46 protein-coding genes, 2 tRNA genes and 1 pseudogene (2 of these 49 cut by a window edge) are annotated in these 57,127 nt (G+C 71.5%); 23 read left to right on the top strand and 26 right to left on the bottom strand.

What is annotated here, in order from left to right:
• Positions 1-160: the 5' portion of a hypothetical protein gene (locus ACZ5ID_RS14350; protein ID WP_468897262.1), read on the bottom strand. It extends 125 nt beyond the left edge of the window; 160 of the gene's 285 nt are visible here — the first part of the coding sequence; its start codon is at positions 158-160; its stop codon lies off the left edge, out of view.
• Between the two features lie 337 nt (positions 161-497).
• On the opposite strand from ACZ5ID_RS14350, the gene ACZ5ID_RS14345 reads away from it, so the two are divergent.
• Positions 498-1,700 carry a helix-turn-helix transcriptional regulator gene (locus ACZ5ID_RS14345; protein WP_468897260.1) on the top strand — a complete coding sequence of 401 codons (1,203 nt, stop codon included), beginning with the start codon at positions 498-500 and terminating at the stop codon, positions 1,698-1,700.
• 90 nt (positions 1,701-1,790) lie between these two features.
• On the opposite strand, the gene ACZ5ID_RS14340 is transcribed toward ACZ5ID_RS14345, so the two are convergent.
• The 7 genes and pseudogenes from ACZ5ID_RS14340 to ACZ5ID_RS14310 form a co-directional block, all read right to left on the bottom strand.
• Positions 1,791-2,147, bottom strand: a complete 357-nt coding sequence (locus ACZ5ID_RS14340; protein WP_468897258.1) for an HNH endonuclease — start codon at positions 2,145-2,147, stop codon at positions 1,791-1,793.
• Positions 2,148-2,179: 32 nt separating this feature from the next.
• A tRNA-Leu gene (locus ACZ5ID_RS14335) sits at positions 2,180-2,256 on the bottom strand.
• Positions 2,257-2,466: 210 nt separating this feature from the next.
• Positions 2,467-2,843, bottom strand: a pseudogene (locus tag ACZ5ID_RS14330) (recombinase family protein); the annotation flags it as partial.
• A gap of 78 nt (positions 2,844-2,921) precedes the next feature.
• The gene (locus tag ACZ5ID_RS14325) at positions 2,922-4,001 is read right to left on the bottom strand and encodes an NAD(P)H-dependent flavin oxidoreductase (protein ID WP_468897256.1); all 1,080 of its coding nucleotides are present in this window, start codon (positions 3,999-4,001) and stop codon (positions 2,922-2,924) included.
• Positions 4,001-4,741: a CoA-transferase subunit beta gene (locus ACZ5ID_RS14320; protein WP_468897498.1), complete on the bottom strand. Its 741-nt coding sequence runs from the start codon at positions 4,739-4,741 to the stop codon at positions 4,001-4,003. Before ACZ5ID_RS14320 ends, ACZ5ID_RS14325 begins: the two co-directional genes overlap by 1 nt.
• A gap of 14 nt (positions 4,742-4,755) precedes the next feature.
• Positions 4,756-5,604: a CoA transferase subunit A gene (locus ACZ5ID_RS14315; protein ID WP_468897254.1), complete on the bottom strand. Its 849-nt coding sequence runs from the start codon at positions 5,602-5,604 to the stop codon at positions 4,756-4,758.
• The gene (locus ACZ5ID_RS14310; RefSeq protein ID WP_468897253.1) at positions 5,601-6,365 is read right to left on the bottom strand and encodes an enoyl-CoA hydratase family protein; all 765 of its coding nucleotides are present in this window, start codon (positions 6,363-6,365) and stop codon (positions 5,601-5,603) included. Before ACZ5ID_RS14310 ends, ACZ5ID_RS14315 begins: the two co-directional genes overlap by 4 nt.
• Before the next feature lie 55 nt (positions 6,366-6,420).
• On the opposite strand from ACZ5ID_RS14310, the gene ACZ5ID_RS14305 reads away from it, so the two are divergent.
• Both ACZ5ID_RS14305 and ACZ5ID_RS14300 read left to right on the top strand, forming a co-directional pair.
• Positions 6,421-7,233 carry an SDR family oxidoreductase gene (locus ACZ5ID_RS14305; protein ID WP_468897496.1) on the top strand — a complete coding sequence of 271 codons (813 nt, stop codon included), beginning with the start codon at positions 6,421-6,423 and terminating at the stop codon, positions 7,231-7,233.
• A complete protein-coding gene (locus tag ACZ5ID_RS14300; protein WP_468897251.1) occupies positions 7,230-8,111 on the top strand; it encodes an SDR family oxidoreductase in 882 nt (293 codons plus the stop codon). The genes ACZ5ID_RS14305 and ACZ5ID_RS14300 overlap by 4 nt, the downstream gene beginning before the upstream one ends.
• Before the next feature lie 39 nt (positions 8,112-8,150).
• On the opposite strand, the gene ACZ5ID_RS14295 is transcribed toward ACZ5ID_RS14300, so the two are convergent.
• Positions 8,151-8,633, bottom strand: coding sequence for a MarR family winged helix-turn-helix transcriptional regulator (locus ACZ5ID_RS14295; protein ID WP_468897250.1), 483 nt, complete (start codon positions 8,631-8,633; stop codon positions 8,151-8,153).
• 178 nt (positions 8,634-8,811) lie between these two features.
• Between ACZ5ID_RS14295 and ACZ5ID_RS14290 the strand changes: the two genes are divergently transcribed.
• The gene (locus tag ACZ5ID_RS14290) at positions 8,812-9,210 is read left to right on the top strand and encodes a guanyl-specific ribonuclease (protein ID WP_468897248.1); all 399 of its coding nucleotides are present in this window, start codon (positions 8,812-8,814) and stop codon (positions 9,208-9,210) included.
• A 64-nt stretch (positions 9,211-9,274) separates the two neighbouring features.
• Here ACZ5ID_RS14290 and ACZ5ID_RS14285 read toward each other — a convergent pair whose 3' ends face one another.
• Positions 9,275-10,204 carry a hypothetical protein gene (locus tag ACZ5ID_RS14285; RefSeq protein ID WP_468897247.1) on the bottom strand — a complete coding sequence of 310 codons (930 nt, stop codon included), beginning with the start codon at positions 10,202-10,204 and terminating at the stop codon, positions 9,275-9,277.
• 203 nt (positions 10,205-10,407) lie between these two features.
• Between ACZ5ID_RS14285 and ACZ5ID_RS14280 the strand changes: the two genes are divergently transcribed.
• Both ACZ5ID_RS14280 and ACZ5ID_RS14275 read left to right on the top strand, forming a co-directional pair.
• Positions 10,408-11,190, top strand: coding sequence for a S1 family peptidase (locus tag ACZ5ID_RS14280; protein WP_468897245.1), 783 nt, complete (start codon positions 10,408-10,410; stop codon positions 11,188-11,190).
• A gap of 326 nt (positions 11,191-11,516) precedes the next feature.
• Positions 11,517-14,597 (top strand): endo-alpha-N-acetylgalactosaminidase family protein, encoded by a 3,081-nt coding sequence (locus ACZ5ID_RS14275; RefSeq protein ID WP_468897243.1) that lies wholly within the window; start codon positions 11,517-11,519, stop codon positions 14,595-14,597.
• Between the two features lie 105 nt (positions 14,598-14,702).
• On the opposite strand, the gene ACZ5ID_RS14270 is transcribed toward ACZ5ID_RS14275, so the two are convergent.
• Complete coding sequence (locus ACZ5ID_RS14270) at positions 14,703-16,466, bottom strand: beta-galactosidase (RefSeq protein WP_468897241.1); 1,764 nt, start codon at positions 16,464-16,466, stop codon at positions 14,703-14,705.
• Positions 16,467-16,588: 122 nt separating this feature from the next.
• Between ACZ5ID_RS14270 and ACZ5ID_RS14265 the strand changes: the two genes are divergently transcribed.
• The 5 genes from ACZ5ID_RS14265 to ACZ5ID_RS14245 all read left to right on the top strand — a co-directional run bounded on the left by ACZ5ID_RS14265 (position 16,589) and on the right by ACZ5ID_RS14245 (position 23,311).
• Positions 16,589-17,476 (top strand): helix-turn-helix domain-containing protein, encoded by an 888-nt coding sequence (locus tag ACZ5ID_RS14265; protein WP_468897239.1) that lies wholly within the window; start codon positions 16,589-16,591, stop codon positions 17,474-17,476.
• Between the two features lie 11 nt (positions 17,477-17,487).
• Positions 17,488-17,790 carry a chorismate mutase gene (locus ACZ5ID_RS14260; RefSeq protein WP_358836478.1) on the top strand — a complete coding sequence of 101 codons (303 nt, stop codon included), beginning with the start codon at positions 17,488-17,490 and terminating at the stop codon, positions 17,788-17,790.
• Between the two features lie 84 nt (positions 17,791-17,874).
• Complete coding sequence (pepN, locus tag ACZ5ID_RS14255; protein WP_468897237.1) at positions 17,875-20,361, top strand: aminopeptidase N; 2,487 nt, start codon at positions 17,875-17,877, stop codon at positions 20,359-20,361.
• A gap of 176 nt (positions 20,362-20,537) precedes the next feature.
• On the top strand, positions 20,538-21,902 hold the full coding sequence (locus ACZ5ID_RS14250) for a pyridoxal phosphate-dependent decarboxylase family protein (RefSeq protein ID WP_468897235.1): 1,365 nt from the start codon (positions 20,538-20,540) through the stop codon (positions 21,900-21,902).
• Complete coding sequence (locus tag ACZ5ID_RS14245; protein ID WP_468897233.1) at positions 21,899-23,311, top strand: lysine N(6)-hydroxylase/L-ornithine N(5)-oxygenase family protein; 1,413 nt, start codon at positions 21,899-21,901, stop codon at positions 23,309-23,311. Before ACZ5ID_RS14250 ends, ACZ5ID_RS14245 begins: the two co-directional genes overlap by 4 nt.
• Here the strand turns inward: ACZ5ID_RS14245 and ACZ5ID_RS14240 are convergent.
• Both ACZ5ID_RS14240 and ACZ5ID_RS14235 read right to left on the bottom strand, forming a co-directional pair.
• Complete coding sequence (locus ACZ5ID_RS14240) at positions 23,308-25,107, bottom strand: bifunctional metallophosphatase/5'-nucleotidase (protein WP_468897231.1); 1,800 nt, start codon at positions 25,105-25,107, stop codon at positions 23,308-23,310. The two genes, ACZ5ID_RS14245 and ACZ5ID_RS14240, sit on opposite strands and share 4 nt — an antisense overlap.
• 183 nt (positions 25,108-25,290) lie before the next feature.
• The gene (locus tag ACZ5ID_RS14235) at positions 25,291-27,474 is read right to left on the bottom strand and encodes an NPCBM/NEW2 domain-containing protein (RefSeq protein ID WP_468897229.1); all 2,184 of its coding nucleotides are present in this window, start codon (positions 27,472-27,474) and stop codon (positions 25,291-25,293) included.
• 239 nt (positions 27,475-27,713) lie between these two features.
• On the opposite strand from ACZ5ID_RS14235, the gene pyk reads away from it, so the two are divergent.
• Positions 27,714-29,150: a pyruvate kinase gene (gene pyk, locus ACZ5ID_RS14230; RefSeq protein WP_468897228.1), complete on the top strand. Its 1,437-nt coding sequence runs from the start codon at positions 27,714-27,716 to the stop codon at positions 29,148-29,150.
• A gap of 121 nt (positions 29,151-29,271) precedes the next feature.
• On the opposite strand, the gene ACZ5ID_RS14225 is transcribed toward pyk, so the two are convergent.
• A tRNA-Leu gene (locus ACZ5ID_RS14225) sits at positions 29,272-29,344 on the bottom strand.
• Positions 29,345-29,446: 102 nt separating this feature from the next.
• Between ACZ5ID_RS14225 and ACZ5ID_RS14220 the strand changes: the two genes are divergently transcribed.
• A complete protein-coding gene (locus ACZ5ID_RS14220) occupies positions 29,447-30,097 on the top strand; it encodes an ANTAR domain-containing response regulator (protein ID WP_358835146.1) in 651 nt (216 codons plus the stop codon).
• Between the two features lie 116 nt (positions 30,098-30,213).
• Here ACZ5ID_RS14220 and ACZ5ID_RS14215 read toward each other — a convergent pair whose 3' ends face one another.
• The 8 genes from ACZ5ID_RS14215 to ACZ5ID_RS14180 form a co-directional block, all read right to left on the bottom strand.
• Positions 30,214-30,930, bottom strand: coding sequence for an ABC transporter ATP-binding protein (locus tag ACZ5ID_RS14215; RefSeq protein ID WP_406552837.1), 717 nt, complete (start codon positions 30,928-30,930; stop codon positions 30,214-30,216).
• Positions 30,927-31,955, bottom strand: coding sequence for an ABC transporter ATP-binding protein (locus tag ACZ5ID_RS14210; protein ID WP_468897227.1), 1,029 nt, complete (start codon positions 31,953-31,955; stop codon positions 30,927-30,929). The genes ACZ5ID_RS14215 and ACZ5ID_RS14210 overlap by 4 nt, the downstream gene beginning before the upstream one ends.
• Before the next feature lie 5 nt (positions 31,956-31,960).
• Positions 31,961-33,748 (bottom strand): branched-chain amino acid ABC transporter permease, encoded by a 1,788-nt coding sequence (locus tag ACZ5ID_RS14205; RefSeq protein ID WP_468897226.1) that lies wholly within the window; start codon positions 33,746-33,748, stop codon positions 31,961-31,963.
• A gap of 5 nt (positions 33,749-33,753) precedes the next feature.
• The gene (locus tag ACZ5ID_RS14200; protein ID WP_406552834.1) at positions 33,754-34,686 is read right to left on the bottom strand and encodes a branched-chain amino acid ABC transporter permease; all 933 of its coding nucleotides are present in this window, start codon (positions 34,684-34,686) and stop codon (positions 33,754-33,756) included.
• Positions 34,687-34,924: 238 nt separating this feature from the next.
• Positions 34,925-36,151: a branched-chain amino acid ABC transporter substrate-binding protein gene (locus ACZ5ID_RS14195; RefSeq protein WP_468897225.1), complete on the bottom strand. Its 1,227-nt coding sequence runs from the start codon at positions 36,149-36,151 to the stop codon at positions 34,925-34,927.
• Positions 36,152-36,749: 598 nt separating this feature from the next.
• Positions 36,750-37,178, bottom strand: a complete 429-nt coding sequence (locus ACZ5ID_RS14190; protein ID WP_468897224.1) for a hypothetical protein — start codon at positions 37,176-37,178, stop codon at positions 36,750-36,752.
• 709 nt (positions 37,179-37,887) lie between these two features.
• A complete protein-coding gene (locus ACZ5ID_RS14185; protein WP_468897223.1) occupies positions 37,888-38,355 on the bottom strand; it encodes a PaaI family thioesterase in 468 nt (155 codons plus the stop codon).
• 77 nt (positions 38,356-38,432) lie between these two features.
• Positions 38,433-40,715 carry an FdhF/YdeP family oxidoreductase gene (locus ACZ5ID_RS14180; RefSeq protein WP_468897222.1) on the bottom strand — a complete coding sequence of 761 codons (2,283 nt, stop codon included), beginning with the start codon at positions 40,713-40,715 and terminating at the stop codon, positions 38,433-38,435.
• A 132-nt stretch (positions 40,716-40,847) separates the two neighbouring features.
• Between ACZ5ID_RS14180 and polA the strand changes: the two genes are divergently transcribed.
• From polA to pgfA, 4 genes are all read left to right on the top strand, one after another.
• Positions 40,848-43,559 (top strand): DNA polymerase I, encoded by a 2,712-nt coding sequence (polA, locus tag ACZ5ID_RS14175; protein ID WP_468897221.1) that lies wholly within the window; start codon positions 40,848-40,850, stop codon positions 43,557-43,559.
• A 346-nt stretch (positions 43,560-43,905) separates the two neighbouring features.
• On the top strand, positions 43,906-45,600 hold the full coding sequence (locus ACZ5ID_RS14170; protein WP_468897220.1) for a lytic transglycosylase domain-containing protein: 1,695 nt from the start codon (positions 43,906-43,908) through the stop codon (positions 45,598-45,600).
• A gap of 151 nt (positions 45,601-45,751) precedes the next feature.
• A complete protein-coding gene (locus tag ACZ5ID_RS14165; protein WP_406556176.1) occupies positions 45,752-45,910 on the top strand; it encodes an SPW_0924 family protein in 159 nt (52 codons plus the stop codon).
• Positions 45,911-45,960: 50 nt separating this feature from the next.
• Positions 45,961-46,950 (top strand): cell envelope lipid trafficking protein PgfA, encoded by a 990-nt coding sequence (gene pgfA / locus ACZ5ID_RS14160; RefSeq protein ID WP_468897219.1) that lies wholly within the window; start codon positions 45,961-45,963, stop codon positions 46,948-46,950.
• 57 nt (positions 46,951-47,007) lie between these two features.
• Here the strand turns inward: pgfA and ACZ5ID_RS14155 are convergent, their stop codons facing one another.
• Complete coding sequence (locus tag ACZ5ID_RS14155; protein WP_468897218.1) at positions 47,008-49,611, bottom strand: ATP-dependent RNA helicase; 2,604 nt, start codon at positions 49,609-49,611, stop codon at positions 47,008-47,010.
• A 178-nt stretch (positions 49,612-49,789) separates the two neighbouring features.
• Positions 49,790-50,608 carry a class I SAM-dependent methyltransferase gene (locus ACZ5ID_RS14150; protein WP_468897217.1) on the bottom strand — a complete coding sequence of 273 codons (819 nt, stop codon included), beginning with the start codon at positions 50,606-50,608 and terminating at the stop codon, positions 49,790-49,792.
• A 375-nt stretch (positions 50,609-50,983) separates the two neighbouring features.
• Here ACZ5ID_RS14150 and rpsA point away from each other — a divergent pair, with 375 nt between their 5' ends.
• Positions 50,984-52,492: a 30S ribosomal protein S1 gene (rpsA, locus tag ACZ5ID_RS14145; protein ID WP_067157914.1), complete on the top strand. Its 1,509-nt coding sequence runs from the start codon at positions 50,984-50,986 to the stop codon at positions 52,490-52,492.
• Between the two features lie 104 nt (positions 52,493-52,596).
• On the opposite strand, the gene ACZ5ID_RS14140 is transcribed toward rpsA, so the two are convergent.
• A complete protein-coding gene (locus ACZ5ID_RS14140; protein WP_468897215.1) occupies positions 52,597-53,562 on the bottom strand; it encodes a right-handed parallel beta-helix repeat-containing protein in 966 nt (321 codons plus the stop codon).
• Between the two features lie 322 nt (positions 53,563-53,884).
• On the opposite strand from ACZ5ID_RS14140, the gene ACZ5ID_RS14135 reads away from it, so the two are divergent.
• From ACZ5ID_RS14135 to ACZ5ID_RS14120, 4 genes are all read left to right on the top strand, one after another.
• Positions 53,885-54,766 (top strand): PAC2 family protein, encoded by an 882-nt coding sequence (locus ACZ5ID_RS14135; protein WP_406553840.1) that lies wholly within the window; start codon positions 53,885-53,887, stop codon positions 54,764-54,766.
• Positions 54,767-54,856: 90 nt separating this feature from the next.
• Positions 54,857-55,459, top strand: coding sequence for a dephospho-CoA kinase (gene coaE / locus ACZ5ID_RS14130; protein ID WP_468897213.1), 603 nt, complete (start codon positions 54,857-54,859; stop codon positions 55,457-55,459).
• Between the two features lie 63 nt (positions 55,460-55,522).
• Positions 55,523-55,909 carry a DUF3592 domain-containing protein gene (locus tag ACZ5ID_RS14125; RefSeq protein WP_468897211.1) on the top strand — a complete coding sequence of 129 codons (387 nt, stop codon included), beginning with the start codon at positions 55,523-55,525 and terminating at the stop codon, positions 55,907-55,909.
• Positions 55,910-56,002: 93 nt separating this feature from the next.
• Positions 56,003-56,374 (top strand): tetratricopeptide repeat protein, encoded by a 372-nt coding sequence (locus ACZ5ID_RS14120; RefSeq protein ID WP_406553837.1) that lies wholly within the window; start codon positions 56,003-56,005, stop codon positions 56,372-56,374.
• On the opposite strand, the gene ACZ5ID_RS14115 is transcribed toward ACZ5ID_RS14120, so the two are convergent.
• Positions 56,371-56,631 carry a DUF6343 family protein gene (locus ACZ5ID_RS14115; RefSeq protein WP_358834899.1) on the bottom strand — a complete coding sequence of 87 codons (261 nt, stop codon included), beginning with the start codon at positions 56,629-56,631 and terminating at the stop codon, positions 56,371-56,373. The two genes, ACZ5ID_RS14120 and ACZ5ID_RS14115, sit on opposite strands and share 4 nt — an antisense overlap.
• Before the next feature lie 120 nt (positions 56,632-56,751).
• Here ACZ5ID_RS14115 and ACZ5ID_RS14110 point away from each other — a divergent pair, with 120 nt between their 5' ends.
• Positions 56,752-57,127, top strand: partial view of an acyltransferase domain-containing protein gene (locus tag ACZ5ID_RS14110; RefSeq protein ID WP_468897208.1) — the 5' portion only. 566 nt of this gene lie beyond the right edge of the window; 376 of the gene's 942 nt are visible here — the first part of the coding sequence; the start codon lies at positions 56,752-56,754; the stop codon falls past the right edge of the window.

Here is a 57,127-nt window from a genome sequence, read left to right as displayed (position 1 = left end):
GTCCGGACAGGCCGGTGTGCGTCATCATCGCCAGATCGGCGGCCTTGAGGTCTGACGTAGCGGCCAGCGTCCACAGGCAGGCACTGTCAAGACAGCGAGCCGAGACGGTGATCTCTCCGTGCGGGTGCGTGCCGATGGAGTGCTTTACCGGCCGGATCACGGTTCGGGGGGTTCTCACAGCCCCGACCTCACAGGGCGCGACCACACGCGCGCCTGCCAGACTTCGCCGTCAGTCGGCGGGCGGAGCCTGCTCGGCGGGGCGGCCCACTCGGCACCCCCGCCCGGCGGCACGAGGTACACGCTGCCTTCGAACAGGCGACGTACCTCCCCGATCCGCCTGTCTGCCGTGTCTACTGCATAACCACCCATCGTGGGCGCCCAGTTGTCGACCATCGCTTTTCTCCATCCCCTCGAACGTCGGAAGCCTTGATCGTGCTGCCGCGAGGGAATGCCGACTAGCGGCCCCGTGTAGGCCAACTGTCGGCCAGACTGGGCACATGTCGGGGAACATGGGGGCCAACATCCGACGCGAGCGGGAACAGCGCGGATGGAGCCAGGCGCGCCTGGCGCGGGAGGTCTGCCGAGTCGCCGGGGTTCAGGGCGAACCGGTCGGCCGCCAAGAGGTCAGCCGATGGGAAACGGGGAAGCGCACGCCCCGAGAGTGGTTGCCGTCTATCGCTGACGCTCTCGGCGTGCCCGTGGATGCGCTCACAGTGCCGCAGCCGCCCGCTGAACCCCCGTTGCCGACGCTCGCTGACTATGTGCCTGCCGATGATCCGCTAGCACCCCTCAGCGCCCGCACGGGGCGACGCATCGGCATGGAGCAGGTAGGCGACTTGCAACAGCGCGTGCACGGCCTACGGCTGGCCGATGACGTTCTAGCCGGTGGCGACCTGATCCGTCCCGCGCTCCGCGAACTCCGATCGGCCGTGAAGCTTTACCGGGAAGGCAGCCACAGCGGAAGGGTCGGCCGCGAACTCCTGCGTCAGATCGGCGAGTTGGGGCAGATCGCCGGCTGGATTGCGAGCGACGCCGGGCAGTACAGCGAGGCGGAACAGATCTACCGACTAGGACTCAGCGCCGCCAGGCAGGCAGAGGATCACACCCTGGCCGGGAACCTCGCCGGGTCGCTGGCATACCAACTGAGCAATACCGGCAGGGAAGTTGAGGGGATTCAACTCGCCCGCGCCGCTCTCGCCGTGGCCGGAACAGACACACCGGCCAAGGCTCGCGCACTGTACCTCGACCGGGCGGCATGGGCGCACACCAAGGCCGGTGAAGTCCAGCCTGCCATTCGGGCACTGGGAGAGGCCGGCGAGGCGCTGAGCCAGGACAGCGAAGGAAGCGAGGCGCCGGCCTACCTGTATTGGGTTGACTCCGGCGAACTACAGGTCATGGAGGCCCGTGTCTACACGGAGCTACGCCGGCCACTCCGCGCCGTTCCGCTGCTCCGGGACGTACTCAGCCGGTACGACGCGACCCACACGCGGGAGCTCGCCCTGTACCTGTCGTGGCTCGCCGTCGCCCTCTGCGATGCCAACGAACCCGAGGAGGCGGTAACCGTCGCCGAACGCGTGATCTCACTTTCCGCCGACGTGGCCAGCGAACGAACAGCAGAGCGTGTGCGAATCGTGCTCGCTCGCCTGGAAGAGTTCCACGACATTCCAGATGTCCGAGCACTGCTCGACGGCGCCGCATAAAGGCACGAAGCCCCCGCACTCGCCGTCCCTTTCTGCGAGGGATGACGAGCGCGGGGGCTAATTGGTGTGATCAGCCCACGAGGACGTTGGTCAGCCGTGCGGCGGCTTTGCCGCCGAAGAGGGCGAGGCTGCAGTAGAAGTCAATGCGGGTGCGGCGGCGCACAGAACTTGTACGTTCCCGTCCGTGTCGGCCCCTCCCAGCGCGAGGGGCCGCACGTGATCAATCTCCACTGCATCCGCGGGGAAGTCGTTCAGACACCAGTCACACCAGCCAGACCCGCGCTCGTCCACCCGTCGGCGAAGCCTCGCCGCAGTGTCAAATCGGGCCGCTCGTCGGCGTCCCCGTGCCCGCCGAGAGCGGACGTTAGTACGCCCCTCAAAAGTGTTGTGATGAGCCTTGCAATGTCCGCGGTGGGTAGCGGGCTCGGTGCAGTCGATACAGCGCATGTGCGCCCCCTGGCGCTCGTTGATGTGTGGAGTGCCCGCCCCCGGACTCGAACCGGGAACAGCGCGGGTCTAGGCCGCGTGCCTCTTGCCAGTTCGGCTGGGGGGGGGCTGGTGTCATCCTCGCCGGCGAGGCGCGGCAACATGGGGACTGCACGCGCTTACGACCCCTTTCGGCTCGCCCTGGCGGGCGGGTTACTCGTGGGCGGTGCAGTTCTCGCATGCGTTGCCTCACGACTCCGGCAGGCCATCCCGGTAACGCGGGGTGCGTCGTGCACGGGCAGCGCTGGTGAGAGTCGGGCACTCGGACCGCCGGGTGTCCCCCTTGGGGTGGCACGATCATCTTGCGGTGCTCGCGTGCCCACTTCGCAAGCTCGTGCATGTCCTGCATGGACCGGACAGCCCGGTCGAAACGCCAGAAGACAAGGGCGTCGAAGTCGTCGGGGCGCTTCAGCCACTCGCCGAGCTGCGGACGCTCGAAGGGGCCGACCTGGACGCGCTTACGTCCAGGTCGACCGCTTCGCGCAGCTTCTCGCCCGAGCCGAAGTCGATACCGAGGGCTACCGCCGCCTGGTCGTCGGCTTCCCGCTGCCGCTCGGGGCTAGTGGTCTCGTCTGTGCGCACCGACAGGCGTACGCACCGCACCCCACGCAGGGTCTCGGTAGCGTGGACTACTGCCGTAGGGGTGCTGGTCTCCATGCCCTCTGTGGAGACCAGCGAGTTCCTCACGCCCCTGACCAGCGTGGATGCTGCCATGACCCGAGCACTCCAGAACACTCAGTCCTGAGCATCGGGAAGGGGCGGGGTAGGGGAAAACCCCTGGAGCCGCGACAGCGTCCCCTCCGCCTCCCCCATCACCCTCCCCACCACCTCCCCCACACTCGGCAGATCCCCGATCACCCCCGCCACCTGCCCGGACGCCATCACCCCCGCCTCCACCCGCCCCTGAACCATCGCCGCCCGCAACAGCATCGGCGTATTCGCGGCGAGCAGGACCTGACTCCATGTCAAGTCCTTGCCGTGGCGCAGGGACCGCCCGTCCCGGACGAGGCGCGGCCACGACAGGCCGGACAGGGAGCGGAAGGCGGCGGCGTGCCGCACCGCCCGCGCCAGCGCCCGTACCCGCCCGGCACGTTCCAGCGAAGCCACCAGCTCCGTGCGCAGCACGCGGTGCGGCAGCCCGTCCACCGCCCGCGTCACCGTCACGTCCCCGACCCCCGCCGCCAGATACCGCGCCTTCACCGCGTCCGGCACCGGGGAGTCCGAGGTGAGCAGGAACCGCGTGCCCATCGCGACCCCGGCCGCCCCGTACGCCAGCGCCGCCACCAGACCGCGCCCGTCGTGGAAGCCCCCGGCCGCCACCACCGGGATGTCCACCGCGTCCACGACCTGCGGCAGCAGGACCGTCGTCGCCACCTCCCCGGTGTGCCCGCCGCCCTCCCCGCCCTGCACGATCACCGCGTCCGCGCCCCACGCCGCCACCTTCTCGGCGTGCCGCCGCGCCCCGACGGACGGCACCACCACCACGCCCGCGTCCTTGAGCTCCGCGATCAGCTCCCGCGAGGGGGCGAGCGCGAAGGACGCCACCCGCACCCCCTCCTCCACGATGATCCGCACCCGCTCGCGGGCGTCCCCCGCGTCCGCCCGCAGATTCACCCCGAACGGCGCGTCGGTGCGCGACTTGACCTTCCGTACCGCCGCCCGCAGCACCTCGGGCGTCATCGTCGCCGAGGCGAGGATGCCCAGCGCCCCGGCCTCGGCCGTGGCCGTCACCAGCCGGGGGCCGGCCACCCACCCCATCCCCGTCTGCACGATCGGGTGCCGCACCCCCACCAGCCGGGTCAGCGCCGTCTCCATCAGCCGCGCACCTCTTCCTCGCGCCGGCCCTGCGGGTCGAGCACCTCCCGGATGAGGCGCAGCTCCCCGGCGGTGGGGCCGCGGGTGTACGGGACGTCGTCCGGCGCCGCCAGCGGGAAGCCCGTCGCCTCGCGCACCTGCCCGACCGTCACCCCGGGGTGCAGCGAGGCGAGCCGCATCCCGCGGTCCGGGGTGGCGAAGTCGAGGACGGCGAGGTCGCTGACGACGCGGGGGATGCGGTGGTAACGCGCCCCGACGGCCGCCGCCCGGTCGTAGCCGACACCGCACACCATGTCGACGGCGGGGACGAACACCCGGGGGGAGTGGCGCGGTATCCAGTAACTCACCGGGTTGTTGAGCGTGTTGACGGGCGCGCCGCGCACCCCGAGCAGCTGGCGCGCGGGCCGCGCCCAGTCGCCGATGCAGGAGATGTTCTGGTTGCCGAACCGGTCGAGCTGGCTCGCGCCCATCATCACGTGCCGACGGCCCCCGGTGACCATGGTCAGATGGCGGCGGTACGGCAGCCAGCCCTCCGCCGCCCCGTCCGCCCCGATCAGCGTCGCCTCGCCGTCGGTCAGCAGCAGGTCCGGGGCGAAGGTCAGCCGGGCGAGCCGGGCGCCCAGCGAGGGGATCAGCCCCATCGGGCTCGCCAGCACCTCCCCGTCGCCGCGCCACGCCTCGGCGCAGGCCACCACGCAGTACTCGGCGCGGCTCGCCGCCGGCGCCCCGTTCACCGCCACCGCGTCCTCCTCCCTCACCGGACCTCCTCGTGCCAGGCCCGTACGGCCGACTGGTAGTGCTTCTCGTCCGGCCCCGACAGGAACCGCGCCGCGAAGTCCTTCCACGGCGTCGTCGCGTACAGCTTCTGGAAGGGCTCGTCGCGCTCGTAGTCCGGTACGCACGAGGTGAAGTGGGCCCCGTTCGGCGCCTCGACGACGCCCGTGACCGTGTGCCGCCCGACGAGCAGGGTCTGCGGGACGGCGTCCGCGAAGCCGCCGGGCTCCACCAGCCGCTCGCAGGAGACGTAGGCGCTGTCGGCGGCCTCGCAGAACAGGTCGTCGAAGTACGGGTCGGGGCCCAGGTACTGGCCGTTGCCGAGCCGGTCGGCGCGGTTGAGGTGGACCAGCGCCGCGTCCATGCGCAGCGCGGGCACGGCCACGAACGTCTCCCCGTCCCCGTACGGCGACGTCACCGTCCGCAGCCCCGGGTTGACCCGCATCACGTCGGAGCCCAGCCCGGCCCGTACCGGCAGGAAGGGCAGCCGGTTGGCCGCCGCGTGCAGGCCCCACATGAACATCGCCTCGTCGAGCTCCGTCAGGGCGAGGGTCCCCGCCTCGCGCGCCGCGCGGAAGTGCGGCTCCAGCGGGATGGAGTCGAGGGTGGCGAAGGGGGCGACCAGCTCACGGATCCTGCCCGAGGCGGCGAGCAGGCCGACGTCCGGGCCGCCGTAGGAGACGACCCGCAGATCGGTCACCGGCGACCTCAGCAGCGCCCGCACCAGCGCCATGGGCTTGCGGCGCGAGCCCCAGCCGCCGATGCCGAGGGTCATACCGCTGCGCAGCCGCGCGACGACGTCCTCGGGCGTCATGGTCTTGTCCGTCATGCCCGCTCGCCTTCCTTCCCCGGCTCCTCGCCGAAGGTGTCGCGGATGCGGGCGGCCACCCCGCTGAGGCCGGCCTCGAAGGTGAAGCCCTGCTCGAAGCGGTAGCTGCGGCGGACGTCGACGGGGTCGATGCCGTTGATGGCGGCCTTGGCCAGCCGGATGAGGGTGGCGTCCTTGCGGGCGATCTCCCGGGCCAGTTCCAGCGCCGCGTCCAGGAGTTCGGCCGGGCGCACCACCTTCCACACCGACCCGTGGGCCAGCAGCTCGCGGGCGGTGGCCGTGCGCGAGGTGTAGTAGAGCGCGCGCATCAGGTGCTGGGGGACGAGCCGGGCCAGATGGGTGGCGGCGCCGAGCGCGCCCCGGTCCAGTTCGGGCAGCCCGAAGACCGCGTCCTCGGCGGCGATCACCACGTCGGCGTTGCCGACCAGGCCGATCCCGCCGCCCAGGCAGTGTCCCCGCACCGCCGCGACCACCGGCACCTCGCACTCGTACACCGCGGCGAAGGCCTCGTAGCAGCCGCGGTTGGCGCCGATGAGCGCGCTGTGCCCGCTGTCGCGCCGCAACTCCTTGATGTCGACCCCGGCGTTGAAGCCGCGCCCCTCGGCGGCCAGGACGACACAGCGCACGCCCTGGTCGCGCCCGGCCGCGCGCACGGCGTCGGCCAGCTCGTACCAGCCGCGCACGGGAAGTGCGTTGACGGGCGGGAAGTCGACCGTGACGAGGGAAATCCCCTTCTCGGGGGCGGTGGTGGAGACACCCATGGGCGGATCAGCTACCTTTCCACCAAACATTTGTTAGGTGAGGAAGGTAGCGCGGATGGAGCTGGCCGGGAAGGCGGCGGTCGTCACGGGCGGCACCCGGGGCGTGGGCGCGGGCATCGCACGGGCGTTCCTCGCGGCGGGCGCCGAGGTGGTGGTCTGCGCCCGCAGACCGCCGGACGAGCCGGTCCGGGCGGCGGGCCGCGAGGCCGGGTTCCGCCCGCTCGACCTGCGTGAACCGGCAGCCGTACGGGAGTTCTTCGACGCGGTCGCGAGGGCGTACGGGCGCCTCGACGTGCTCGTCAACAACGCGGGCGGCACGCCCTACCGCCTCCTGGGCGAGTCCTCGGCCGAGCGCCACGCGCGCGTGGTCGAGCTCAACCTCACCGCTCCGCTCACCGCCTCGCTCGCCGCGTACCCGCATCTGCGCGCGTCCGGCGGCTCGGTGGTGATGATCGGCAGCGTCAGCGGGAGCCGCGCCTCGCCCGGCACCGCCGCGTACGGCGCGGCCAAGGCGGGCCTGGAGAGCCTGGCCCGCTCGATGGCGGTGGAGTGGGCGCCCGGGGTGCGGGTCAACACGCTCGTGCTCGGCATGGTCCGCACCGAGCTAGCGCATCTGCACTACGGGGACGAGCGGGGGGTCGCGGCCGTGGCGGCCACCGTGCCGCTCGGGCGGCTCGGCGAGCCGGACGAGGTGGGCGAGGCCGCCGTCTTCCTGGCCTCCGCCCGGGCCGCGTACATCACCGGCGCGTCCCTGCTCGTCCACGGCGGCGGCGAGCGCCCGGCGTTCCTGGACGCGGCCACGGTCAACAGGCCGGCGGGGTCGGCAGAGTCGGCAGGGTCGGCAGGGACGAAAAGGGAGTCGGGATGACGCAGACGAGTGCGGGACGGGTCGTCGTGGTGACGGGGGCGGGGCGCGGGCTGGGCCGCGCGCACGCCCTGGCGTTCGCGGCCGAGGGGGCGAGCGTGGTCGTCAACGACCTCGGCGTCGGCCTCGACGGCGCCCCGGCCCCCGGCAGTCCGGCCGACCGGGTCGCCGCCGAGATCCGCGCGGCGGGCGGCGAGGCGGTCGCGCACGGCGGGGACATCGCGACGGCGAAGGGCGCGGCCTCCCTCGTCGAGGCCGCCCTCGACCACTTCGGGCGCCTGGACACGCTGGTGAGCAACGCGGGCTTCCTGCGCGACCGGATGCTGGTCAACCTCGACGAGGCCGACTGGGACGCGGTCGTGCGGGTCCATCTCAAGGGCCACTTCCTGCCGCTGCGGGAGGCGGCGGCGCACTGGCGCGCCGAGTCGAAGGCGGGCCGCCGCCCGGTGGCCCGGGTCGTCCACACCACCTCGGGCGCGGGGCTGCTGGGCAGCGTGGGCCAGGGGAACTACGCGGCGGCCAAGGCGGGGATCGTGGGTCTGACCCTGGTGGCGGCGGCGGAGCTCGCGCGCTACGGCGTCCAGGTCAACGCGATCGCCCCGGCGGCGCGCACCCGGATGACCGAGCGGGTCTTCACCGGTCTGGCCGCCGCGCCCGAGGACGTGTCACCACTGGTGGTGTGGCTGGGCTCGGCCGCGAGCGAAGGGGTGACGGGCCGCGTCTTCGAGGCGGAGGGGGGCCGCATCACGGTGATGGAGGGCTGGCGGCCGGGCCCGACGGCGGACAGGGGAGGCCGCTGGACCCCGGCGGAGGCGGGAGAGGCGGCACGACGGCTGCTGCGGGAAGCCGAGGCGCCGGGAGCGGTGTACGGGGCGGAGTGAGGGGGACGGTACGCGGCGGAGCGCGGGGCGGGGAGGGGGTCACGGCCCGAGTCTCGCCGCCGCCTCGCGCTGGAGGGTGCTGTTGCCGGCCAGGAAGCGGACCACGGTGATCAGCTCCTCGGTCGTGAACTCCGCACAGAACTCCGCCACTTCACGGGACCAGTCCACGAAGAACCGCTTCAGGCCGTGGATGTTCTCCCAGCGGATCTCGATGAGCACCCGCCGCCTGTCGGTGGGGTGCTTGGCGCGCCGGACGAAGCCCTTGGCCTCCAGGCGGTCGACGAGGCCGGTGACGGAGGCGGGGGCGAGGCCGGTGTGCTGGGAGAGCTCCTTGGCGGTGAGCGGCCCGTACCGCTCCAGCAGATCGAGCGTTTTCGTCTCGGAGGCTCCCAGGCCTTGCCTTTCGGCTATCGCGGTGTGGAACATCACCGTGACGCCGCTGTGTTCGCGTGCCACGTGGAGAAGGTCTTCGACCGCCTTGGCGCGGTCGGCGGCGAGGCTGTGGTCCATGGTGTGGTCCATGGCGGGGAGGGTAGCAAGGCCGTTAGTTCGCCAAAACGAAAGAATGGCCAAATTCTGCCCATGAGGGCAAAGGGCGGCGGAAGCCCCCGTTACGGCCCGGTGCCGCGGGTTAACTCGTGGAAAATTCAAGGGGATTGGTGTTGACCCGCCCCGCTCTACGCGCGTCATCATGGCCGCCATGAGAATCCCCCCACGCGTCACCACACTCGGCGCGGCCCTCACGGTCGCCGCGACCCTGCTCCTCGGCCCGACCGCGGTCCAGGCCGCCGCGTCCACCGCGTCGGTGCAGAGCACCGGAAGCATCTGCTCCTCGGACCTGCCCGCGCAGGCGCACGACACGCTGCGGCTCATCGACTCGGGCGGCCCGTTCCCGTACTCGCAGGACGGTGTCGTCTTCACCAACCGCGAGCACGTGCTGCCGTCGCAGTCGAGCGGCTATTACCACGAGTACACGGTCAAGACCCCGAACTCCCCGACCCGCGGCGCCCGCCGCATCGTCACGGGCCGCCAGGCGGACGAGGACTACTACACCTCGGACCACTACGCGACCTTCGACCTGGTCGACTTCGGCTGCTGACGCCCGTACCGCGGCCGGAAGGCGGGGCCGCGACACATGGCCCCGCCCTGTGAGCGGCGCGGGGCTATGTGTCGCAGCTCAGCACCGTCCGGCACACCCCGCACCGCACCCGCACCCGCCCCCGCACCCCCACTCGGTTGCGCTGCCCGCACGTCGGGCACGAGAAGCACACCCGCAGCTCCCCGCCCGCCCCCTCGAAGGAGTACGGCGCCCCCGCGGCGGACCCCCGCACCCCGCCCCGCTCCAGCGCCACCCGCCGGTCCTTGGCGTACCGGCGCCGCCCGGCCCATCCGGCCGCCATCAGCGGCGGCTGCTCCCCGTCGCGGCGGGCGCGGGCGAGGCCGGCCCGGTAGGCCGGGTACGCCTGCGGGCTGGTGAACCACGGCGAGGGGTCCTCGCCGAACACGGCCGCCCGCTTGGCCAGGACGTATCCGAACTCCTCCGGTGTCAGATATCCGAGTTTCTGGCTGGACACCCCGTCCTCGCGGAACGCGTCGAGCAGCAGCCACCCCGCGCCCAGATACGTCGTCACGGTGTCCGTGAGGATCTCGTTGTCCCGTGTCCCGGGGAACCCCAGCCCGAGCCGGTGCAGCAGCACATGGGTGATCTCGTGGGCGAGCGCCGCCCCGATGTCCCGCCGGTGGGCGCGGAAGCGGTCGTTGAGCTCGATGAAGTACTCCGGCCCCGCGGCCAGTTCGACCGAGGCCGCGTGCCGCATCCCGCGGAACCCGACGATCATCCGCGCGTCCGGCAGGCGCAGATGGCGGACCAGCGCCCGGGCGACGCGCTGGGCGCCCAGATGGAGGTCGTCGTGGTCGGCGAAGGCGACGTCGGCGGGCAGGACGCTCGTCGCGTACCCCTGGACCCCGTCGTACGACAGCCGCCGGTAGAGCGCGGTGATCGCCGCCCGTACGGTCTCGATGTGCGGGAACCCGTGGACGACCGGACCCGGCGCCGGTGCGTCCCCGGGTCCGCCCGCGCTCTCGTGGGCCACGCTGCCACCCCCGCAGGACGGTGAACGAGCCTCCACTGTACGGGTGTTGGGGAGCGCGGGGGCCTTCGCGCGCATGGCCGGAAAGCCCTCCTTGTCGCCTCCCCGGGCGGCTCTCATAATCCACAGCACGCGCATTGACGCGCCCATGTCATCCCCACGGTGTGTCGGCGCGCGGACGTCCACCCCCCACGAAGGGCAGTCCCTTGAAGAACACACTCACGCGCGTCCTCAAGAGATGCGTCGCCGTCGCCGCGGTCACCCTCGCCGCGTTCACGCTCCAGCCCGCCACCGGCGCCTCGGCGTCACCGACGCCCGTGGTCGGCGGAACCCGCGCCGCCCAGGGCGAGTTCCCGTTCATGGTCCGCCTCTCCATGGGGTGCGGCGGCGCCCTCTACACCCAGCAGATCGTCCTCACCGCCGCCCACTGCGTGAACGGCTCGGGCGCCAACACCTCCATCACCGCGACCACGGGGGTCGTCGACCTCCAGAGCAGCAGCGCGGTCAAGGTGAAGTCGACCAGGGTGCTCCAGGCGCCCGGCTACGACGGCAAGGGCAAGGACTGGGCGCTGATCAAGCTCGCCAAGCCGGTCGCCCAGCCCACCCTCAAGATCGCCACGAACACCCAGTACAACAATGGCACCTTCACCATCGCCGGCTGGGGCGCCCGCAGCGAGGGCGGCGGCCAGCAGCGCTACCTCTACAAGGCGACGGTCCCCTTCGTCTCCGACGCCCAGTGCCAGCAGGCGTACGGCAGCGATCTCGTCCCGAGCGACGAGATCTGCGCCGGCTACGTCGACCAGGGCGGCGTCGACACCTGCCAGGGCGACTCCGGCGGCCCCATGTTCCGCAAGGACAACGACAACGCCTGGATCCAGGTCGGCATCGTGAGCTGGGGACAGGGCTGCGCGGAGCCGGGCTACCCGGGCGTCTACAGCGAGGTCTCGACCTTCGCGGCCGACATCGCGAAGGCGGCGGCGACGCTGTAGCTCCACGGGCCGGCCAGGACTCGGTGCGGGCCGTCCCGGACCGGTGCGCGCCGATCCCGGCCGGCCCGTGCGACCCCCGTTCGTCCGCGGGCCGTGCCGGCTCGCGCACGCGGTCCCCGGCGCCCCCGAGGTGGCCGGCCGCAGCCGGGGAACCGGCTCGGCCCAGGGCTCTCCGGGGCGCGGGGAACCGCGCGACCAGCCACCCGCCGGCCCCCGGACGAGCCGCTGAGTCCAACAACCCCGCCCATTTGTCCATGGGCGCACCCCACCCGCCCAGCCCATCGTGACCTGGCACGAGACACCCCGTCGCAACCCAGGAGGCTGTCGTGAACGCCGAAGAGACACGCGGACCGAAGCGGAGGACCGTGGTCGCGGCCACCGCGCTCGCCGGGGCGGGGGCCGCGCTCGGCGCGCCCGGCACCGCCCGCGCGGCGGCGACCGGCGAGGGCGTCATCCGCTCACCCCACCTGGAGGTGAGGGTCGACACCGCCTTCCCGCGCGTCATCGCGTACACCCACCGCCCCACCGGCGCGAAGCTGTACGGGCAGCAGGACCCCGTCACGACCGTGCTGGTCGACGGTGTGGCCCACACACCCGCCGTCACCGCGCGCACGGCCCGCGACCGAGCCGCGTACACCCTCGCCTTCGGCGGCACGGGCACCTGCGTCGACGTGGAGATCCGCGTCGACGCCGACCGTGTCCACTGGCGCGCCACCCGTATCCACGACACCCCCGCGCTGCGCATCGGCACCCTTCAGATCCCCGGCCTCGCCCTGCTCTCCGTCCGCGCCGACCAGCCGGGCGCGGTCCTGTACGCGGCCCGGATCCAGCTGGACAAGGCCAGGAGCGGCGACACGCTCGTCCGCCTCACCGCGGACACCGCCCCGGACGCGGCACCCGTCGGCTGCGCCTACGCCGTCGTCGCCCACGACACCCTCGGCGGCGCCGTCGAGACCAACACCGTCTACGACGAGCCCGCCAGCGCCGCCGGGACCACCTGGGAGAACGGGCGGCTGTGGCGCCAGACCGTACGGCGGGACGGATACGTCGAGGCCCGGCTCGTCCCGGGCCAGTGGACCCACCGGGCCGCCACCGCCGCCGTGGACGACACCGAGCCCCTGCCGTACGCCACCGTGATCGTCACCGGCGACCGGAACGGCGACGGCACCGTCGACTGGCAGGACGCGGCCATCGCCTTCCGCGACATCATGGTGAACCCGCTCGGCGCCGACGAACAGCATCTGCGGGTCGTCCCGCACATCCCCTTCAACTTCGCCTCGCAGGCGACCAACCCGTTCCTGGCCACCCTCGACAACGTCAAGCGGATCTCGCTCGCCACCGACGGGCTGCGCCAGTACACCCTGCTCAAGGGCTACCAGTCCGAGGGCCACGACTCGGCCCACCCCGACTACGCGGGCAACTACAACGAGCGCGCCGGCGGCCTCGACGACCTCAACCACCTGGTCCGCGAGGGCAAGAAGTGGAACAGTGACTTCGCCGTCCACGTCAACGCCACCGAGTCCTACCCCGTCGCCCACGCCTTCTCCGAGACGCTGGTCGACAAGGCGAACGAGCAGTGGGACTGGCTCGACCAGTCGTACCGCATCGACCAGCGCCGCGACCTGGTCTCCGGTGACATCGCCCGCCGCTTCGCCGCGCTGCGCCGCGACACGGACCCGGCGCTGGACGGCCTGTACATCGACGTGTTCCGCGAGTCCGGCTGGACCTCCGACCGCCTCCAGCGCGAGCTGCGCGCCCAGGGCTGGCTGGTCGCCTCCGAGTGGGGCCACGGCCTGGAGCGCTCCTCGCTCTGGTCGCACTGGGCCAACGAGACCGACTACGGCGGCGACACCTCGCGCGGGATCAACTCCCGGCTGATCCGGTTCATCCGCCACCACCAGAAGGACGTCTTCGCCGACAAGTGGCCGACCCTGCTCGGCCACTCCCGGATGGGCACCTTCGAGGGCTGGGTCGGCAAGACCGACTGGACGGCGTTCTACGAGCTGATCTGGACGCACTCGCTGCCCGCCAAGTACCTCCAGGCGTATCCGGTCCGGCGCTGGGACGAGCACGAGGTCACCTTCTTCGGTCCCGGCGCCACCTCGGTCTCCGACACCGACGGCACCCGCCGGATCACCACGGACGGGCGCGTGGTCTACGACGGCGGCGCCTATCTGCTGCCGTGGGAGCCGCGCCGCGCGGCCGACCCGGCCAAGCTCTACCACTACAACCCGGCCGGTGGCACGACCCGCTGGCGGCTGCCGCGCGGCTGGTCCGGGGCCCGTACGGTCGTCCTGTACCGGCTCACCGACCAGGGCCGTGCCGACGCGCGGGAGCTGCCGGTCCGCTCCGGCACGGTCACCATCGAGGGCGCGGCGGCCGGGCAGCCCCATGTCGTCGTGCGCGAGCGGGCCCGCGCCCGTGACCCGCGCTGGGGCCAGGGCACGGGCCTGTACGACCCCGGCTTCCACTCCGGCTCCCTGAAGGGCTGGACGGTCAGCGGCCCGGCCTCCGTGCGCCGCAGCGCACTCGGCGACTACGAGCTGGTGATCGGCGCCGGCGCGGCGGCCTCGGTCGGCCAGCGTCCGGCCCGCCTCGCGCCCGGCACCTACGCCGCGTCCGTGCAGGTCGAGGTGGGTGAGCGGGCGGGGGAGCGGCGGGTGGCGGCCCTGGAGGTGCGCACTGCCGACGGGGTGTGCGCCCGCACCTGGACGGCGACCTCCACGGCCACCAACTTCGTCGCCGCCGACCGCAAGCACGGCACCCGCTTCCAGCGGATGTTCACCCACTTCACGGTCCCCGAGGGCGGCGGCCCGGTCGAGCTGAGCCTGTGCGCCGAGGCGGGGGAGGCCCGGGTGCGGTTCGACAACGTACGGATCGTGCCCGCCCGGCCCACCGTCAAGGAAGGTGCGCTGGTGTACGAGGACTTCGAGAACGTGCCGCAGGGCTGGGGCGTCTTCGTCAAGGGCGACGCGGGTGGTGCCACCGACCCCCGCACCCACATCGCGCAGCGGCACGCCCCGTACACCCAGCGGGGCTGGAACGGGAAGGCGATCGACGATGTGATCGACGGCGGCCAGTCGCTCAAGTCGCGCGGCGAGAACGAGGGTCTGGTGTACCGGACCGTGCCCTTCACCGTCCGCTTCCTGCCCGGCAGGCGCTACCGCGTGGCCTTCCGGTACGCGTGTGAGAAGGCCGGACAGTACGCGTGGGTCACGGCCGTCGACGAGGGCTCCGGCACCCGCGAGCTGAGCCGGGAGGTGTTCGGGGAGGCGACCGGGCCGACCGTGTTCGGCTACGAGTTCACGGCCCCCGCGAGCGGCGAGGCCTGGGTCGGGCTGCGCAAGGCCGGGGACGACGGGACGGCGGAGTTCACACTCGACGCGTTCGAGGTGCGCGAGGCGTAACCGGGGGAACCGGGAACTGCCCCGCCCCCTCCGGAGGGGGCGGGGCAGCGGCCGTACCCGGGGGGCAGGAGAGGGCCAGGCGGTGTTCCCGGGGACCTTCGAGCGCTAGTGGAGCGTCACTTCCGCGCCCGTCGCGTCCTCCGCCTCGGCCTCCCACACCCATACCTCGTTGGCCCGCTCCCGCAGCACCGCCCCGGGAACATGGAGGGACCGCTGCGGACCGGCGTTCCAGTACCGCCCCAGGCAGAAGCCGTTGACCCAGACGAACCCCCGCACCAGACCGCGCGGTTCCAGGCGCGCGTCGCCCGCGTCCGGGGCGTCGAAGGTGCCCCGGAACAGCCCCCGCCCCGCCCCCGCGGGCGCACCGAAGGACAGCCGCCGCATCCGCTCCGGGTCCGCGAGCGCGTCCTCGAAGGCGTCCAGCCGCAGGCCACGCGCGCGTACGCCGTGCAGGAACTGGCGTTCGTGGAGCACCCCGCCGGTGATCCCCTTCGGCTCACCGAGCGTCGGCCCGTAGTTGACGCGCCCCAGCGACTCCACCCACAGCTCGATCTCGGCGGGCCCCGCGACCGGCTCCGGCAGCACCGCGTCGTCCTCGGTGAGCACCCCGGCCCGCACCCCGTCGACAAGGACGACGGCCCGGTCCCGCAGACCCAGCACCCGCAGCGGATACGGCTGCCGCGGACCGGGCACCTCGAACCGGTAGCGCACCACCCCCCGGTCCACGTCCAGCTCCTCGAACGTCGGCGGTACCGCGTGCACCTCCTCCGCCGTCCCCAGCGCCTCCAGTACCTCCTCGGCCGCCACCCACCCCGTCAGCGGCACGGTGACCGGCGCGCCCCACCGCGGCGGCGCGGGCGGCGGCGCGGGAAGCGGCTCCCGGGCGTACTCGGCGAGCACCTCGCGGAACGCCCAGAACTTCGGCGTCGGCAGGCCGTACTCGTCGATGGGCGCGTCGTAGTCGTAGGAGGTGACGTCCGGCCGGAGCGGGCCCAGATGCTCCACGCCGTCCCGGTTGGCGCCCGCCCACCCGGCGAAGCTGGTGCCGCCGTGCGCCATGTAGAGGTTGACGGAGGCACCGCACTCCAGGATCTCGCGCAGCACCCCGGCCGCCTCCTTGGCGTCCCGCACCACCGGCTCCGCGCCCCAGTGCTCGAACCAGCCGCACCAGAACTCCATGCACATCAGCGGCCCCCCGGGCCGGTGGCGGCGCAGCACCTCGAAGCCCTCGCGGGCACCCGAGCCGAAGTTCGCGGTGGCGAGCAGACCGGGCACGCAGCCGCCGCTCAGCATATGGTCCTCCGGCCCGTCGGAGGTGAACAGCGGTACGGTCACGCCCAGTTCGCCCAGCAGGTCCGCGAGCGCCCGCAGATACACCTGGTCCGTGCCGTAGCTGCCGTACTCGTTCTCCACCTGCACCATGAGCACCGGACCGCCCCGGTCGGTCTGCCGGGCCACGACCTGCGGCAGCAGCGCGCCGAACCAGCGCTCCACATGCCCGAGGTACTCCCGGTCCCGGGTGCGCACCCGCCGCCCCAGCGCCCCCGTCAGCCAGTGCGGCAGCCCGCCGTTGTCCCACTCGGCGCAGATGTACGGGCCGGGGCGCACGATCGCCCACAGCCCGGCCGCGTGCGCCGCGTCCAGGAACCGGCCGAGCGCCTCGGGGTCCCGGAAGCGGCCCGGGGCCGGCTCGTGCAGGTTCCACGGCACATACGTCTCGACGCAGTTCAGCCCCATCGCCCGCAGCATCGCCAGCCGGTGGCCCCACCGCGACTCGTGCACCCGGAAGTAGTGCAGCGCCCCCGACAGCAGCCGCACCGGGCGTCCGTCCAGCAGAAAGTCCCGCTCACCCACGGTGAAGTCGGCCATCGGCCCCGCCCCTCTCTCGTTCCGCGCCCCCACCACTGTCACCCCTGGCGCGGGCCGGGGTCCATGGACAAAGATCGGCGCTGATTGGACGCAAAAAGGTGACGGGAGGCGGCACGGGCGGCATGTACCACACCTGGATGCGCTACTTCACGCCGAGCCAGGTCCACCACCGGCTCGGCCTTGTCTGCCTGGGCGTCGGCCTGCAGCACGGCACCCTGCCCGCCGTCGGGCCGCGCACCCTGGACCACCACGTCGCCGTGGTGATCGGCGCGGGCGGCGGCTGGTTCGAGGGCACGGACGGGCGGCGGGTCGCCGTCACCGCGCCCGCGCTGATCTGGCTCACCCCGGGCGTGCCCCACCACTACGGACCCGACCCGGCCACCGGCTGGGACGAGTCGTTCGTCGACTTCGCCGGACCCGCCACCGCCACCTACACCGAGCTCGGCTACATCGAGCCCGACCGGCCCGTCGTCCCGCTCGCCGACACGGCCGGCGCCCGCGCGGCCGTGGGCCGGATCGCCCGGGCCGCCCGCCGGGGCAACCCGCTCCTGGAGGTCGAGACGGCCGCCGCCGTCCACGAACTCCTCGTCGCCCTGCGCCGCGCCCGCGCCGACCTCGCGCCCGACGGCGACCCCGTCCTCCAGGCGCTCGCCCGCGACGCCTTCCAGCCGCTGTCGGTGGCCGAGCACGCCGCCCGGCACGGGATGACCCCCGCCGAGCTGCGCACCGCGGTCCGCCGGGGCGCCGGGTGCAGCCCCAAGGACTATCTGCTCGGCATCCGCCTCGGCCGGGCCAAGGAACTGCTCGCCGCCACCGAGCTGCCGGTCGCCGCCGTGGCCCGCCGGGTGGGCTACGACGACCCCGCCTACTTCTCCCGGCTGTTCACCCGGCGTGTCGGCACCGCCCCGGTCCGCTTCCGCGAGCAGCAGGGAAGGGCCGTCCCCGGCGGCTGGAGCGAGAGGATCCCGGATCCTGAACACCCTCCGACGATCCCCGGCCCGGCCACGTAAGCTCGACGACCATGACCACGATCGACCCCTCCGTGCAGGCGGAACTCGCCCGGCTCCGGGACAGCATCGACAACATCGACGCGGCCGTCGTCCATATGCTCGCGGAGCGCTTCAAATGCACCCAGCAGGTCGGCCACCTCAAGGCCGAGCACAAGCTGCCGCCGGCCGACCCCGCGCGCGAGGCCCAGCAGATCGACCGGCTGCGCCGCCTCGCGGAGAACGCCAAACTGGACCCGGCCTTCGCCGAGAAGCTCCTGAACTTCATCATCGCGGAGGTGATCAGGCACCACGAGACGATCGCCAAGTCCTCGTGAGCCGTCCGTCCGCCGGGCGCGTGCGCTGAGAGCGCAACACCATCCCGATGTGCCGGCCGGGGCACATCGGGCAGCATGGCCTCCATGTCCGTACTGACGCGCGACGAAGCGCAGACCCGTGCCCGGCTCCTCGACGTCCAGCGGTACGAGATCGACCTCGATCTCACCACCGGCGAGGAGACCTTCGACTCCCACACCGTCATCCACTTCACCGCAACGGCGGCCGGAGACACCTTCGTCGAGGTCAAGCCGGCCACCCTGCGCTCGGTCAGCCTCGACGGGCAGCCGCTGGACCCCGCCGCCCTCACCGGGAACCGTCTCGCGCTCACCGGCCTCACCGAGGGCCCGCACGAACTGCGCGTCGACGCGGAGATGACGTACTCGCACACCGGAGAGGGACTGCACCGCTTCACCGACCCGGCCGACGGCGAGACCTACCTCTACACCCAGCTCTTCATGGAGGACGTCCAGCGCGTCTTCGCCGCCTTCGACCAGCCCGACCTCAAGGCCGCCTTCGACCTCACCGTCACCGCCCCCGAGGGCTGGACCGTCCTGGCCAACGGCATCACCGAACACCAGGGCGGGGGCCGCTGGAAGGCCGCCACCACACCACTGCTCTCCACCTACCTCGTGGCGCTCGCCGCCGGCCCCTGGCACTCGATCACCACCGAGCACGCCGGCCTGCCCTTCGGCCTGCACTGCCGCCGCTCGCTCGCCCCCCACCTCGACGCCGACGCCGACGAACTCTTCGAGATCACCCGGCAGTGCTTCGACCGCTACCACGAGAAGTTCGACGAGCCCTACCCCTTCGACTCCTACGACCAGGCCTTCGTGCCCGAGTTCAACGCGGGCGCGATGGAGAACCCGGGTCTGGTCACCTTCCGCGACGAGTTCATCTACCGCTCCGCCGTCACCGACACCGAGCGCCAGACCCGCGCCATGGTCGTCGCGCACGAGATGGCCCACATGTGGTTCGGCGACCTGGTCACCCTGCGCTGGTGGGACGACATCTGGCTGAACGAGTCCTTCGCCGAGTACATGGGCTACCAGACACTCACCGAGACGACCCGCTTCACCGACACCTGGGTGGACTTCGGCATCGTCCGCAAGACCTGGGGCTACGACGCCGACCAGCGCCCCTCCACCCACCCCGTCGCCCCCGACCCGGCCGCCGTGCCCGACACCGCCTCCGCGATGCTCAACTTCGACGGCATCTCCTACGCCAAGGGCGCCTCCGCGCTGCGCCAGCTGGTGACCTGGATGGGCGAGAAGGACTTCCTCGCGGGCATCAACACCCACTTCGAACGCCACAAGTTCGGCAACGCCACGCTCACCGACTTCATCGATAACCTCGCCTCCGCCACCGACCGCGACGTACACACCTGGGCACAGAAGTGGCTGCGCACCACCGGCGTGGACACCCTCACGCCGGCGGTCGACGAAGCCGACGGCTCCTGGACGCTCACCGTCCGGCAGGACGGCGACCGCCCGCACCGGATCGCAGTCGGCGCCTACGACACCGACCCCGCCCGCCCCGGCCGCCTCGTACTGCGCGAACGCCACGAGATCGACGTCCCCGGCGCGCCCCTCACCCGCCCCGGCGCCCGCCCCGCGCTCGTGCTCCTCAACGACGGCGACCTCTCCTACGCCAAGGTGCGCCTGGACCCCGAGTCCTGGGAGACCGCCCTGCGCTCCCTGTCCGGACTGCCCGACCCCCTCGCCCGCGCCGTCCTCTGGAACGCCGCCCGCGACATGGTCCGCGACGGCCGGCTGGCGCCCGCCGCCTATCTGGAGGCCGCCCGCGCCCACCTGCCGTACGAGTCGGACCTCGCCGTCGTGCAGGGCGTCCTCGTCTTCGCCGCCGCCCAGGCCGCCGACCGCTACCTCCCCGACAGCGCCCGCCCCGCCGCCCTCGCGCTCCTCGGCGAGCTCACCCGGGACCTGCTGCGGCGCACCGAGGACGGCGACAACCCGGGCCTGCGGCTCATCGCCGTACGCCACTTCATCGACTGCGCCGCCCAGCCCCACACCATCCAGGAGTGGCTGGCCGACGGGAGCGTGCCCGGCGGCCCCGAGCTCGACCCGGAGCTGCGCTGGCGCGTCCTGAACCGCCTCGCGGTCCTGGGCGCGGTCTCCGAGGCGGAGATCGACGCCGAGCTGGCCCGCGACCACAGCGCCACGGGCGAGGAGGGCGCCGCCCGCTGCCGCGCCGCGCTGCCCGACCCGTCGGCCAAGACGGCCGCGTGGGCCGCGATGTTCGAGGGGGACACCCTCTCCAACTACCTGTTCACCGCCACCGCCCAGGGCTTCTGGCAGCCCGAACAGGCCGACCTCCTGAGGGAGTACGTGGCCGCGTTCTACGTCGACGCGGTCCCGCTGGCCGCCCGGCGCGGCCCCGCCATCGCGGAGGCGGCCGGCCGCTATGCCTTCCCGCACTTCGCGGTCGACGAGGAGGCGGTGGCCCTCGGCGAGGCCTGCCTGTCCCGCGACGACCTCCTGCCGGCGCTGCGCCGCAAGCTGACCGACCAGGTCGACGACCTGCGCCGGGCACTGGCGGTACGCAACGCCTGACCGGCCGGGCCCGGTCACCGGGGTGGCGTGCTCATACCAGCGCGCCACCCCCCGGCACCCCGCCTCCGGGGGCCAAGTACCACTTTCGGGTTGAGATCGCCCCGCGGGGCGGCCCCACCGCGCCGCGACGCCCCACGCTGGTGGAGCCGTCGTTCGCGTACCCGAAGGACCCCCCCATGCCCACCCCGCCCCTAGCCGGCGGCCCCACCGGCCCCGCCGCCCTGCGCCCCCTCCTCGGCGTCGTCCTGGACGCGCTGGGCGAGGGCGCGGCGGCCCGCGGCGGCCCGCTGCCGCCCGGCGGCCCCGAAGCCGTGGCCCTGCGGGTCCGGGCCGCGGTCGGCGAGGTGTTCCCCGCGCACGGCACCGGCGCCGAAGAGGCACTGGACACCCTGGTCGGGGCCCTCGCCGAAGGCGCGGCCGACCCCGCCGACCCGCGCTGCGCCGCCCATCTGCACACCCCGCCACTGGCCCTCGCGGCAGCCGCCGACCTCGCCGCCTGCGCCCTCAACCCGTCCCTGGACTCCTGGGACCAGGCCCCCGCCGCCGCCGAACTCGAAGCCCTCGTCACCCGGGCGCTTGCCGCCGAGTTCTGGCCCGGCGGCGACGCGCTCGTCACCAGCGGCGGCACCGAGTCCAACCAGCTCGCCCTGCTCCTGGCCCGCGAACGGCACGGCAACGTCCAGCTCGTCCGGGGCGCCAACGCCCACCACTCGCTCACCCGCGCCGCCTGGCTGCTGGGACTGCCGCGGCCCGTCACCGTCCCCGCCCCCACCGGCACCCTCGACCCCGCCGCCCTCGACGAAGCCCTCACCGCCCTGCACGGGCCCCTGCTCGTCGCCGCCACCGCAGGCACCACCGACACCGGAGCCATCGACCCGCTCCCCGAGATCGCCGCCCTGTGCGCCCGGCACGGCGCCGAGCTGCACATCGACGCCGCGTACGGCGGCCCCCTGGTCTTCAGCGACACCCAGCGCGGCAAGCTGCACGGCCTGGAACACGCCCACTCCGTCACCCTCGACCTGCACAAACTCGGCTGGCAGCCGGTCGCCGCCGGGCTCCTCGCGGTCCCCGATCCGGCCCGCCTCGCCCCGCTCGCGCACACCGCCGACTACCTCAACGCCCAGGACGACACCGAAGCGGGCCTGCCCGACCTCCTCGGACGCTCCCTGCGGACCACCCGCAGACCCGACGTACTGAAGATCGCCGTCACCCTCCGCGCCCTCGGCCGCACCGGACTCGCCGCCCTCGTCGACCGCACGGCCGGGCTCGCCCAGACCCTCGCGGACCTCGTCGAGCGACACCCCGGACTCGACCTGTACGAACGGCCCGCGATCTCCACCGTCCTGTTCCGCCCGGCCGGCGCCACCGACGGCGAGGTCGCCGCGATCCGCCGCGCCCTGCTCACCGAGGGCCGGGCCGTGCTCGGCCGGGCCCGCGCCGACGGGCGCCTGTGGCTCAAGGCCACCCTGCTCAACCCCCACACCACCACCGGCGACCTGGCCCAGCTCCTCAAGACCGTGGAAGGCAGCACCCCGCGATGACCGCACCGGAACCCGCCCAAGACATCGACCGTCCGCACGACCTGGTGGGCATCGGAGTGGGCCCCTTCAACCTCTCGCTCGCCGCCCTCGCCGACGGGGTGCCCGGCGGCCTCTCCACCGCCTTCTACGAACAGCGCCGGGCCTTCCACTGGCACCCCGGCCTGCTCATCGAGGGCACCACCCTCCAAGTCCCGTTCCTGGCCGACCTGGTGACCCTCGCCGACCCGGCCAGCCCCTGGTCGTTCCTCAACTACCTGCGCCACCGCGAACGGCTCTTCCCGTTCTACTTCGCCGAGCGCTTCCACATCCAGCGCACCGAGTACGACGCGTACTGCCGCTGGGTCAGCGAGAACCTGCCGGGCCTGCACTTCGGGCACCAGGTGGACGCCGTGCGCTGGAACGCCGAACGGGAGGTGTTCGAGGTCGACTACACCCAGCTCGACGCCCACGGCCAGGCCGAGGCGCTGGGCCGCGCCTTCGCCCGCAACCTGGTCCTGGGCGTCGGCACCGAGCCGTACGTCCCGGAGCCCCTCAAGCCGCTCGCGGACGCGCCCGCCGTGCCCGTCATCCACTCGGCGGACTACCTGGACCACCGCGAGCGGTTCCTCGCCGCCGACCACGTCACCGTCGTCGGCTCCGGCCAGTCCGGCGCCGAGGTCTTCCTCGACCTGCTGCGCAGCCGCCCGCCGGGCCACGAGGGCCTCACCTGGCTCGCCCGCACCGAGACCTTCGCACCCATGGAGTACTCGAAGCTGGGCCTGGAGCACTTCACGCCCGACTACACCCGCTACTTCCACGCGCTGGCCGAGCCCGTCCGCGACGAGCTGGTGCCCCGGCAGTGGCAGCTCCACAAGGGCATCGACGCCGGCACCATCGCCGCCATCCACGACGAGCTCTACCGCCGCACCCAGCACGGCGGCTGGCCCGACGCCACCCTCACCCCCGGAGTCAACGTCCGCACCGCCGGCCGGGTCGCCACCACCCGGATCGAACTGCATCTGGAACACGCCCAGCAGGGGGTGCGCTCCCGGCTGACCACCGACGCGGTGATCCTCGCCACCGGCTACCGGGAGCGCCCGCTGGCCCGCGTACTGTCCGGGCTCGACCCCTATATGCGCCTGGACTCCTCCGAACGCCCGCGCATCGACGCGGACTTCCGGCTCGTCCTGGACGCCTCGGTCACGGGAGCGGTCTACGTCCAGAACGCGCAGCGGCACACCCACGGTGTGGGCGCCCCCGACCTGGGCCTGGCGGCCTGGCGCAGCGCGGCGATCCTGAACACCCTGACAGGCAAGGAGCCGTACCCGCTCCCCGCCCGCACGGCGTTCACGACGTTCGGCCTCACCCGCCCCGAGGTACCCCGCCCGGCCCCGAGGACCCCGGAGGGCCTGATCCCCCTGGAGGGCTAGAAGACAGGGACTCCGTCCCGGACCAGCTTCCAGTCCGCGGAAGCGAACGTGGCGGGGTCCACGACCCCCTTCGCCTTCACCCAGGCGATGATCGTGTTCCGGATCTCCTCGGAGTTCGCCCACACCTGCTTCGCCCCCGCGACATGGGGGAAGTTGCCGCCGCCGTTGGCGCGGTAGTTGTTGACGGCGAGCACGAACTGCGCGGCCGGATCGAGCGGCTTGCCCTGGAAGGAGAGGTTCACGATCCGGGAACCGGCCGGCTTGGCGACGTCGATGTCGTACACCAGCCCCGACACCGCGTCGTAGTTGTAGTCCGGCGTGTTCTCCGCGTTCGTCAGCTTCGCCGGATCCACCGGCGCCCCGGCCGGCGTCTGCACGTAGTACCGAGCCGAGAACTCCAGATAGTCCTTGAGCTGCGCACCCGTCAGCACCCGCGCTTCGAGCGTGTTCTCGAACGGGTACAGCCCGGCCGCGTCCTTGATGGTGACCTGGCCCGCCGGGATGACGGCCGTACGCGAGAAGCAGGACGCCTGCGACAGCACCGGCAGCGCCGCGTACGCGCCACCCGCGAGCGCCGCCTTCACCGTGTCCACCTGGACCGCGTTGATCAGGTCGATGATCGGCTCGTCCTTCCAGGCCGCTTCGGCGGTGCTCATCGCCGCCTTCGACGTGCCGATGACCTGGTTGACGTAGGCCACGACCTTCCGGTGCTCGTCGGAGAGCAGCCGGACGATCTTCGGGTCCTCGGCGGCGGTGTTGGAGTTGAGGACCTTCGCACCCGCCTTCTCCACCGTCCAGCGGCCCTTCTCCCACACCAGGTCGAAGTCGAAGACGGTCAGCCGCTGCCCCCACTTCAGCGGCTCCGACAGCACGACCTCCTTGCCGGTCTCCTTGTTCGCCACCCGGTACTCGGGGATCTCGGTGTGCGCGTGCCCGACCAGGATCGCGTCGATCCCCGGCACCTGCTGGGCCACCAGCGCCGCCGCGTTCTCGATGTACGGCAGCTGGTCACCGTAGGAGGAGGTGCCGGAGGACCCCGAGTGGGCCGCCACGATCACCACGTCCGCACCCATCGAACGCAGCTTCGGCACCCACTTCGCGGCCTGCTCCTCCAGGCCCGGGAAGACCATCCTGCCGCTGACGTTGGCCTTGTCCCAGATGGCGATGCCGGGGTTGGTGAGGCCGAGGACCGCGACCTTCACGTCCCGCCCGTGCGGGGTGCACAGCCGCTTGATGACGTACGGCTGGAAGGCCGGCTTCAGCGTCTTGGCGTCCAGCGCGTTGGCGCCGAGCAGCGGGAAGTCGCACTGCTCCTCGAACTTGCGCAGCACCGGGATGCCGTAGTTGAACTCGTGGTTGCCGAGGGCGGCGGCGTGGTAGCCGATCGCGTTCATGGCCTGCGCCATCGGGTGGACCGGGCCGTGCTTGGCCGTGATCGGGTCGACCTTGGCGTAGTAGTACGACAGCTGGGTGCCCTGGATGGTGTCACCCGCGTCGATCATCAGGGTGTTGTGGCGGCCCTTCTCCTTGCGGACCTGCTCCACGAGCGTGGAGATCTTGGCGAGGCCGACGTCGTTGTGGGCCTTGTCGTCGAACTCCTTGTCCGTGAAGTAGTCCCAGTTGAAGACATTGCCGTGCAGGTCGGTGGTGCCCATGACGCTGAACGAGTACCGCTTCGGCGCGTGGCCGTGCCCGCGCTCATGGGCCTCGGCGGGGGCCGCGACGCCCCCGGCTATGGCCGCACCGGCTCCGGCGGCGGCCGTGGTGCCCAGGAACGTCCTACGGTTCAGCGGCATGTGATGCACTCCCTGACGAGGTGTTACGCGCGTAGACGTCCTCGACGCGCGTAGAAGGTCGAGAGGATTTTGGCGCAGAACCGGCCATCCGCAACACCCCTGCCGGGTTTCGATCGGATGACCACGGGAAAACACGACGGTCCCGGGCGGCCTCGCCACCCGGGACCGTGCGCTTCTTCCCGGCTACGCGCAGGTCAGCCGGGGACCCGCCCAGTCGGCGTGGTCGTAGTCGACCCCGTCACCGCCGTCGGTGACCACCAGCCGTACCTCCAGCGCACCGGTGACATCCGCGCTCAGCGTCCGTGCCGCGTCCGCCGACGTCAGCTTCCCGCTCTCGGCGGCGAGCCTGCCGTCCCGCCAGATCTGGAACACCACCGATCCCTTGGTGGTGACCTCGTCGTCCACCCCCACCGCCGTGGTCAGCGAGGAGCAGCCACCGCCCAGGTAGTACGCGACGGAGGAAGCCGCGTGGGTGCCGAGCCCCTTGGCGTACACCGTCCCGTTGACGGTGAGCGGCCGGCCGTCGCCCGCCGCCTGCTCGGCGTTGCTGCGGTCCTTCTCGACCGGCCCCCATCCGTTGACGGCCGAGGACCAGGACAGGTCGCTCAGGTCGTGCGTACCGGCCGAAGGACCGCTGCCGCAGGCCAGCTTGGCGTCGGCCCAGTCGGCGTGGTCGTAGGTGATGCCGTCCCCGCCGTCGGTGACCACCAGCCGCAACGCGGTGCCGCCCCTGAGGTCGGCGCTCAGGTGCTTGGGCCCGTCGGCCGCGGTCCGTACGCCGCTGTCGGCGGCCAGCGTGCCGTCGCGCCAGATCTGGAACCGCACCGACCCCTGGCTCACCGACTCGTCGTCCACGCCCACGTCGACCCCGAGCGAGGAGCAGGCGCCCCCGAGGTGGTAGGTGATCTCGCTGGGCGCGTGGGTGCCGAGGCCCTTGGCGTACGTCGTGCCGCCGATGGTCAGGGTGCGGCCGTCGCCCGCCGCCTGCTCGCCGTTGCTGCGGTCGCGCTCCACCGGGCCCCAGCCGCCCGCCGCCGAGGTCCACGGCAGATCGCTCAGCTGGCTCACGCCGGTCGGCGGCGGCACCGGAGTGCCCGGCGTCACCCGGAACATGACCGTGCCGTGCGCGGGCACCGACGCGCTGATGGTGCCGGTGGTGGTGCTGGTGGCCTTGGACCACAGGTCCTTCAGCGCGTACGAGGACGCCCCGCCGATGCCGATGTCCTGCACCGTCGTGGAGATCGTCCTGGCGGAGGTGGTCTCGTTGGTGAGCGTGACCGAACGGCCCCCGTCGGCCAGCGGTTTCGCCATCACCACGAGACCGCCGGAGCTGGAGACGACCGTGCCCTGCCGGCCCAGCGGGTCCTGGTCCACCGCGATCACATCGGTGTTCTTGAGGATGGCGAGCGTCGAGGCGCTCGCGGTGCGCAGATCGCTGCCGATCAGCAGCGGCGCGGCCATCTGCGACCAGAGGCTGAAGTGGGTGCGGTACTCGGTGTCGCTCATCCCGCCGTTGCCGACCTCCAGCATGTCGGGGTCGTTCCAGGCGCCCGGCCCGGCGTACGGCGCCAGCGGCTGGTTCTGATGGGCGATGGAGATCATGCTCGACCAGGAGTCACTGATGTCCCCGGTGGTCCGCCAGGAGTTGCCGACCGCCGGGGCCCAGGTCCAGGGCTGGTTGGAGCCCCATTCGCAGATGCTGTAGAGGATCGGGCGGCCGGTGGAGCGGGTGGCCGCCGTCAGCGCGTCGCCCATGGCCCGGTAGCGCTGCCTGGCGTCGACGCCGGCGTTGTTGCAGTTGTCGTACTTGAGATAGTCGACGCCCCAGGAGGCCCACAGGTTCGCGTCCTGCTGCTCGTGGCCGAGGCCGCCGGGGAAGCCCTGGACGTCGCAGGTCTTGGTGCCCGCGCTGGAGTAGAGGCCGAACTTCAGGCCCTTGGAGTGCACGTAGTCGGCGACGGCCTTGATGCCGTGCGGGAAGCGCACCGGGTCGGGGACGAGGTTGCCGCTCGCGTCCCGGTTGGGCAGGGCCCAGCAGTCGTCCAGATTGACGTAGGTGTAGCCGGCGTCCTTGAGGCCCTGCGAGACGAAGGTGTCGGCGATGCCCTTGACCATCGTCTCGTTGAACTCGGCCCGGCAGTGGGTGGAGTTCCAGTTGTTGAACCCCATCTGCGGGGTCCGGGCGAGGCCGTTGTCCACCGTCGGGGCGGATTGCGCGGCCGGTTTGGACGACGCGGCTGCGGCGGGCGGCGCGGCCGTGGCGGCGAGGGCGACCAGGCCGCCCGCGAGCAGGGGAAATGCGGCGAGTGCGGTGCCGGCCCGTTTCCTGAACCTTGTGGTTCTTGTGAGTCTCCTGAGCGATGACATGTGCGGCTCCGTCGAGGTAGGGGCGCCGAATTCAACGAGCTCAAACGAAAACGAACATATTTCAGCGTCGAGACCTGAACATGTCAAGGGTTTGCGCGGGGTCCGGGGCCACGTGCCGCCCGCTCATCGGAGCGCCCCGGCGCACAATTCAACAGTTGTCAATAACCCTTCATGCAAAGGTTGTTGAGTAGTCATGCCGGACCAATTCTCTACCGGCCGGTAAGGCCTAGGCTCGAAGCATGCGTCGAGCAAAGATCGTCTGTACCCTGGGGCCCGCCACCGACACGTACGACCAGATCAAGGCACTGGTCGAGGCCGGAATGGACGTCGCCCGCTTCAACCTCAGCCACGGCACGTACGCGGACCACGAGGAGCGCTACCACCGCGTGCGCAAGGCCGCCGAAGAGACGGGCCGCAGCGTCGGAGTGCTCGCCGACCTTCAAGGTCCGAAGATTCGCCTCGGACGTTTCCGTGAAGGCCCCGTACTGCTTGAACGCGGCGACGAGTTCACCATCACCGTGGAGAACATCGAGGGCGACCGCCACACCTGCGGCACCACCTACTCCGGCCTCGCCGACGACGTCACCACCGGCGAGCGCGTCCTCGTCGACGACGGCAAGGTCGCCCTGGAAGTCGTCGGCGTCGAAGGCCCCCGCGTACACACCCGCGTCATCGAGGGCGGCATGGTCTCCGACCACAAGGGGCTCAACCTCCCCGGCGTCGCCGTCTCCGTACCCGCGCTCTCCGAGAAGGACGTCGAAGACCTGCGCTGGGCCCTGCGCACCGGCGCCGACGTCATCGCCCTCTCCTTCGTCCGCAGCGGTCGCGACATCGAGGACGTCCACCGCGTCATGGACGAGGAGAACCGCCGCGTCCCCGTGATCGCCAAGATCGAGAAGCCGCAGGCCGTCGACAACATCGACGACATCGTGGCCGCCTTCGACGGAATCATGGTCGCGCGCGGCGACCTGGGCGTCGAAATGCCCCTCGAACAGGTCCCGATCGTCCAGAAGCGAGCCATCAAGCTCGCCAAACGGAACGCCAAGCCCGTCATCGTCGCCACCCAGATGCTGGACTCGATGATCGACAACTCCCGCCCCACCCGGGCCGAGGCCAGCGACGTCGCCAACGCCGTCATCGACGGCACGGACGCGGTGATGCTCTCCGGCGAGACGAGCGTGGGCAAATACCCGGTGGAGACCGTCCGCACCATGAGCCGCATCGTCGAGGCGGCCGAGGAGGACGTACTCGCCAAGGGCCTGCCGCCGCTCACCGAACGCAGCAAGCCCCGCACCCAGGGCGGCGCGGTGGCCCGCGCGGCGGCCGAGATGGGCGACTTCCTCAACGCCAAGTACCTCGTCGCCTTCACCCAGTCCGGCGACACGGTCAAGCGCCTCTCCCGCTACCGCTCACCGATCCCGCTGCTCGCCTTCACCCCCGACCCCGCCACCCGCTCCCAGCTCAACCTCACCTGGGGCGTGGAGGCCTTCCTCGGGCCGCACGTGGAGTCGACGGACGCGATGGTGGCGCAGGTCGACGAACAACTCCTGAAGATCGGCCGCTGCCGGCGGGGCGACATCGTGGTCATCACGGCGGGCTCCCCGCCCGGGGTCGCGGGCTCCACCAACCTGGTCCGCGTCCACCACATCGGCGAGGACGACAGCCCCACGCGCTGAACCGCACCGCGGCGGGAACGGAGGCCGGGCCGGAGGAGGACCACCCGAGGGCCCGGCTCCGAAGGGCGGGCGCCGACGGGGCCGACCTCAACGATGCGTGACCATGGATTCGCACGAAAAGTACCCCGGGTCGGATTCGAACCGACGCTGGATGGTGTTTGAGACCATTGCCTCTACCGCTGGGCTACCGGGGCATCCTTGGAACCAAAGGTAGGCGGCTACCCGCCGTGACCACACCTTACCGCAGCTGGGTACGCTCTTGGGAAGCAGTGCCTGCCCCGCAACAAGGAGCCCCCGTGACCGCCCCCGAGTCGCCCCAGCCCGTCGCCGACGACGACCAGTCGCACGTCCCGCCGCTGACGACCCGCGTCGTCATCGCCGAGGACGAGGCCCTCATCCGCCTCGACCTCAAAGAGATGCTCGAAGAAGAGGGCTACGCGGTCGTCGGTGAGGCCGGGGACGGGCAGAAGGCCGTCGAGCTCGCCCGGGAGCACCGCCCCGACCTGGTCATCCTCGATGTGAAGATGCCGGTCCTGGACGGCATCTCGGCGGCCGAGCAGATTGCCAAGGAGTCCATCGCCCCGGTCCTGATGCTCACCGCGTTCTCGCAGCGCGATCTCGTTGAGCGGGCGCGGGACGCCGGTGCGATGGCGTACCTCGTGAAGCCGTTCTCCAAGAGCGACGTGGTGCCCGCGATCGAGATGGCGGTCTCCCGCTTCACCGAGCTGAAGGCGCTGGAGCAGGAGGTCGCGGACCTCTCCCAGCGTCTGGAGACGCGCAAGCTGGTCGACCGCGCGAAGTCGATCCTCCAGACGCAGTACGGGCTGACCGAGCCCGCCGCGTTCCGGTGGATCCAGAAGACGTCGATGGACCGGCGCCTGTCGATGCAGCAGGTGGCGGAGGCGGTCATCGAGGACGCGGAGGAGAAGAAGGCAGCGAAGGGGTAGGCGCGGCCTGGTTCTTGTCTCCGGGTGACCTGTGGCTTGTCGCGCAGTTCCCCGCGCCCCTCAACGTGTACGGGCCGCGCCACTCCTCGTGGCGCGGCCCGTACACGTAACCCTTGCTAGTCCTCGCCGAGGTACGTCTTGCGGACGTTCTCGTCGTGGAGGAGGTCCTGCCCGGAGCCGGAGAGCTTGATCTCGCCGACCTCCATCACATGGGCGTGGTCCGCCAGCGACAGCGCGGCCTGGGCGTTCTGCTCGACGAGCAGGATCGTGGTGCCCTGGGCCTTCAGTTCGACGATGGTCTCCATGATCTTCTGCATCATGATCGGGGAGAGGCCCATCGACGGCTCGTCCAGCATCAGCAGCTTGGGCTGGGACATCAGGGCCCGGCCCATCGCGAGCATCTGCTGCTCGCCGCCGGACAGTGTGCCGGCCGCCTGCTTGCGCCGTTCGCCCAGGATGGGGAAGAGCTCGTACGCCCGCTGGATGTCCTTCTCGATGCCGTCCTTGTCGTTCCGCAGGAACGCTCCGAGCTGGAGGTTCTCGGCGATGGACAGTCGCGGGAAGATATGCCGGCCCTCGGGGGAGTGGGCCAGTCCCAGCGACACGATCTTGTGCGCGGGGATGTTGGCCAGCGGCTTCCCGTCGAAGGTGATCCGTCCGCCGGAGGGCTTGAGCAGCCCGGACAGGGTGCGCAGGGTCGTGGTCTTGCCGGCGCCGTTGGTGCCGATGAGCGTGACGACCTGGCCCGCCTCGACGCTGAAGGAGATCCCCTTGACGGCCTCGATCTTGCCGTAGGCGACGCGGAGGTCTTCGACTTCCAGAAGAGCGGTCACTGGGAGTCTCCTTCGGTACGGGTCTTTCGTGGAGCGTCGGCGTCGGCATCGGCTTCGCCGGGGGCGTCGGCGGCGGCCTCGGGCTCGGCGGTGGCCGGAGCGGCGCCCGAATCGGCCTCGGCCGGAGCCGGAGCGGCCTCCGGGGCGGCCTCCGGGGAGGCGGGAGCCTCGGCGGTGACCGCCGCGGCGGCTGCCGCCGCCTCCACCTCCGCGACCTCCTCGTCCCCGGGCGCCCCCTCGAACGGGGTGCCGAGGTACGCCGCGATGACGCGCTCGTCGCCCTGCACCACGTCGGACGTGCCCTCGACGAGCTTCTCGCCCTGGAGCAGCACCGTCACGCGGTCGCACAGGTTGAAGATGAAGCGCATGTCGTGCTCGATGACGAGGACGGCGATGCCCATGTCCCGGATGGCGAAGACCAGTTCCTCGGTGGCGCGGGTCTCCTGCGGGTTCATACCGGCGGTCGGCTCGTCGAGGAGGAGCAGTCCCGGTTCGCTCGCCAGTGCCCGGGCGATCTCCAGCTTGCGCTGCTCGCCGTAGGGCAGGTTGCGGGCGAGGTGGTCCGCCTTGTGTGCCAGGCCGATGAACTCCAGGAGTTCCATGGCGCGTTCGCGGGACCTGGCCTCGGCCTTCTTGAAGCCGGGGCCGCGCAGCAGGGCGGACCAGAGGCCCTCCTTGGTGCGGGTGTGGCGGCCGACGAGCACGTTCTCCAGGACGGTCATGTTGGCGAAGAGCCGGATGTTCTGGAAGGTACGCGCGATACCGGCCTGGGTGACCAGGTGCGGCTTGGGCGGCAGCACGGTGCCCTTGTACGAGACCTTGCCCTCGGTGGGGACGTAGAGCCCGGTGAGGCAGTTGAAGAAGGTGGTCTTGCCGGCGCCGTTGGGGCCGATGAGACCGACGATCTCGCCGCTGTTGACGGTGAGGTCGACGTTGCGTACGGCGGTCAGTCCGCCGAACCGCATGGTGACGCCGGACGCCTGGAGCACGGGGCTGGGGGCGGTGGTGATGGTCTGTGCGGTCATCGTGGTTACGCCTCCGCCTTGGTGACGCCGACGGTGGTGTCCGGAAGGCCCTTTTCGGGGACGTCCAGTTGGCCGGTCTCGTGGAATTCGAGCTGGCGGCGCCGGTTGGCGACGATGCCCTCGGGGCGGAACCGCATCAGCAGGATGAGGGCGACGCCGAAGCCGAAGAGCTCGTACTCCTTGAGGAAGCTGAGCTTCTCGGGGATGAGGTAGAGCATCGAGGCGCCGAGCAGCGGGCCGCTGACCGTGCCCATGCCGCCGAGGACGACGGCCGCGAGCAGGAAGGCCGAGTTGGGCGGGGCCGCGCCGGCGAACTGGAACGGGGTGGGCACCACGCTGTAGTTGACGTGGGCGAAGACCGTGCCGGCGAGGCCGGCGAGGGAGGCGCCGAGGGCGAAGGCGATGAGCTTGACCCGGAAGCCGTTGATGCCCATGGCGGTGGCGGCGGTCTCGTCCTCGCGGATGGCGATCCAGGAGCGGCCGATACGGGAGTTCGCGGCGCGGTTGAAGACGAGCACGATGAGGGCCGTGATCAGCAGCATCAGGAACAGGTAGTTGCCGAAGCGGCCGATGGTGCGTCCGGCGATGTCGTGCGCGGCGCCCAGGTTGAACCCGAAGATCTCCAGGTCGGGGATCTGGGAGATGCCGTTGGGGCCGTTGGTGAGGTTGGGTCCGGAGTGGCCGTCGAGGTTGTTGACGGTGATCCGGAAGATCTCTCCGAAGCCGAGGGTGACGATCGCCAGGTAGTCGCCGCGCAGCCGCAGCGTTGGTGCGCCGATGATCACGCCGAAGACGAGTGAGGCGCTCATGCCGATCAGCGCGGCGGCCCAGAACGGGACCTGCACACCGGAGAAGCGGGAGAACTCGGAGCCGGAGACCAGGGCGGCGGCGTAGGCGCCAACGCCGAGGAAGGCCACGTAACCGAGGTCGAGCAGGCCGGTGAGGCCGACGACGATGTTGAGGCCGAGGGCGACGGTGCCGAAGATGAGGATGTTGGCGCCGAGGTTGGCGTTGTGGTCCTCGCTCTGGGTGAAGGGGAAGATCACGGCGGCGAGGAAGACGGCGGTGGTGGCGAATCCCTTGTGCCGGGCGTTGAGTTCGGTGAACCGGTCGAAGAGGCCGGCGGCGAACAGCGCCATGGAGGCGAAGAGGACCAGGAGCAGCAGACCGATGAAGGTCTCGCTCTCCTCGTCGTCGATGCCGATGCCGTACGTGAAGACGACCAGGCCGAGCGCGGTCGCCAGCGAGATGATCAGTCGCTGGACCCAGCTGGGCACGGGCGCCGCGGCCGGGATGCGGTCGGGCTTGGCGATGTGGTCGCGCAGCGAGCGGCCCGTGCGGGGCAGCGCGAGCGCGCCGATGACGGGCAGCAGGGAGGCGACGGCCGCGACGAACGCGCCGGGCTCCAGGTTGGCGAGTCCGCCGAGGTCGTAGGCGATGGCGATCGCGGTGTACCAGACGACGGCGAACGCGGAGACCGCGGCGAGCAGCACCGGGTTGTTGGTGCCGCCGGGGTTGAGCCAGCCCAGGCCCCGTATCCCGTAGCCCGCGAGGGCGTAGAGCAGGGTGAGCACTCCGGCGACCAGGGTGAGGGTCTGGAGGCCGGCCGGGTAGCCGGTGACGGTGAGGTCGCCGGGGAACTCGGAGGTCCAGGTCCAGGCGAGGAAGGTGGAGGCGATGGTGGCGACGGCGCCGACCGCGACGAGCAGCCGGGCGGCGGACGCGGGCAGCGGAAGGATGCCGCGCGGCTCGGCCGTGGGGGCGACGGTGCTGGTGGTGGTGCTGGTGGTCATGTGGATCACGCCCTGTCCGCGACGCGTTCGCCCACCAGGCCTTGTGGCCTGAAGAGCAGGACGAGGATGAGGAGGACGAACGCCCAGACGTTGGCCCAGCCGGAGCCGCCGAGCTGCTGCATCCCGGGGACGTTGGAGATGTAGGCGCTGGCCATGGTCTCGGCGAGGCCGAGGACCACGCCGCCGATCATGGCGCCGTAGATGTTGCCGATGCCGCCGAGGACGGCGGCGGTGAACGCCTTGAGGCCGGCCTGGAAGCCCATCTCGTACTTGATGGAGCCGTACTTGAGGCCCCAGGCGACACCCGCGACGGCGGCGAAGATGCCGCCGATGGCGAAGGCGATCATGATGATGCGGTTGGTGTCGATGCCCATGAGCTGGGCGGTGTCCGGGTCCTGCGCGGTGGCCTGCATGGCGCGGCCGGTGCGCGAGGAGCGGACGAAGAGCGCGAGCGCCGCCATGCAGAGCGGGGCCGCGGTGATCAGGAAGATGTCACCGGAGCCGAAGGTGATCGAGCCGACGTGGAACGGTCCGCCGGGGAGCTGCGGGAACGGTTCGTCGTTCTTGGCCTTCGGGTACCAGTTGAAGACCGCCTGCTGGAGCGCGAGCGAGAGGCCGATCGCGGTGATCAGCGGTGCCAGGCGTGGCGCGCCGCGCAGTGGTCGGTAGGCGAAGCGTTCCGCTCCCAGGGCGATGAGCACGGAGACGAGCGCGCCGCCGATGAGCATCAGGGGGAGGGCTATCCACATGGATATGCCGTCGGGCAGCACGTAGAGGTAGACCGTGAGTCCGCCGAAGGCGCCGGTCATGAAGATCTCGCCGTGGGCGAAGTTGATGAGCTGGACGATGCCGTACACCATCGTGTAGCCGATGGCGATCAGCCCGTACATCGAGCCGAGGAGCAGCCCGTTGGCCAGCTGTTGCGGCAGGGTGTGCACCGCATGGCCTCCATGTGGATGGGGAGTGAGTGCAAGGGGAGTAGACGTCGGGCCGCGCGGTGGACGGGTTGCCGTGGCCGCGCGGCCCTGTTGTCGTGCGGTGGTGCGGGTGGTGCGGGTGGTGCGGTAGAGCGGTGATGCGGGGTGGTGCGAGTGGAACGGGTGGAGCGGGTGGAGCGCCTGGAACAGGTGTTACGGGTGTTCCAGGCGTCCCGGGCCGTACAGGGACGGGCTGGGATCAGCCGGCGTTGTACGTGCCGCTCTTCACGGCCTTCCACTTGCCGTCGGTGACCTGGTAGACGGTCAGCTGCTTGTTGGTGGTGTCACCGAACTGGTCGAACGAGACCTTGCCGGCGATGCCCTCGAAGTCCGTCTTCTGGACCTCGGCGACGACCTGCTGGCGGGCGTCGGCGGGGATCTTGCCGTCCTTCACCACGTTGCCGACGGCCTTGATGATCGCGGTGGCCGCGTCGTACGAGTAGCCGCCGTAGGTGCCGTAGTCGCCCGGGTACTTCTTGTCCTTGTACTTCTGGATGAAGTCCTTGGCGGCCTGGAGGGTGTCGACCGGGACACCGACCGAGGTGGCGAGGTCGCCCTCGCCCGCCTTGCCGGCGGTGGTGATGAAGGTGTCGCTGTAGATGCCGTCACCGCCGAAGAGCGGGATCTTCGCGCCGGAGTCCTTCAGCTGCTTGGTGACGATCTGCGCCTCGTCGTACTGGCCGCCGTAGTAGACCAGGTCCGCGCCCGAGTTCTTGATCTTGGTGACGAGGGTGGCGAAGTCCTTGTCGCCCACGTTGACGTGGTCCTCGCCCGCGACCTTGCCGCCGGCCTTGGTGAAGCCCTGCTTGAAGAGGGCGGCCAGACCGGCGCCGTAGGTCTGCTTGTCGTCGACGACGAAGACGTTCTTCTTCTTCATCGTGTTGACCGCGTAGTCCGCCGCGAAGCCGCCCTGGATGGCGTCGGTGGTGGCGGTGCGGAAGTAGGTCTTGAACGGGCGGGTCTTGTTCCCGGCCGCCCAGTCCTTGCCCTGGGTCAGGGTGGGGTTGGTGTTCGAGGGGGAGATCTCGACCAGGTTGGCGTTGGCGAAGACCTGCTGCATCGTCTGGGCGACACCCGAGTTCAGCGGGCCGACCACACCGAGGACGTCCTTGTTGGCGACGAGCGCGGTGGCGTTCTGCTGGCCGGTCGGCGGCAGCGCCTTGTCGTCCAGCGCCTTGACCGCGAACTTGACGCCCGGGACCAGGTTCTTCGCGTTGGCGTCGTCGACGGCTATCTGCACGCCGTACTGGATGCCGAGGCCGGTGGCGGAGTTCTGGCCGGTGAGCGGGGCGTCGACACCGATGACCACGGTCGTGGTCTTGCCGCCGCCCTCGTCGTCCTTCTTGTCGCGCGAACCGCACGCGGTGAGGGTGAGAGCCCCCGTGGTGAGCACGGTGGTGAGTATGAGCAAGGAACGGTGTCGCACGATATGTCCTCTCCCTGGCGCGACGCCTCCGCTGAGGCGCCGTGTGACTCGCCGGGCCGTACTGGGGTTGGTACAGGGGCCGTGCAGCAGACGCGCCCGGCGGCGCGGTGACTGGCCGTGACTCTAGGCGCAGGTGGCGGAGTGGGGGACCAGGGAAGGTCAGGATGTGACTTTCTTGTTATGACGAGCGGACACGCCGAGGGGAGCTCTGTGGACAGATGGGGGCATTGGTGCGCCCGAAGAACGCCCACATACTGAGAATTCCCAGTTCCGCTAAGGGGCTTGAGCCGATCTTGCTACTGACAGGGGGCTTGTCGGGGGAACCCGCCCCACCTGCGGCGTTGTCCCGGTCACGGATTTTGGTAATGATCTTGTGAAAACCAACCGGAGGCCGGGATCCCGTTCATCCCTTTCGCCCGAGTTACGGAGCGTTACGATCGGGAGTGGCCGGAAGGGGGGTGTGGCTGCGTCCCGGACGTGAGGGGGGCAGGCGCGGACCCGTGCCGGTCCACGCGGCTCCCTGCGCATCCCATGCGGATCTACATGGATATGCATGGGTCTGCGAGGATCTACGTGGCTCCGGTGGACCTGGGCGGATCTAGTGGTTACCACCCCCCATGGCTCCGTGACGCAGGGTGCACTGTTCCTGGGCTTGGCGAGCTATCAGGCGCAACGCCGCTTCGGTGCCGTGCGCGCGCTGCTCGTCCCGGGCGGCGGCGACGATCTGCTCGTGGATCGTGTGCTGGTCGATCGAGAACCCCTTCTGCTCCCAGTCCAGCCCCGACCAGCGGTTGTTCTGGATCACGGCCCGGGCCCAGTAGCCGACCAGCTGCCGGCAGTCCTCTTCGGGGGTGCTGGTGGTGGGAGCCGGGACGGGTGTGACGGCGGTGACGCGCTGTTCCGCACGGGAGCACCCGACCGCACCGCCCCCGACGAGGAGCGCCCCGACCGTGAGCGCCCCGACGCCGATCCGGAGCGGGGTGTACCGGCGCGCGGAGGGGTGTCCGGTTCCCGATGGGCTCACCATGACGGGAACGGTAGGGGGTCACGATCGGTGACACAACTGGGGTGCGGAAGAAGGTGGTTGGGGTTTCGGGAGTTCCCCGGCCCCGCCCCTTCCCTTGACCCTCCGGGGGGTGACCCTCCGGGGGTGGTGTGGGGGTGTCGCTGGGGTGCGGGGCCCTCGGGGGCCGGTTCGGGGTCCGGGGTCCGGGGGGCGGGGCTTCGCCCCTGCGGCCCGCTTCGCGTTCGTGTGCGGGCCGGTGGGTGGCTGGTCGCGCAGTTCCCCGCGCCCCTTCTCGGGCCGGTTGTCCTCTGCGGGCGGGTGGTGGGTTGCTCGCGCAGTTCCCCGCGCCCCTGTGGGCACCTCCGGGTGCTGGATATCCGAGGTCCTCGGGCAGCGGCGATTCGGCCCCACGTTCCCTCCGGCGTTCGAGGGGCGCGGGTCCGGGCCGGAGGCCCAGGACTTCAGGGGCGCGGGGAACTGCGCGACCACCCCCCACCGGCCCGCAGGTCCGCACAAAGCGGGTACGGGCCGCAGGCCCCGCCCAGGGGTGCAGGGGCGCAGCCCCGCCCGGGGGCCGCGGCCCAGCCTCGTCCGGGGGCTGGAGGCCCGGCCCCGTGCGGCCCTCCCGAGGGCCGGAGCCCGGCCCGGGGGCCGGGGCTCAGCCCCGGGAAACCCACCCCCCACCCCCGGAGGGTTTAGGCGAAGGGGCGGGGTGGGGCCAAACCCCCCGTCACGCCTTCGGCGCCTCCGCATCCCGCAGCAAACAAGTAAGCCGAGCCGAACACACCCGCTTACCGTCCTCATCCGTGATCACGACCTCGTACGTCGCCGTGGACCGCCCCCGGTGCACCGGCGTGGCCACCCCCGTGACCAGCCCACTCCGCACCCCCCGGTGATGCGTGCAGTTCAGGTCCACCCCCACCGCGATCTTGGTGATCCCGCCGTGCAGCATCGCCCCCACGGACCCGAGCGTCTCGGCCAGCACGGCCGACGCCCCGCCGTGCAGCAGCCCGTACGGCTGCGTGTTGCCCTCGACCGGCATCGTGCCGACGACCCGCTCCGCGGAGGCCTCCAGGACCTGCACGCCCATCCGGGTGCCGAGGTGTCCCGCGGAGAACAGCGCGGGCAGGTCGATGCCCAGCGCCGCGTACTCGTCGACGACCCCCTGCGGGAACTTCACCTTGCTCTGCTCACCCATGGCGCGGGACTCCGATCGTGGTGGTCCGGTTCCGTCTCCGTGGCCCGCTGGCCACGCCGACCTGTCTGAGCGAACGCTTAGACGGTCGCCGATTGTTCCAGACGCACGATCACGGACTTGCTGGCAGGGGTGTTGCTGGTGTCGGCCGTGGAGCCCAGCGGCACCAGGACGTTGGTCTCCGGGTAGTACGCCGCCGCGCACCCCCGCGTCGTCGGGTAGTGCACGACCCGGAACCCCGGCGCCCGCCGCTCCACCCCGTCCGTCCACTCGCTCACCAGGTCCGCGTACGCCCCGTCCGCGAAGCCCAGCTCCCGGCCGTCCTCCGGGTTCACCAGGACCACCCGGCGCCCGCCCTTGATGCCCCGGTACCGGTCGTCCAGGCCGTAGATCGTGGTGTTGTACTGGTCGTGCGAGCGCAGGGTCTGCAGCAGCAGCCGGCCCTCGGGCACCCTCGGATACTCCACCGGCGCCGCCGTGAAGTTGGCCTTGCCGGTCGCGGTGGGGAAGCGGCGCTCGTCGCGCGGCCCGTGCGGAAGCTGGAAGCCGCCGGGCTTCGCCACGCGCGCGTTGAAGTCCTCGAAGCCGGGGACCACGCGCGCGATACGGTCGCGGATCGTCGCGTAGTCCTTCTCGAACTCCTCCCACTCCACCTTCGACCCCGCACCGAGCGTGGCGCGCGCGAGACGGGCGACGATGGCGGGCTCGGAGAGCAGATGCGGGCTCGCAGGGCGGAGGTTGCCGCGCGAGGAGTGCACCAGGCCCATCGAGTCCTCGACGGTGACGAACTGCTTGCCGCTCTTCTGTACGTCCTTGTCGGTGCGCCCGAGCGTCGGCAGGATCAGCGCGCGCCGGCCGGTGACCGCGTGGGAGCGGTTGAGCTTGGTCGACACATGGACGGTGAGCGAGGCGCGGCGCATCGCGGCCTCGGTGACCTCCGTGTCGGGCGTGGCGCCCACGAAATTGCCGCCCATCGCGAAGAACACCTTGGCCCTGCCGTCGCGCAGCGCCTCGATGGCACGGACCACGTCATAGCCGTGGTGGCGCGGCGGCGCGAAGCCGAACTCCTTCTCCAGGGCGTCGAGGAACGCGGGCGCGGGCCGCTCGAAGATGCCCATGGTGCGGTCGCCCTGCACGTTCGAATGGCCGCGCACCGGGCAGACCCCGGCGCCGGTGCGGCCGATGTTGCCGCGCAGCAGAAGGAAGTTGACGACTTCCCGGATGGTCGCGACCGCGTGCTTGTGCTGGGTCAGGCCCATTGCCCAGCAGACGATGGTGCGCCGCGAGGCGAGCGCCATGGACAGCGCCTGCTCGATCTCCGCGCGCGTGAGGCCCGTCGCGGCCAGCGTCTCGTCCCAGTCGGCGGCGCGGGCCGCCTCGGCGAACTCCTCGTACCCATGGGTGTGTTCGCGGACGAACAGCTCGTCCACGGCCCCCTCGGTCTCCACGATCATCTTGTTGAGCAGGCGGAACAGCGCCTGGTCGCCGCCGATGCGGATCTGGAGGAAGAGGTCGTTGAGCTTCTGGCCGCCGAGCGCCAGCCCCTTGGCGGTCTGCGGGTTCTTGAAGCGCTCCATGCCCGCTTCGGGCAGCGGGTTCACCGAGATGATCTTCGCGCCCGCCCGCTTGGCCTCTTCCAGGGCGGAGAGCATCCGGGGGTGGTTGGTGCCCGGGTTCTGCCCGGCGACGATGATCAGGTCGGCCTGGTGCAGGTCCTCCAGGGAGACGCTGCCCTTGCCGATGCCGATGGTCTCGGTGAGCGCCGAGCCGGACGACTCGTGGCACATGTTGGAGCAGTCCGGCAGGTTGTTCGTGCCGAACTCGCGCGCGAAGAGCTGGAGCAGGAACGCGGCCTCGTTGCTGGTGCGCCCCGAGGTGTAGAAGAGCGCCTCGTCCGGCGAGTCCAGCGCCTTCAGCTCGTCCGCGATGATCTCGAACGCCCGCTCCCAGGTCACCGCCTCGTACCGGTCGGCGCCCTCCGGCAGGTACATCGGCTGGGTGATCCGGCCCTGCTGTCCCAGCCAGTACCCACTGCGGCCCGCGAGATCGGAGAGGGGGTGTGCGGCGAAGAAGTCCGGGGTGACGCGGCGCAGCGTCGCCTCTTCGGCGACCGCCTTCGCCCCGTTCTCGCAGAACTCCGCCACGTGCCGCTTGTCGCCCTCCGGCCAGGCGCACCCCGGACAGTCGAAGCCGTCCTTCTGGTTGACCTTCAAAAGCGTCCGCGTCGCCCGGGCCACGCCCATCTGCTGCTGGGCCATCAGCGCCGTGTACCCGATCGCGGGCAGCCCGGCGGCGGCGTGCTTGGGCGGCTCGACCTGCGGCGCGTCCTGAACCGGGTCCCCTGCGGGCGGCTTGGTGGCCATGGCGCTCCCCTTCGAGCGACGTGTGCGATACGTACGTTTCCGATCCTGTCACGGGCCACTGACAACGGCCCCGGCGCGGTCCCCGCTCCGCACTGGCGGGGATTGTCAGTGGGGCGTGGCAGGATCGGGGACGTGGCTGAGACAGCATCGAAGAAGACCCCTGACAACCGACCGCGCCTGCTCCTCATGGACGGGCACTCCCTGGCGTACCGGGCGTTCTTCGCGCTGCCCGCGGAGAACTTCACGACCGGCGCAGGTCAGCCGACCAACGCCGCGTACGGCTTCATGTCGATGCTGGCGAACACGCTGCGTGACGAGACGCCCACGCACTTCGCGGTGGCGTTCGACGTGTCGCGCAAGACCTGGCGCTCCGAGGAGTTCCCGGAGTACAAGGCGAACCGCTCCAAGACACCCGACGAGTTCCGCGGCCAGGTCGAGCTGATCGGCGAGCTCCTGGACGCGATGAACGCCCCGCGCTTCGCGACCGAGGGCTTCGAGGCCGACGACATCATCGCGACGCTCGCCACCCAGGCCGAGGCCGAGGGCTTCGAGGTCCTCATCGTCACCGGCGACCGCGACTCCTTCCAGCTGGTCTCCGAGCACGTGACCGTCCTCTACCCCACCAAGGGCGTCTCCGAGCTGACCCGCTTCACCCCGGAGAAGGTCGAGGAGAAGTACGGCCTGACCCCGCAGCAGTATCCGGACTTCGCGGCGCTGCGCGGCGACCCGTCCGACAACCTCCCGGGCATCCCCGGCGTGGGCGAGAAGACCGCCGCGAAGTGGATCAACCAGTTCGGCTCCTTCGAGCAGCTGGTCGCGCGCGCGGACGAGGTCAAGGGCAAGGCCGGGCAGAACTTCAGGGACCACCTGGAGTCCGTCAGCCTCAACCGCCGCCTCACCGAGATGGTGCGCGACGTGGAGCTCCCCAAGACCCCGGCCGACCTGGAGCGCCTGCCGTACGACCGGACGGCGCTGATCGGCGTCCTGGACGTGCTGGAGATCCGCAACGCCTCGCTGCGCGAGCGGCTCCTCGCGGTCGACCCGGGCGCGGGCGAGCAGGAGGCGGCCCCGGCCCCCGCCGCCGGCGTGGAGCTGGACGGCGCGGTGCTGGGCGCGGGCGAGCTCGCCCCCTGGCTGGCCGAGCACGGCACGGGGCCGCTGGGCCTGGCCACCGTGGACGCCTGGGGCCTCGGTACGGGCAGTGTGAGCGAGATCGCGCTGGCCGCCGCCGACGGCCCCGCCGCCTGGTTCGACCCCTCCGAGCTCGACGAGGCGGACGAGCGCGCCTTCGCCGCCTGGATCGCGGACGCCACCAGGCCGAAGGTCCTGCACAACGCCAAGGCCGCGATGCGGGTCTTCCCCGAGCACGGCTGGAGCGTCGCGGGCGTCACCATGGACACGGCACTCGCCGCGTACCTGGTCAAGCCCGGCCGCCGCTCCTTCGCCCTGGACGCGCTGTCCGTGGAGTACCTGGGTCGCGAGCTCGCCCCCGCGGCCGTCGACGGGCAGCTCGCCTTCGGCACCGACGACCAGGCAGAGGCCGAGGCCCTGATGACCCAGGCGCGCGCCGTCCTGGACCTGGGCGAGGCCTTCACCGAGCGGCTCAAGGAGGTCGGCGCGACCGACCTGCTCCACGATGTGGAACTGCCCACCTCGGCCCTCCTCGCCAAGATGGAGCGGTACGGCATCGCGGCCGACCGCCCCCATCTGGAGGCGATGGAGCAGCAGTTCGCGGGCGCGGTGCAGCAGGCCGTCAAGGAGGCCCATGCCTCGGTGGGCCACGAGTTCAACCTCGGCTCGCCCAAGCAGCTCCAGGAAGTCCTCTTCGGCGAGCTGGCGCTGCCCAAGACCAAGAAGACGAAGACGGGTTACACGACGGACGCCGACGCGCTGGCGTGGCTGGCCGCCCAGACCGAGCACGAGCTGCCGGTCATCATGCTGCGCCACCGCGAGCAGGCGAAGCTGCGTGTCACCGTCGAGGGTCTGATCAAGACCGTCGCGGCCGACGGCCGCATCCACACCACCTTCAACCAGACGGTGGCCGCCACCGGCCGCCTCTCCTCCACCGACCCCAACCTCCAGAACATCCCGGTCCGTACGGACGAGGGCCGCGCCATCCGCCGCGGCTTCGTGGTCGGCGAGGGCTTCGAGTCGCTGCTCACCGCCGACTACAGCCAGATCGAGCTGCGGGTGATGGCCCATCTCTCGGAGGACGCGGGCCTCATCGAGGCGTTCACCACGGGCGAGGACCTGCACACCACGGTCGCGTCCCAGGTCTTCGGCGTCGACAAGACCCAGGTCGACCCGGAGATGCGCCGCAAGATCAAGGCCATGTCGTACGGCCTGGCCTACGGCCTCTCGGCGTTCGGCCTCTCCCAGCAGCTGAACATCGAGGCGTCCGAGGCGCGCGGCCTGATGGACACGTTCTTCGAGCGCTTCGGTGGCGTACGGGACTACCTCCAGCGCGTGGTGGAGGAGGCCAGGGCGACCGGATACACGGAGACGATGCTGGGCCGCCGCCGCTATCTGCCGGACCTCAACAGCGACAACCGCCAGCGCCGCGAGATGGCCGAGCGGATGGCGCTCAACGCCCCGATCCAGGGCACGGCGGCGGACATCGTCAAGGTCGCCATGCTCAGGGTGGACCGGGCACTGACCGAGGCGGGGCTCGACTCCCGGCTGCTGCTCCAGGTGCACGACGAAATCGTCCTGGAGATCGCACCGGGTGAGCGCGAGAAGGTCGAGGCGCTGATCCGCCGCGAGATGGCCGGGGCGGTGTCGCTGCGCGCCCCGCTGGACGTGTCGGTGGGCGCCGGCGCGGACTGGGAGTCCGCCGCGCACTGAGTACGGGGTCCCGGTCCGCCGGGCCCCTGAGTACCTGCCCGCCGGGGCGCCGCACCCGGCGGGCAGTTCTCTGTGCGGCGGCCACCGGACGGTGACTCCTGCGTGGGGGCATCGGGCCGTGGGGCGTTGGGTGTGAACCGTGGGGCTTGGACCGTGGGACCTGGACCGTGGGACTGAGGGGGCCAACCGATTCTGCGCCATATCCGGGAGGCTCCCGGGTGACGAAACGGCGAAAAGGTGAATAAGGGTCAGGGGGCGGTGTCGCGGCACCCAGTGGGTCCGTTAGGGTCTCCAGGAGCCAGCGCTGGGGAGCGCGAACTGCTGACCACGGGGAGGGGCTGGGCACATGGCACCGCAGATCGGTCGACGGCTGCGCAAGGGGGCGACCACGACCGCCGTGGCCGCGGCGGCGGTGGCGGCGCTCTCCGCCTCCCAGGGACCCGGCGTCCTGGCCAACGGCCCGACGGGTGAACACGCGGCGTCCGGCACCCCGACGCCTCCCCCCGGAGCCCCGGCCAGCGGCAACTCGCCGTACTACACGGACCTCCCGCCCCTCGTCTCCCCGAACCCTCCGGCCGTCCCGAGTACCGGTTCGCCCGTCATCGGCGCCGACCAGCAGGGCATACCCGCGACCATCCTCGACGCCTACAAGAAGGCCGAGGCCGAGCTCGCCCGCAACCGGGCCTCCTGCCACCTCCCGTGGGAGATACTCGCGGCCATCGGCAAGGTCGAGTCCGGCCAGGCCAACGGCGGCCGAGTCGACGCCGACGGCACCACCCTCAGCCCGATCCTGGGCCCGGTCCTCAACGGCGCCGGCTTCGCGAACATCACCGACACCGACAGCGGTGTCTACGACGGTGACGCGGTCCACGACCGCGCCGTCGGCCCCATGCAGTTCATCCCCTCCACCTGGGCGAGCTCCGGCCGCGACGGCAACGGCGACGGCCGCAAGGACCCCAACAACATCTACGACGCCGCGCTGGCCACCGCCTACTACCTGTGCGGCAACCGCGACCTCGCCGTCCAGTCCAACCTGGACGAGGCAGTTCTCAGCTACAACCGCTCGCGGACGTACCTGAACACGGTCCAGTCGTGGTTCGACTACTACAAGCGCGGCACGCACGAGGTCCCGAACGGTACCGGCGTGCTGCCCGGCAGCCGCAGCGACACCCCGGCCCGCCGCCCCGCCCGCACGGTCCCGACCCCGGCTCCGCACCCGTCGGCCCCCGCCCCGACACCGAAGCCGACGCCGTCCACGCCGAGCCCCACACCGTCGCGCCCGCACCCCTCCAAGCCGACCCCGAGCGAGCCCGGCTCGCCCAGGCCGCTGCCGTCGAAGCAGGCGAGCACCTTCGAGGACGCGGGCACGGCGCCCCTGACGGCCACCGCGGGCTCCTCCTTCGCCGGGCAGCCCACGGCACGGGTCAAGGACCAGTTCGGCCGGCCGATGGGCAAGGCCACTGTCCGCTTCCAGATCGTCGGCACCACCGAAGCCCGCTTCCCGGGCGGCGCCACCCAGGCCACGGTCACCACCGGCGCCGACGGCCGCGCCACCGCGCCCGCACTGCTGGCGGGCGAGCAGAGCGGCACCTTCACCGTCCACGCCACCGTCGTCGGCGCCACCCTGCCCGAGATCAAGTGGACCGCCACCGTCAATGCCCGCCAGGCCGACGCCCTCGCGCGCACCGACACCAAGGAGCTGACGGCCGCCCCCGGCGCGGAGTTCGCCGACTACGTGGAGGTCAAGGCCACGTACAAGGGAGCCGTCGTCCCCGGGATCGCCGTCGCCGCCGCGATGATCGTCACGCCGGACGCACCCGCCGCCGGCACCCCGGTCGCCGATACCAGGACCAACGACAAGGGCCCCTACTTCAAGGACGAGAAGGGCAACCCCATCCGGTCCCTCAAGGACCTGAAGACCGACGCCAAGGGTGTGCTGCGGCTCCCCAAGATCTACGCGGACGGCCAGACCGGGACCTTCGTGCTCCGCCTCACCACCCCCGGCGGCGCCACCCTCGACATCCAGCTCAAGGTCGCCTGACCACCCCACCTCCCGCGGCCTCCCGCCGCCGTTCCTCGTACCGCCCCCGCTGCCGTCCGTGCAGCGGGGGCGGTCCCGCGTGTTCTCATCTCACCCCCGCGTTGCTACCGTGCCCCAACCCTGACGCCCCATCAGCTCCGGGAGGCCGAGCATGCGCGCCCTCGTCGCCGCGGCCATCGGGCTCGCCGCCGCCCTCGCCATCGTCCTGACCGTCTCGGCGATCGGCGGCCCCGAGGGCACCACCTCGCCCAAGCCGCTGCTCACCACCGTCCCCACCGCCCCCGGCGCCGTCCCGCCCGGGAAGCCGTAGCAGAAGCAGCCGTAGCAGAGCCGTAGCAGAAGTAGAGGAGAGCCGGCCGCATGCGACGCAAAGCCAGCCTGATCCTGCTCGCCCTCGCCGTCTTCTTCGCGGCCCTCTCACCGCTGCTGCGCTGGTATGCCTTCCCCCGGCTCGCCAAGGTCCCGCCCAGCCAGTACCAGGAGACGGTCCTGGAGGCCAGGAACGCCACCCTGATCGACTACAAGCAGCTCAAGTCCGTGACGGTCCCCAAGGTGACCATCGTGCAGACCCTCAAGGGCAACGTCGAGCAGTCCCGGAAGATCGAGAAGACCGCGGGCAAGGATGTCGTCGTGTGGGACTCGCTGTCGTATGTCCTCGACGACAAGGGCCAGTTCGTCTCCCGGATCCCCGAACGCTATGTCTTCGACGCCCACACCCAGGCCCCTGTCCACGCCACCGGCGAAATGGTCGACGGCGACCCGGTCAAGCGCGAGGGCCTGGAGTTCAAATGGCCCTTCCTCACCGAGAAGCGGGACTACGAGTACTTCGACGCCCAGACCCGTACCACCAACCCCATCCACTACAAGGGCACGGTCACCTTCCACGGCCTGAAGGTCTACTACTTCGAGCAGACCGTCCCCTGGACCCAGGTCCCCTTCCCCAAGGCGATGCCCCTCGGAGTCACCCCCGAGATCGCCCAGCAGACCGGGCTGACCCGGTGGTACTCCACCAAGAGGATGTTCTGGATCGACCCCGTGACCGGCGGACCGGTCAACGGCGAGGAGATCCATCAGGAGGAGCTCCGCAACGCCACGGCTCTGTTCGGCCAAGACAAGATCACCGCCTTCTCCGGTCATGTGAAGATGCGTGAGGACTACGTCGACCACACGGTCGCGCTGATCAAGAAGAACCGCACGCTGATCCTGCTGCTCACCTCCTATCTCCCCTGGGGCTTCGCCGGGCTCGGCGCCGCCCTGCTCGCCCTCTCCCTGTGGCTGGAGGCCCGCAGCCGCCGCCCCGCCACCCCGGCCCCGACCGCCCCCGCGGAGCCCGAGCCGGTCGGGGCGTGACCTCGGCGACGGGCGCCCGGCGGCTGCCCCGGCAGAGCGGCCCGCGTCCGGCGCGGGTCAGCGCTTGAGCCGGGCGTTGGTGTGGCGCGTCGGCCGGGCCTGCGAGGGATCCTCCGGCCAGGGGTGCTTGGGATAGCGCCCGCGCAGCTCGGCGCGGACCGCCCGGTACCCCTCCCGCCAGAAGTTCGCCAGGTCCGCGGTGACGGCGGCGGGCCGGCCCGCCGGGGACAGCAGATGTATGAGCACTGGCACCCCGGCGACCTCCGGCGTCCCCTCCAGCCCGAACATCTCCTGGAGCTTCACCGCGAGCACCGGCTGAGCGCCCCCGTACTCCACCCTGATCCGCGACCCGCTCGGCACCTCGATGCGCTCCGGGGCCAGCTCATCCAGGCGCGCCGCCTCGCCGCCCGCCCACGGCAGCAGCCGTGTCAGCGCCTGCCCCGCGTCCAGCCCCGCCAGATCCGCCCGGCGCCGCGCCCGGGACAGCTCCGGCTCCAGCCACTCCTCGGCCCGCGCGAGCAGCGCCCCGTCCGACACCTCCGGCCACGGCTCGCCCAGCGTCCGGTGCAGGAACGCCAACCGCTCCCGCAGCCCCACGGCCTCCCGGGACCACCGCAGCAGCCCGGTGCCCTCCCTCCCCAGCCCGTCCAGGAGCGCCTGTCGCACCAGAGCCGCGTCGGGCTGCTTCAACGGCCGCACCGACAGCTCCACCGCCCCCAGCCGCGCCACCTGGCGGGCGACCACGTCGCCGTCCTCCCAGCGCACCTCCTCGCCCTCGGCCCCCAGCGGGCCGGCCGCCAGGCGTGCGATGCCCTCGTCCACGACGGCGGCCAGCCGCACCCGCGCCGAGGCGGCCTGCACCGGCCGGTCCGCCACGGCCACCGCGAGCCAGTCCGCACTGCGCAGCCCGGACCCCTGGCCCAGCTCGGCCCGGGTGCCGGACACCATCAGGAACGAGCCCTCACCCCGCGCCCGGGCCACCCGCTCCGGAAACGCCAGCGCGGTGACCAGCCCGGCGACGGCATCGTCCGACCGCGCCCCCGCGCCGGACCCCGCGCCCGACCCGGGCGTCAGCCCCGCTCCCGGCCCCGTCAGGCTCCCGGAGCCTGAGCTGCCCGGCGACGGGGGCACCGGACCCGCGCCCGTCACCGCCGAGGTCAGCCGCCGTACCTCCTGGCGCCAGCGCGCCCCGTATCCGTCGCCGCCCCGGCGGGCCGTGCGCCACGCCGCCGCCAGGTCGTCCCCGTACTCCCTCGGAGGCTCCTCGCTCAGCAGCGCCACCACCTCGGCCGCCCGGCGCGCGCCCACCTCCGCCGTGCCGTCGAGGAGCGCGCGGGCCAGCCGGGGGTGCACCCCGAGCCCGGCCATCCGCACCCCCCTTTCAGTGGCCCGGCCGTCCGCGTCCAGCGCGCCGATCGCGGTCAGGACGGACCGGGCCGCCGCCATCGCCCCGGCCGGCGGGGCGTCGAGCAGTGCCAGCCCCTGAGCGCTCGGATCGCCCCAGCACGCCACCCGCAGGGCGAAGGACGCCAGGTCCGCGATCTTGATCTCGGGGGAGGGGAAGCGCGGGCGCCGGGCGTCGTCGGCCGGCGCCCAGCACCGGTACACCGTGCCGAACGCCTCCCGGCCCGCGCGGCCCAGCCGCTGGGTCGCCCCGGCGTCCGACACCGACACGGTCGCCAGCGACCCGAGCCCCCGGGCATGGTCCACGCGCGGCTCGCGGGCCAGCCCCGAGTCGACCACGATCCGCACCCCCGGCACGGTCAGACTGGACTCGGCCACGGAGGTCGCCAGGACCACCCGCCGCCGTCCCTCGCCGCCGCGCAGCACCGCGTCCTGGACCGCCGCCGGAGCCCGCCCGTGCAACTGGAGGACGTCCGCTTCCACCCCGTCCAGCATCCCGGCCGTCCGGGCGATCTCGCCGGTGCCCGGCAGGAAGCAGAGCACATCGCCCTCGTGCTCCTCCAGGGCCAGCCGGACCGTCGCCGCGACATGGCGCAGCAGCTGGGGGTCCACCCAGGTGCCGTGGGCCGGGCGGATCCCGGCGGGCGGCGGGGCGTAGTGGACCGCCGCCCCGTGGCCCTGTCCCGTACTGCGCACCACCGGGGCGGGCCCCGAGCCGTCGGCCATGGTCAGAAGGTGCGCCCAGGCCTCCGCGTCGCTGGTGGCGGACGCGGCGATCAGCCGGAGCTCCGGGCGCAGGGCGGCCCGTACGTCCACGAGGAAGGCGATCGCGGTGTCCGCGTCGAGATGGCGCTCGTGGCACTCGTCGAGCAGCACGACGTCCACCCCCGCGAGCTCCGGGTCGCGCTGCAGCCGTTGCAGCAGGACGCCGGTGGTCACCACTTCGACGACCGTGCCGGGGCCGGCGCGGCGCTCCCCGCGCACCGAGAACCCGACCGCGTCGCCGACCTCCTGGCCGAGCAGCCAGGCCATCCGGCGGGCGGCGGCACGGACGGCCATCCGCCGCGGCTCGGCCACCAGCACCCGCCGCCGCGGCCCGGCCCCGGTCAGCCCGGCCAGCGCCAGCGGCACCAGCGTGGTCTTGCCGGTGCCCGGGGGCGCGGACAGGACCGCCGTGCCGCGCCCGTCGAGTGCGCTCAGCAGCTCGGGCACGGCATGGCGAACGGGAAGACGCTCGATCGCGTCAGTTCGGATCACGACCACAGTTTCGTACGTCCCGGCCCGGACCGGTTTCCGGTCGTCCACAGACCAGCTGGTTTGTATGACTAATCAGGGTGCGTTGCCGACAGCCCCGCCGACCCGCCGCCGAACCGGCTCCCGCCCGGCCCCGCCAGTCCCGCCAGTCCCGCCAGTCCCGCCAGTTCTGCCAGTCCCGTTAGTCCCGTTCGCACACGAAGATCGCCGTGCCCGGGAGCAGGTTCCCCCGCAGCGGGGACCAGCCGCCCCACTCCTGCGTGTTCCACGTCGGCCACTCCGGCTCGACCAGGTCGACCAGCCGGAAACCGCCGGCCACCACGTCCCGGACCCGGTCGCCCAGCGTCCGGTGGTGCTCGACGTACACGGCCCGGCCGGCCTCGTCCTGCTCCACGTAGGGCGTGCGGTCGAAGTAGGACGCCGCCACGCTCAGCCCCTCCGGCCCGGGCTCGTCCGGGAACGCCCAGCGGATGGGGTGCGTGACGCTGAAGACCCAGCGCCCGCCGGGCCGCAGCACCCGCCGGACCTCACGGAAGACCCGTACGGGGTCCGCCACGAACGGGACCGCCCCGTACGCGGAGCACGCGAGGTCGAAGGAGCCGTCGGCGAAGGGGAGGACGCCCGCGTCCGCCTCCACCAGCGGAATCGTTCCGCCGTCGATGCGCAGGGCGTGCTGGAGCTGGCGGTGCGAGAGGTCCAGGGCGACCGGCCGGGCGCCCTGGGCGGCCAGCCAGCGCGAGCACTGGGCCGCCCCGGCGCCGATCTCCAGGACGTCCCGCCCCTTCAGCGACCCGGCCGGACCCAGCAGCGCCGCGTCGGCCTCGTCCAGCCCCTCGGGGCCCCAGACGAAACGGTCGTCCCCCAGGAACGCTCCGTGATCGGTCTGGTACTCGTCGGCGTTCCGGTCCCACCAGCTGCGGCTGGCCCGGCTGCTCTCCGCGTCGTCGGCGTCACGCCGCGTCGCGTCCGGCTCGTATTCGGCGTCGAACTCTTGGATCATCGTGTCCGTCGTTGTAGTTTGCGCAGAGCGCGAGCACGTGTTCGGCCCAACGACTTCTGCTGGGCCTTTTCGGGTCAGCGTGGCCTCGGAGAACCTCAGTTGTGCCGGGAATGCGGGGATCCGCCCCGGGTGTGCGCCTTCGCGCATTGACCCTGTCCGGCTGCCCCCGTATGCTACAAGTTGCGCTGCGAGCCTGCGCACCTCAGACCTAGCAGGCGCGCTTCCATCTGTTGTATGTCCCCTCGGTTGTCGAGGCGCCATCCGGACCGACCCGGATAGGCGCTTCCCAGGCTGTCCGGCTTCTGCAGAGGCGATACGGGCTCTCGGCGTGGCAGTACCTACGACTTTCTGTCCGTAACCGGAGCCCTTTCCCACATGACGAGCAGCACCGAGACCACCTCTACCACTCCGCAGGTAGCGGTCAACGACATCGGTAACGAGGAAGCCTTCCTCGCCGCGATCGACGAGACGATCAAGTACTTCAACGACGGCGACATCGTCGACGGCGTCATCGTGAAGGTCGACCGGGACGAGGTCCTGCTCGACATCGGTTACAAGACCGAAGGCGTGATCCCGAGCCGCGAGCTCTCGATCAAGCACGACGTCGACCCGAACGAGGTCGTCAAGGTCGGCGACGAGATCGAGGCCCTGGTTCTCCAGAAGGAGGACAAGGAAGGCCGTCTGATCCTGTCCAAGAAGCGTGCGCAGTACGAGCGCGCCTGGGGCACGATCGAGAAGATCAAGGAAGAAGACGGCATCGTCACCGGTACCGTCATCGAGGTCGTCAAGGGTGGTCTCATCCTCGACATCGGCCTCCGTGGCTTCCTGCCGGCTTCCCTCGTCGAGATGCGTCGTGTCCGCGACCTCCAGCCCTACGTGGGCAAGGAGCTCGAGGCGAAGATCATCGAGCTGGACAAGAACCGCAACAACGTGGTCCTGTCCCGCCGCGCCTGGCTCGAGCAGACCCAGTCCGAGGTTCGCCAGACGTTCCTCACCACCCTGCAGAAGGGTCAGGTCCGCTCCGGCGTCGTCTCCTCGATCGTCAACTTCGGTGCCTTCGTGGACCTGGGTGGCGTCGACGGTCTCGTGCACGTCTCCGAGCTCTCCTGGAAGCACATCGACCACCCGTCCGAGGTTGTCGAGGTCGGCCAGGAAGTCACCGTCGAGGTCCTCGACGTCGACATGGACCGCGAGCGTGTCTCCCTGTCGCTGAAGGCGACCCAGGAGGACCCGTGGCAGCAGTTCGCCCGTACGCACCAGATCGGGCAGGTCGTCCCCGGTAAGGTCACCAAGCTCGTTCCGTTCGGTGCGTTCGTGCGCGTCGACGAGGGCATCGAGGGCCTGGTCCACATCTCCGAGCTGGCCGAGCGCCACGTGGAGATCCCGGAGCAGGTCGTCCAGGTCAACGACGAGATCTTCGTCAAGGTCATCGACATCGACCTTGAGCGTCGCCGGATCTCGCTGTCCCTGAAGCAGGCCAACGAGTCCTTCGGTGCCGACCCGGCGTCGGTCGAGTTCGACCCGACCCTGTACGGCATGGCCGCGTCCTACGACGACCAGGGCAACTACATCTACCCCGAGGGCTTCGACCCCGAGACCAACGACTGGCTCGAGGGCTACGAGACCCAGCGCGAGGCGTGGGAGGGCCAGTACGCCGAGGCGCAGCAGCGCTTCGAGCAGCACCAGGCCCAGGTCATCAAGTCCCGCGAGGCCGACGAGGCCGCCGCTGCCGAGGGCGCTGCCGCCCCGGCCGCCGGTGGCAACGCCGGTGCCGGCATCTCGGGTGGTTCGTACTCCTCGGAGTCGGACGACAACTCCGGCGCCCTGGCGTCGGACGAGGCCCTGGCTGCCCTGCGCGAGAAGCTGGCGGGCGGCCAGAGCTGACGCTCTGACCCCGGTCGGTAGATAGCCGAAATGTAAGGCCCGCTCCCCAATGGGGGGCGGGCCTTACATCGTTCCCGCTCACTGACGCTCCGGGCGCGGCTGTGTCAGGGGGTGACCGGGATGTTGGTCAGCCCCTTTCCGCCGGTCACCGTGTTGCTGGCGTAGACGGTCGTCGGACAGTTGTTCGCGTTGTAGTTGGTCACGTTGACGGCGAGCCGCAGCGCACCGGGGGAGTCGCTCAGGTCCGACGTGTTGGAGCGGAAGACCGTGCCGCAGCCCCAGCCGGACTGCTGCGTGTGCGTCTCGTAGCCGTTGTTGAGGGTGTGAACGCCGGTGTTGCCCTCGACCACCGCCTTGTTGCCCTTCACATCGACCCAGGAGTCGTCGTAGTTGGCGTTGGTCAGCCCGCTGCCGTCGAAGTGGTTGCCGACGATCCGGGTCCCGGTGGTGCCCTCCTTCACGTCGACGTTCTCGCCGCCGACGCCCGGACCGATGGTGTTGCCCAGGATCTGCACCTGGTCGCTCCGGTCGGACAGGTCGCCCGCCGTGCCCACGTACACGCCCTCGCCCATGCCCGAGCCGTCCCGGCCGGTGTCGTAGACGCGCGAGTTCCTGATGACGCCGTTCTTGCTGGACTTGCGGAAGTGGACGCCCTCCATGGAGAGGCCGTGCACGGTCACGGAGTCGATCACGACACCGCTCGCCGCGTCCATCATGATCCCCTTCTGGCCGCCGGTGACGGTGAGGCCATTGACCGTCCAGTACGAGGCGCCGTTGAGGTAAAGGCCGTATCCACCGCTCCACTTGAGCACGGCCTTCGACGAGCCCGTGAGGGTGATCCGCGCGGACGCGGTGCCGGCGGTGGTCGCCTTGAAGTTGCCGGTGTACGTGCCGTCGGCGAGCCGGATGATGTCGCCGGGGTGGGCGGCTGCGAGCGCCGACTTCAGTTGGGCGGCAGTGGTGACGTCGGCGAAGGCGGCGGACGCCTGGGCGGACGCGGCGGTGAGACCGAGTCCGCCGGTGGCGAGAGCGCAGGTGAGCAGGGAGACGAGCAGGGGGCGGTTACGCATGGGGGGCCTCCGAGGCGAGGTGGGGTAACCGTTCTCGTACACGGGAGTTCTCTTACCTGAACGGCGTACGCGTTCTTGAACACTGGGTCGTCTGGTGACGGTAGGGATGGTGCGTGAGCATGTCAAGGTCCGGACCAGCGGCCGGAAATCGCGCCCGGAGCCCCGTACCGGCCGCAGTGAGAACAGCATGTGAAACGGACGCGCGCGGGAATGCCGCTGTCGCATGGGGCGTTCTTCCCTACGAACACGAGGAGGAGCGGTAATCGTGCTTGATCCGCAGGGTTTGTACGAATGGGAGCCGAAGGGCCTCGCAGTCGTCGACATGGCGCTCGCGCAGGAGTCGGCCGGCCTGGTCATGCTGTACCACTTCGACGGATACATCGATGCGGGTGAGACCGGCGAGCAGATCGTCGGGAAGCTGCTGGACGGCCTGCCCCACCAGGTGGTGGCACGCTTCGACCACGACAGACTCGTCGACTACCGCGCCCGCCGACCGCTGTTGACGTTCAAGCGGGACCGCTGGGCGGACTTCGAGACCCCCGCGATCGAGGTGCGCCTGGTGCAGGACGCCACGGGCGCGCCGTTCCTGCTGATGTCGGGCCCCGAACCGGATGTGGAGTGGGAGCGGTTCGCGGTTGCCGTGCGGCAGATCGTGGAGCGCCTCGGCGTACGGCTTTCGGTCAACTTCCACGGCATCCCGATGGGCGTCCCGCACACCCGCCCCGTCGGCATCACGCCACACGGCAACCGCACGGACCTGATGCCCGGTCACCGCTCGCCCTTCGACGAGGCGCAAGTGCCAGGCAGCGCCGAGTCGTTGATCGAGTACCGCCTGATGGAGGCCGGACACGACGTCCTGGGCGTGGCCACCCACGTCCCGCACTACGTGGCGCGGTCGGCCTACCCGGACGCCGCGCTGACCGCCCTGGAGGCGATCACGGCGGCCACCGGCCTGGTGCTGCCGAGCATCGCCCACGGTCTGCGCACCGAGGCACAGCGCACCCAGACGGAGATCGAGCGCCAGATCGGCGAGGGTGACGAGGAACTCGTCACGCTGGTACAGGGACTTGAGCACCAGTACGACGCGGTCGCGGGCGCCGAGACCCGGGGCAACCTGGTGGCCGAGCCGGCGGACCTGCCGTCGGCGGACGAACTGGGCCGGGAGTTCGAGCGGTTCCTCGCGGAGCGCGAGGGAGACCTCTGACGGCGGCCGGGGTGGGGCTGTCGTATTCGGTGGACGGGTCCGCGGACCCGTCCACCGATGGCACACGCGGCATCCCCTAGGCTGCCGCTCATGCTGAAGGTGGGCCTGACCGGCGGAATCGGCGCCGGCAAGAGCGAAGTGTCGCGCATGCTCGTCTCGTACGGGGCCGTGCTGATCGACGCCGACAAGATCGCCCGGGAGGTCGTCGAGCCCGGAACCGCAGGCCTGGCGGCGGTGGTCGAGGCGTTCGGCCACGGCATCCTCGCGGCTGACGGCACACTGGACCGCCCCGCCCTGGGCGCGATCGTCTTCGCCGACCCCGCGAAGCTCGCGATTCTCAACGGCATCGTCCACCCGCTGGTGGGGGCGCGCTCGGCGGAGCTGGAGGCAGCCGCCGGCCCGGACTCGGTGGTGATCCACGACGTCCCGCTGCTGACCGAGAACGGTTTGGCGCCCCTGTACGACCTCGTGGTCGTCGTCGACGCCGCCCCCGCCACCCAGCTCGACCGGCTGACCCGGCTGCGCGGCATGGCCACGGCCGAGGCCGAGGCCCGGATGGCGGCCCAGGCCACCCGCGAGCAGCGCCTCGCCGTGGCGGACCTGGTCATCGACAACGACGGTCCGCTGGAGGCGCTGGAGCCGCAGGTCGCGAAGGTGTGGGCCGAGCTCCTGGAGCGCGCGGGCGCGCGCTAGGGCCCGTCGGCGGGAAGTCTCAAATCGCCGCACCGCCGCACAGCCCGGGATTACGATCCCGGTGTGCTCTTCGTACTGGCGGGTTTCACGGTCTTCGGCGGGCTGGTGGCACTGCTGGCCGGGGCGTACGGGCTGCGCGAGACCCGGCGTCTCGCGGCGGCGGGTGACGCGGTCTGGGCGCTGGTCAAGCCCGCTCCGCCCGGGTCCGGGCGCCCCCTCCTTCAGTACGAGACGGCCGACGGCCGCGTCCTGGAGCTGCCGTCCCCCGTACCGCCGACGCGCCGCGAGCCGCTGACCCCCGGCGGGCGCGTCCACCTCGCCTACGACCCGGCCGACCCGCGCGAGGTCATTCTCCTGGGCCGGGAACGAACCGGCCTGGACCGTACGTTCGTAGCGGCAGGAGGCGCCGTACTGGCGATGGGCCTCATCCTGGCGTTCGCCGCGCTGTGAGCGGGCCCCGCACTCCGTGCCGGAGGGAATGAATACGGAATACGGGAACTGGGCAGTGCGTTGTCAACGCGCAGCGAGGGAAAGGACTCGACCGTGGCCGAGAGCACCCCGGAAACGCACGTCATCGACTTCCGCGCGGCGGAGCAGCTGCTCGCCGCCCGGGACCCTCGCGGCGCGGTGAAGCTCCTCGACTCGGTCGTCGCCGCCCACCCGGAGAACACCGCGGCCCGTCTCCTGCGCGCCCGCGCGTTCTTCGCCTCGGCGCAACTGCGCGCGGCGGAGCTGGAGTTCCAGTTGGTCCTGGAGCGCGAGCCGGACAACGCCTTCGCCCACTTCGCCCTGGCCCGCACCTATGAACGCACGGCCCGCCCCGACCAGGCCGTCCGGCACTTCCGTCTCGCCGCGGCGCTGGACCCGAAGCCGGAGTATGTGGAGGCGGCCCGGTTCGAGACGGACGAGGGCTAACGCCTCCGCGGCGGCTCGTACGGGGGGATGTCCGGGCCCGGCTGGTAGTGAGGGCCCTGGTGGATGTGGTGGACGATCATCGCCAGGTCGACCGTGACCAGCAGGGCGAGGGCGGCGCAGGCGGCCGTCCAGCCGGGGCGGCCCTCCAGGGCGAAGCCCGCCGTGCCGGCCAGGGCCCAGATCAGACCCCACACGCTCAGCCAGAACCGCATCCTCAGTGGACTGCGTGCGGTCGAGGGCTCACTCCCAGTGCGCATGACCATCGCCTCTCCAGAGAAATTTTACCCACTGGATGGCTGGTTCGAGCTGTCCGATGCGGGACGGCTTGAGCCGTGATACCCCCATTCCTCACCTGTCTGCCGCATAGGGTGACGCGCATGGTGGACGAGGACGCTCTGTTGCCGGTGGGGGACGAGCTGCCGGAGATGCTGCTCGACCTCGCCGTACCGCACGAGGACATCAACGAACTGGTGGGGATCGCGCGGAGGGTGGTGGACGATCCGGAAGCGCGTGGGCTGCTGGCGGAGTCCGTGCGCGCGCTCGTCCGGGAGATCGGAAGCGTGGGATACCAGCCGGACCTGCCGCCGTTTCCGGACGCGCCGGCCGGATGGCAAGGGGAGTGGGAGGCGGTGGTCCGGCGCCTCTTCCCCGTCCTCACCCTGCTCGCCGCACTGCCGCATACGCGCGTGTACCACGACGAACGGGCCGTGCCCGCGGACATCGCCCGCCGCACCCTTGCCGACCTCGGACGCA

The organism is Streptomyces sp. NPDC031670 (assembly GCF_055580545.1).
The sequence above is the reverse complement of the archived record's forward strand: the minus strand, read 5'-3'. Positions and strand labels throughout refer to the sequence as shown.

Coding starts and splice junctions, on each gene's coding strand:
- ACZ5ID_RS14135 (WP_406553840.1), top strand. CDS start 53,885: ATGGCGCTCGCGCAGGAGTCGGCCGGCCTGGTCATGCTGTACCACTTC.
- rpsA (WP_067157914.1), top strand. CDS start 50,984: ATGACGAGCAGCACCGAGACCACCTCTACCACTCCGCAGGTAGCGGTC.
- ACZ5ID_RS14310 (WP_468897253.1), bottom strand. CDS start 6,365: ATGGGTGTCTCCACCACCGCCCCCGAGAAGGGGATTTCCCTCGTCACG.
- ACZ5ID_RS14290 (WP_468897248.1), top strand. CDS start 8,812: ATGAGAATCCCCCCACGCGTCACCACACTCGGCGCGGCCCTCACGGTC.
- ACZ5ID_RS14180 (WP_468897222.1), bottom strand. CDS start 40,715: ATGGCCACCAAGCCGCCCGCAGGGGACCCGGTTCAGGACGCGCCGCAG.
- ACZ5ID_RS14150 (WP_468897217.1), bottom strand. CDS start 50,608: ATGATCCAAGAGTTCGACGCCGAATACGAGCCGGACGCGACGCGGCGT.
- pyk (WP_468897228.1), top strand. CDS start 27,714: ATGCGTCGAGCAAAGATCGTCTGTACCCTGGGGCCCGCCACCGACACG.
- ACZ5ID_RS14235 (WP_468897229.1), bottom strand. CDS start 27,474: ATGTCATCGCTCAGGAGACTCACAAGAACCACAAGGTTCAGGAAACGG.
- ACZ5ID_RS14245 (WP_468897233.1), top strand. CDS start 21,899: ATGACCGCACCGGAACCCGCCCAAGACATCGACCGTCCGCACGACCTG.
- ACZ5ID_RS14250 (WP_468897235.1), top strand. CDS start 20,538: ATGCCCACCCCGCCCCTAGCCGGCGGCCCCACCGGCCCCGCCGCCCTG.
- ACZ5ID_RS14170 (WP_468897220.1), top strand. CDS start 43,906: ATGGCACCGCAGATCGGTCGACGGCTGCGCAAGGGGGCGACCACGACC.
- ACZ5ID_RS14305 (WP_468897496.1), top strand. CDS start 6,421: ATGGAGCTGGCCGGGAAGGCGGCGGTCGTCACGGGCGGCACCCGGGGC.
- pgfA (WP_468897219.1), top strand. CDS start 45,961: ATGCGACGCAAAGCCAGCCTGATCCTGCTCGCCCTCGCCGTCTTCTTC.
- ACZ5ID_RS14340 (WP_468897258.1), bottom strand. CDS start 2,147: ATGCGCTGTATCGACTGCACCGAGCCCGCTACCCACCGCGGACATTGC.
- ACZ5ID_RS14265 (WP_468897239.1), top strand. CDS start 16,589: ATGTACCACACCTGGATGCGCTACTTCACGCCGAGCCAGGTCCACCAC.
- ACZ5ID_RS14270 (WP_468897241.1), bottom strand. CDS start 16,466: ATGGCCGACTTCACCGTGGGTGAGCGGGACTTTCTGCTGGACGGACGC.
- ACZ5ID_RS14260 (WP_358836478.1), top strand. CDS start 17,488: ATGACCACGATCGACCCCTCCGTGCAGGCGGAACTCGCCCGGCTCCGG.
- ACZ5ID_RS14345 (WP_468897260.1), top strand. CDS start 498: ATGTCGGGGAACATGGGGGCCAACATCCGACGCGAGCGGGAACAGCGC.
- ACZ5ID_RS14240 (WP_468897231.1), bottom strand. CDS start 25,107: ATGCCGCTGAACCGTAGGACGTTCCTGGGCACCACGGCCGCCGCCGGA.
- ACZ5ID_RS14295 (WP_468897250.1), bottom strand. CDS start 8,633: ATGGACCACACCATGGACCACAGCCTCGCCGCCGACCGCGCCAAGGCG.
- ACZ5ID_RS14190 (WP_468897224.1), bottom strand. CDS start 37,178: ATGGTGAGCCCATCGGGAACCGGACACCCCTCCGCGCGCCGGTACACC.
- ACZ5ID_RS14115 (WP_358834899.1), bottom strand. CDS start 56,631: ATGCGCACTGGGAGTGAGCCCTCGACCGCACGCAGTCCACTGAGGATG.
- coaE (WP_468897213.1), top strand. CDS start 54,857: ATGCTGAAGGTGGGCCTGACCGGCGGAATCGGCGCCGGCAAGAGCGAA.
- ACZ5ID_RS14325 (WP_468897256.1), bottom strand. CDS start 4,001: ATGGAGACGGCGCTGACCCGGCTGGTGGGGGTGCGGCACCCGATCGTG.
- ACZ5ID_RS14300 (WP_468897251.1), top strand. CDS start 7,230: ATGACGCAGACGAGTGCGGGACGGGTCGTCGTGGTGACGGGGGCGGGG.
- ACZ5ID_RS14165 (WP_406556176.1), top strand. CDS start 45,752: ATGCGCGCCCTCGTCGCCGCGGCCATCGGGCTCGCCGCCGCCCTCGCC.
- ACZ5ID_RS14210 (WP_468897227.1), bottom strand. CDS start 31,955: ATGACCGCACAGACCATCACCACCGCCCCCAGCCCCGTGCTCCAGGCG.
- ACZ5ID_RS14140 (WP_468897215.1), bottom strand. CDS start 53,562: ATGCGTAACCGCCCCCTGCTCGTCTCCCTGCTCACCTGCGCTCTCGCC.
- ACZ5ID_RS14315 (WP_468897254.1), bottom strand. CDS start 5,604: ATGACGGACAAGACCATGACGCCCGAGGACGTCGTCGCGCGGCTGCGC.
- ACZ5ID_RS14185 (WP_468897223.1), bottom strand. CDS start 38,355: ATGGGTGAGCAGAGCAAGGTGAAGTTCCCGCAGGGGGTCGTCGACGAG.
- pepN (WP_468897237.1), top strand. CDS start 17,875: ATGTCCGTACTGACGCGCGACGAAGCGCAGACCCGTGCCCGGCTCCTC.
- ACZ5ID_RS14205 (WP_468897226.1), bottom strand. CDS start 33,748: ATGACCACCAGCACCACCACCAGCACCGTCGCCCCCACGGCCGAGCCG.